Here is a 57671-nt window from a genome sequence, read left to right as displayed (position 1 = left end):
TGGCGGCTGCGGCTGTCCGGCGCGAGCGCGGAACGCATGCCGCCGGAACGCGACAGCAGATATGCCACTTCGCGCATCGCCTTGCTGGGGATGGTGCCGGTCTGCAGACCCGCGCCGCCGATCTTCGGTTTGCGCTCGATGATCGCCGCGCGCTTGCCCATGCGCGCCGCCTGCCAGGCGGCGTGTTGACCTGCGGGGCCGGAGCCGATGATGAGTATGTCGTAGTCCATGCGCTTACTCCTTTATTCCGCTGCCCCTGGAACTATCGCGTCATTCCCGCGCAAGCGGGAATGACGGAGCAGTGGATCCAACTTTACTTGATGCGCATGCCCGGCTGTGCGCCGTCATCCGGCGACAGGATGAACAGGCCCGGCTCGCTGCCGGAAGCGGCCAGCACCATGCCTTCGGACAGGCCGAACTTCATCTTGCGCGGCGCGAGGTTGGCGACCATCACGGTCATGCGGCCTTTCAGCTTCTCGGGATCGTAGGCCGACTTGATGCCCGCAAACACGTTGCGCGGCTTCTCTTCGCCGATGTCCAGCGTCAACTGGATCAGCTTGTCCGCACCCACTACGTGCTCGGCGTTGACGATGCGCGCCACGCGCAGGTCGATTTTGCCGAAGTCGTCGATGTTGATGGTCTCGGCGATGGGCTCCATCTTGTTCCCCTCGCCCGCTTGCGGGAGAGGGGTTAGGGGAGAGGGTAGTTGCGCCTCTGCGTGACGTTGTTGCGAATGGGATTCGGTCATGTTCTTCAGACTTTCCTGGTTGGCGGCGATCATCGCTTCGATCAGCTTGGGATCGAGGCGGGTCGCCAGATGTTGATAGGGGTTGATGGTGTGGCCGGCTGGCAGTGCTTGCCATGTGCCGCTCCAAGTGATCGGTTCGATGTTCAGGAAACTCTCTACTTGTGCGGCGAGTTCCGGCAGCACCGGCTTCAGGTACAGCGTCAGGTCGCGGAACAGGGTCAGCGCGGTCGAACAGACCTGATGCAACTCCTGCTCCTTGCCTTCCTGCTTCGCCATCGTCCACGGTGCCTTCTCGGCGATGTACTGGTTCGCCAGGTCGGCCAGGCGCATGATCTCGCGCAGCGCGCGGGCAAAGTCGCGTTCCTCGTAACAACGGGCGATCTCGTTGCTGTCGAACGCGGCCTTGAACTCGGCGCTCGCGGCGGCATCTGTCTCGCCCAGCTTGCCGTCGAACTTCTTGCTGATGAAGCCCGCGCAGCGGCTGGCGATGTTGATGTATTTGCCGATCAAGTCGCTGTTCACCTTCGCCACGAAGTCCTCAAGGTTGAGGTCGATGTCTTCCATCGTGCCGTTCAGCTTGGCGGCGTAGTAGTAACGCAGGTACTCGGTGTTCCTGATGTGGTCCACATAGCTGCGCGCGGTGATGAAAGTGCCGCGCGATTTGCTCATCTTTTCGCCGTTCACGGTGAGGAAGCCGTGCGCGAACAGTTTGGTCGGTGTGCGGAAACCGGCGTGTTGCAGCATGGCCGGCCAGAACAGCGCGTGGAAATACAGGATGTCCTTGCCGATGAAGTGGTACAGCTCGGTCTCTTCCTGCTCGGCTTTTTCCTTATTCCAGAATGTGTCGAAATCAATGGACGCACCCCCTCCCCCAACCCCTCTCCCGCCAGCGGGCGAGGGGAGCGAGCAGAGTTGCTTGAAGCTGCCCATGTAGCCCACCGGCGCATCCAGCCACACGTAGAAATACTTGCCCGGCGCATCCGGGATCTCGAAGCCGAAGTAGGGCGCGTCGCGCGAGATGTCCCAGTCGGTCAGCTTGTTCTCGCCTTCCGCGCCCAGCCATTCCTGCATCTTGTTCGCCGCTTCCGGTTGCAGCGAGCCGCCGCGCGTCCATTCGCGCAGGAACTGCTGGCAGCGCGGGTCGGAGAGCTTGAAGAAATAGTGGTCGGAATTGCGCAGTTCCGGCTTGGCGCCGGACACGGCGGAATACGGTTCGATCAGGTCGGTGGGCGCATAGGCCGCGCCGCACACTTCGCAGTTGTCGCCGTACTGGTCCTTGGCGTGGCACTTCGGGCATTCGCCCTTGATGAAACGGTCCGGCAGGAACAGGTTCTTCACCGGGTCGTAGTATTGCTCGATGGAGCGCACGTCGATCAGTCCGTTGGCCTTGAGCGTGCGGTAGATGCCTTGCGCATATTCCTTCGTCTCGGCGGAATGGGTCGAGCCGTAGTTGTCGAACTGCACATGGAAGGCCGCGAAATCGTCGAAATGCTCCTGCCAGACGCGGGCGATCAGCTGCTCGGGCGTGACGCCTTCCTTCTCGGCGCGCAACATGATGGGCGTGCCGTGGGTGTCGTCGGCGCACACATAGTGGCATTCGTTGCCGCGCATCTTCTGGAAGCGAACCCAGATGTCGGTCTGGATGTATTCGACCAGATGTCCGAGATGGATGCTGCCGTTGGCGTAGGGCAGGGCGGAAGTGACGAGTATTTTGCGGGACATACGTTGATTCCTTGAGCAACGAGCAGGGTAGTCGAAAGCCATGATAGTAAAACTCACGAGACGCATTGCCCTCTCCTCAATCCTCTCCCGCAAGCGGGCGAGGAGGCAATCGTGCTACGCGATCTCAAATCGACTCGCGATTGTAGCAAACCCCGCACAGAACCGTGGAATTCGGTAAAATCGCGCCCTTGTAAATTATGAGGAGGAGCGGATTTAAGGCGAAGAGCGAAAGGCCAAGGGTAACAACGAACCAGCGGTTTTCCACTTGCTACTTTCTACTTCCCACTTCCCGTCAAGATAATGAGCATCAAGTCAGACAAGTGGATACGTCGCATGTGCGAACAGACCGGCATGATCGATCCGTTCGAGCCGCAGCAGGTGAAGGAAGTGAACGGGCACAAGATCGTGTCCTACGGCACTTCCAGTTATGGTTACGACATCCGCTGCTCCCGCGAATTCAAGCTGTTCACCAACATCAACAGCACCATCGTCGATCCCAAGAACTTCGACCCGAACTCCTTCGTCAGCGTCGAGGCCGACTATTGCGTCATCCCGCCCAACTCCTTCGCGCTGGCGCGTACCGTGGAATATTTCCGCATCCCGCGCAACGTGCTGACCGTGTGTCTGGGCAAATCCACCTATGCCCGCTGCGGCATCATCGTCAATGTCACCCCGTTCGAACCCGAGTGGGAAGGCTATGTGACGCTGGAGTTCTCCAACACCACGCCGCTGCCGGCCAAGATCTACGCCAACGAAGGCGTGGCGCAGGTGCTGTTCTTCGAGAGCGACGAAGTCTGCGAGACCTCCTACAAAGACCGCGGCGGCAAGTATCAGGGCCAGGTCGGCGTCACCCTGCCCAAGACCTGATGCCGGGCTGATGGACGCCTACCTCGTCGTCTCGCTGGCTTTCTTCCTGGTGGCGCTGTTGTACGCCATCGTGGGACACGCGGGCGGTTCCGGTTACATCGCGGTGATGGTGCTGGCCGGCATGGCGCTGGGCGATATCCGCCCCACCGCACTCTCGCTGAACGTGCTGGTGGCGTCGATCGCCACCTTCCAGTTCGTGCGCGCCGGGCATTTCAGCATGCGCCTGTTCCTGCCTTTCATGCTGGGCTCGATCCCGATGGCGTATCTTGGCGGCACCCTGCAATTGTCCGCTACCCCCTTCAAGATATTGCTCGGCATCGCGTTGCTGTTCAGCGCATGGCGGTTGATCGCGCGGCGCATCGAGCCCGCCGGGCATCGCGAATTGCCGGTGTTCCCGGCTGTCGCCGCAGGCGGCGTGATCGGCCTGCTCTCCGGCCTGCTGGGCATCGGCGGCGGCATCTTCCTGACGCCCCTGCTGCTGCTGACGGGCTGGGCCGTCCCCAGGCAGGCGGCCGCCGTTTCCGCACCGTTCATCCTGTTCAACTCGTTATTCGCGCTGGTCGGCTTCGGCATGCACAACGACATCGTGCTGCCGGATCACTTCGCGGGATACGCGGCCGCAGTCGTGGCGGGCGGCCTGATCGGCGCCTATCTCGGCAGCCACCGTTTGCAGAGCCGCACCATCGTGCTGGTGCTGAGCGCCGTGTTGCTGGTTGCCGGCGGCAAGATGCTTTACGTTTAACCGGATGGCCGATGCAAGGTGTATTTTTCCTGAAATCCTTTTTCACACTACCCGTTAAATCTGCGACAATCCGCGCCAACCCTTGATCTCCACTGGGAGTAAGCAATGAAATTCCGGTTTGGTTTCGACGTCACATCGCCCTGCGGCCGATATGAGTCTGCCCCGAAACTCCACCACGTCCAGCGTGATGGAAAAACTCGCAGCATGGCATCTCGTTCCATCATGCAAAGGAGCGCAACATGAAGTTCCGTTTTCCAATAGTCATCATCGACGAAGATTTCCGTTCCGAGAATGCCAGCGGCCTCGGCATCCGCGCGCTGGCCGCAGCGATCGAGAAAGAGGGGATGGAAGTGCTGGGCGTCACCAGCTACGGCGACCTGACCTCGTTCGCGCAGCAGCAGAGCCGCGCCTCGGCCTTCCTGCTGTCCATCGACGACGAGGAGTTCGGCGCCGGCAGCAAGGAAGAGACGGAAGTCGCGCTGAAGACCCTGCGCGCCTTCGTCGAGGAGATCCGTTTCAAGAACGCGGACATCCCGATCTACCTGTACGGCGAGACGCGCACTTCGCGCCACATCCCGAACGACATCCTGCGCGAACTGCACGGCTTCATCCACATGCACGAGGACACCCCCGAGTTCGTGGCGCGCCACATCATCCGCGAGGCGAAATCCTATCTGGATTCACTGGCGCCGCCCTTCTTCCGCGCGCTGCTCGAATACGCGCAGGACGGCTCGTATTCCTGGCACTGCCCCGGCCATTCCGGCGGCGTGGCGTTCCTGAAGTCACCCGTGGGGCAGATGTTCCACCAGTTCTTCGGCGAGAACATGCTGCGCGCCGATGTGTGTAACGCGGTGGACGAACTCGGCCAGTTGCTCGATCACACCGGCCCGGTGGCCGCTTCCGAGCGCAACGCGGCGCGCATCTTCAATGCCGACCACCTGTTCTTCGTCACCAACGGTACCTCGACCTCGAACAAGATCGTGTGGCATTCCACCGTGGCGCCGGACGACATCGTGGTAGTGGATCGCAACTGCCACAAATCCATCCTGCACTCGATCATGATGACCGGCGCGGTGCCGGTGTTCCTGACGCCGACGCGCAACCACTACGGCATCATCGGCCCGATCCCGAAATCCGAATTCGAACCGGCCAGCATCCAGAAGAAGATCGACGCGAACCCGTTCATCAAGGACAAGACCAAGAAGCCGCGCATCCTCACCATCACACAGAGCACCTACGACGGCGTGGTGTACAACGTGGAGATGCTGAAAGAGATGCTGGACGGGCGCATCGACACGCTGCACTTCGACGAGGCCTGGCTGCCGCACGCGGCGTTCCACGATTTCTACAAGAGCATGCACGCCATCGGCCGCAACCGTCCGCGCGCAAGGGAATCGATGATCTTCTCGACGCAGTCCACCCACAAGCTGCTGGCCGGACTGTCGCAGGCGTCGCAGATCCTGGTGCGCGAATCCGAGACGCGCAAGCTGAACAGTCAAGTGTTCAACGAAGCCTACCTGATGCATACCTCGACCTCGCCGCAATATTCCATCATCGCCTCGTGCGACGTGGCCGCCGCGATGATGGAACCGCCGGGCGGCACCGCGCTGGTGGAGGAGAGTATCGCCGAGGCGATGGACTTCCGGCGCGCGATGAAGAAGGTCGAGCAGGAGTTCGGCAGTGACTGGTGGTTCAAGGTGTGGGGGCCGAACACGATCGCGGAGGAAGGCGTCGGTTCGCGCGAGGACTGGGTGCTGAAGGCCACCGACAAGTGGCACGGTTTCGGCAAGCTGGCCGAAGGGTTCAACATGCTGGATCCGATCAAGGCCACCATCATCACGCCGGGACTGGACGTGGACGGCGATTTTGCCGACACCGGCATCCCGGCCTCGATGGTCACGCGCTATCTGGCCGAGCACGGCGTCATCGTCGAGAAGTGCGGCCTGTACTCGTTCTTCATCATGTTCACCATCGGCATCACCAAGGGCCGCTGGAACACGCTGCTCACCGCGTTGCAGCAGTTCAAGGACGACTACGACAAGAACGCGCCGATCTGGCGCATCCTGCCCGAGTTCGCCGCCAAATATCCGCAGTACGAGCGCACCGGCCTGCACGACCTGTGCCAGCAGATCCACGACGCCTACAAGACGCACAACGTGGCGCGCATGACCACCGAGATGTACCTGTCCGACATGCAGCCCGCGATGAAACCGTCCGACGCGTTCGCGAAGATGGCGCACGACGAGATCGAGCGCGTCGAGATCGACGACCTCGAAGGACGCATCACGGCAGTGTTGCTGACCCCCTATCCGCCGGGCATCCCGCTGCTGATCCCCGGCGAGATATTCAACAAGACCATCGTCGACTACCTGAAATTCGCCCGCGATTTCAGGCAGTCGCTACCCGGCTTCGAAACCGACATCCACGGTCTGGTGGAAGAGAAGGTGGACGGCGTGCGCCGCTATTTTGTGGATTGCGTGAAGTAAACGGAAGCGGGGTGGAGAAAAAGAGGCGGCGCAATATGCGCCGCTTTTTTATGGCCTAGCACTAAACAGAGTTGCTTGTTGGAACTCCCGCTTTCAATTCAAACCGGTCGTTGCTCAAGGCTATTGCGATGCTGGCCCCTTATGGCCCCGTATCAACCGTCAGAAACAAAAAAGCCTCGCATTGCTGCGAGGCTTTTGCACCCATTCTTGATTCATTACTGAGTGATCGCCACCCGACCAACGGGTAGGATGGAAATAGTTAGGCTGCTTTCTTCTGCGGCTCTTCCGATGAAACGGCTTCAGATGGAGCCCCATTTTCTGCCTTCTTTCTTGCCGCCATATCCGCAGCCGCTTCGCGCAAGATGCGCTTCTTTTCGCAGTCCGCGAACCTCCTCAGAGATTGTCTCATCAACGGCTGATATCCCAGCCCGTGCATCGCCGCAATGAGTTTGAAGTCTTCGATGAGGGACTTTTCGAGCCGAATGGAAATCGGTTGCAAGTCGAGCTGTTCGTTAATGATCGATTCCGCATCGTCTGGTGCTAGCGCCACAAATTCCTCATCCGTACCCAACTCACCAGATAGCCAAGCTTCCTCGGTATCTGGAATTTTGGGGGGTGGTGATTTTTTGCTCATGGCTGTCTCCTTGGTGTGCCTTTTAGGCTGATATTTACTGTATATACGAGAGCAATTACTAAATTGGGTGAGAATACTTGTTATAAATCCGTTTCTCCTCATCATTGGGATCATAGGCTGACTTGATGACAATCCCGTTAACCGTCGGCATATATGCCACCTTAAGCTTCCGCCCAAAATCTGTTTCGGCAATAAACCAACGGGTTAGCGGATTTGTCAGATTGTCAGCTCTCGTATCAATCAAATCCTTTCCCGTACGGTTCGCGAAACATTGGACGATTTCACTCTCAGCCACAGGTGGTGTTTTGTTTGCCAGCTTTTCCCGAACTGCTGCTGAAATATGGAGTTTCATGGTCATGAATTCCGGAATAGGCTTGCATTGTATATACAGCGGCCAAAATTGTACAAGCTTTAATTTGCCTGGCCAAAACAGCCTTATTGCATTTAGCGCCTGTTGCCGCGGCGATAGGTCGCAAAGTGATATTCCAGCGGTTCGGGGGTTTCCTGGCGGCGTGTTTCGCGTGACGTTTCGCGCCATTCCGATCTGTCGAATGCGGGGAACCATGCATCCCCGGCTACGTCCTGCTGGATCTCGGTGATGTACAGCGTGTCCGCCAGCGGCAGGGCTTGTGCATAAAGCTGCGCGCCGCCGACGATGAAAATCTCCTCGTCTCCCGCGCAGGCGGTGATCGCGTGTTCGAGGGAGTGCGCCATCAGGCAACCTTCGATGGCCAGGTCGGCATTGCGTGTGACGACCACGGTGGTGCGCCCCGGCAGGGGTTTGCCGATGGAGTCGAAGGTCTTGCGTCCCATGATCATGTGATGTCCCATGGTCAGCGTCTTGAAATGCTTGAGGTCTTCCGGGCAGCGCCAGGGCAGCGTGTTGTTCACGCCGATGATACGGTTGCGCGCCATGGCAACCAGGATTGAGATTTTAGGATTGAGGATTTGGGATTCAGGATTCAGGATTTGGGATTCAGGATTCAGGGTTGAGGATGGCATGGCTATTTCACTTGTGCAGATATGGATTTTTTGAGGCCATTGAGCATTTTTCCGATTTCGTTTGTTTGCGCTAACAAGGTGGTTGCTTCGTCAGCACTGACAAAATTCAGCCTCAATGCAATTTGTAATTGGGTTTCAAGTTCCATCAGGGAACCGTAAGCAATGGAGAGATGGTTGAGATAGGCGCCGGATGCCTTTCGCCCATGCCCTTCGGCGATATTGGATGGAATGGAAACGGCGGCACGCCTGGCTTGGGATGACAACCCAAAACGCTCTTCACTTGGGAAAGTGGCGGTGATCTTGTAGATTCCCGTCACCAAGTCCATCGCCTTCTGCCAGACAATCAATTCGTCGTAATTCATAGTGAGCTGGTTCTGAATCCTGAATCCCGTATCCTGAATCCTAAACAGCCACCGGCGCTTTAATGGCCGGATGCGGGTCGTAGCCTTCCAGTGTGAAGTCCTCAAATTTGAAGCCGAAGATATCCTTCACATCCGGGTTGATCTTCATGGTCGGCAGCGGGCGCGGTTCGCGCGACAGTTGCAGCTTTGTCTGTTCCATGTGGTTGGAATACAGGTGCGCGTCGCCGAAGGTATGCACGAAATCACCGTACTTCAGGCCGCACACCTGCGCCATCATCATGGTCAGCAGCGCATAGCTGGCGATGTTGAACGGCACGCCGAGGAAGATGTCCGCACTGCGCTGGTAGAGCTGACACGACAGCTTGCCGTCCGCGACATAGAACTGGAAGAACGCATGGCAGGGCGCCAGCGCCATCCGGTCGAGTTCGCCGACGTTCCACGCCGAGACGATGATGCGGCGCGAGTCCGGGTTGCTTTTGATCTGGTTGACGGCGATCCTGATCTGGTCGATCACGCGGCCGTTCGCCGCTTCCCATGCGCGCCACTGCTTGCCGTACACCGGGCCGAGGTTACCTTTTTCGTCGGCCCATTCGTCCCAGATGCTGACGCCGTTTTCCTTTAGGTAGGTGATGTTGGTGCTGCCCTGCAAGAACCACAGCAGTTCGTGGATGATGGAGCGCAGATGGCATTTCTTGGTGGTGACCAGCGGGAAGCTGTCCTGCAGGTTGAAGCGCATCTGGTAGCCGAACACGCTGGTGGTGCCGGTGCCGGTGCGGTCGGACTTGGTCGTGCCGTGATCGAGCACGTGCTGCATTAAATCCAGATATTGGCGCATGATGAGCCCGTATAATCGCGACGATCAATGATGGAATTCGAGGACGCAATGCTAGCACAACTGACCTTCTCCAAAACCTTGCCCGCCGTGACGCATCTGCTGGTGGTGTTGCCCGGCGATAAGGCCTTGACCAAGGATGTTCCGCACGGCGAACTGCTCGCCACGGTGCTGAAGCGCCGTGCCATGAAAGCGGAGGGGTTGGCGAAAACGCCGGTTGCGGCGAACGCGGCGGATGGGACGCTGGTGGCTTGGGCGATGCTGGATGGGAAGAAGGATGTCTTCGCGCAGCAGGTGGTGGTGCGCAAGGCGCTGCAACTGTTGCTGGAAGAGCAGCCCAAGGTGCTGGGGGTGGCGGTGTCGGGGGTGATGGCGCAGCGGGCGGCGGAGCTGGCGGTGTATGGGGCGTGGGTGAATAGTGCCTTGATGCCGGTGCACAAGAAGAAGGATGAGCGGAAGGCGTTGCAGAAAATTGAGTTGGTGAATATGAATGCGGCCCTTTCTGCGGGGCGGCGGGGTGCGAAAGTTTCTACCCCCACCCTAATCCTCCCCCTGCATGGGGGAGGGGATGGAGCGGTGTTGGACAAGAAAGTGTTCGACGCGCTGCGTGCGCAGGCCGAAGGTAATCTGCTGTGCCGCGAGCTGACCATATTGCCGCCGAACGAGTTGACACCGGGCCTGTATCGTCAGCGTGTGAAGAAGCTGGCGACGGCGAACAAGTGGAAGCACGAAGAGTTCGACATGAAGAAGCTGCGCGCGATGGGCGCTGGCGCGTTCGTCGCGGTGGCGCAGGGCAGCGATCCCGAGGACGCGGCCATCGTGCATCTCACTTACAAGCATCCGAAGGCGAAGCAGACCGTGGCGCTGGTGGGCAAGGGCATCTGCTTCGATACTGGCGGCCACAACCTCAAGCCGTCGCGTTACATGCACAACATGCACGAGGACATGAACGGTTCCGCTGTGTCGCTCGGTATCCTGCTCGCTGCATCGCAGCAGAAGCTGCCGGTGAACATCGACTGCTGGCTGGCCATCGCGCAGAACCACATCAGCCCCAAGGCATACAAGCAGAACGATATTGTGAAGGCGTTGAACGGCACCAACATCGAAGTGATGCACACCGACGCCGAAGGGCGCATGGTGCTGGCCGACACGCTGACGCTGGCTTCGCGCGCCAAGCCGGACATGATGATCGACTTCGCCACGCTGACCGGCAGCATGGCGACTGCGCTGGGCGCGCGCTATTCCGGCGTGTTCGCAACCAGCGACGAACTGGCGAGCCGTGCGGTGAGCATGGGCAAGCAAACCGGCGAGCGCCTGTGCGCTTTCCCGCAGGACGAGGATTACGAAGCGGAGCTGGATTCCAAGGTCGCTGACATCAAGCAATGCACGCTGGCGGGCGAGGCCGACCATATCCTCGCCACGCGCTTCCTGAAACGCTTCGTCGAACACGACACGCCCTGGTTGCACGTCGATCTCTCATCCAGCCGCTGCGAGGGCGGACTGGGCATCGTGGCCGGCGAGGTGAACGGTTTCGGTGTGGCGTGGGGCGTGGCGATGCTGAGAGGCGCATCGTAAAGACGCGGGAACCAAAGGAGCCGATATGATGTGTTTTTCTATTGAGCCTTCCATAAATCAGGACAAGATGATCAGAAATGAAGTCGAGTGAAAAAAACCGCGTCATTCCCGCGCAAGCGGGAATCCAGCAAGAAAAAATGCATTTTCATTAAACCCACTGGATTCCCGCTTGCGCGGGAATGGCGCCGCGAATGTCATTAATTATGGAAACATCAATAGGAGCGGTAAAACTGAATGAGTGATTTCCTGGCATGGGCTCTGGGTTTCAAACCCGCTTTCCTCCCCAAGTGGATTTTCCTGTTGTTGCTGGCGGCGTTCCTGCTGGTCGCGTTCTGCGTGCTGCTGGTCGGGCTGTGGTTCATGTCCACGCAGATCGACATGCTGTAAAGCCGGCGATTCCCCGATCAGGGCAGCATCCGGTACGGCTCCATGGTGACCGACTCGACCCTGTCGCCGAGCAGGGTCAGGCGTCCTTCGAGCCGTGAATCCCCGGTCTCGCTGAACTCGAAACGGTAGCTGCGGCGCAACACCCTGCGCCCGGCCTGGTTGCGTGCCAGCGCCAGCGAGGTGGTGGCGACCGTGTCGTCGAGGAATTGCACGTTCGCCTCGGCACAGATGCGCCTGCCCGCATTGCGGGCCACCTCGAGGGCGCGCAGGCTGTCGAACCAGAACCATCCCAGCGCGGCCAGCAGGAGCAGGAGGAGCAGGCTGGGCGTATCCATGGCCCGGTCAATACGGCAGGAACAGGGCGCTGGCCAGGGCCTGCACCACCTTGACGATGGAACGCTGCAATTTTTCCGACAGGGTGAGCGCATGCAGGTCCAGCCTGCCGATGACCTTGCCGAATTCGCGTTCGAAGCTGAGATTCTGTTCGTTGTCGTTCAGTTCGTTGGTGAGCAGGTAACGCTGGCCCGTTTCGTCACGAGCGTTGGAGAGCTTCCATACGGCGATCTCGATATTCCGCGCGGCGTTGTAGACGTTTTGCGGCTCGATGGTATCGGTGAGGTAGAACTCGGATTTTCCGCCGTGTGCCTTGACCAGCATGGTCTGCATGCCGACGATGAGCGACAGTACGCGGTCGCCGGTGAAATCGGGACGGAACGCCTGCTGGATGGCATCCGTACCCTGCGCGCCGTTGATCTCCCCGAATCTCCAGTCGACCGTGTTTTCGAAGACCGATTGCGCCGCTTCCTCGGCGGTCGCGGTCGTCCGCTTCCTGAGTTCGCGCGGATTGCGTTTGTAGAGTTTGACCATCAGCGCGTGCAGGCTCTGTGTGTTCTCGCGCATCGCCACGTCGGCCAGATGGTCATAGTCGGTCTTGCCGAATTGTCCCAGCGAGTTGCGGTCAGCCTGCCTCGGGATGGATTTGCCGTTGCGGGCGGGTTCCGTGGACGCGCAGGCGGCCAGCAACGCGGCAGCGAAGAGGGCAAGCAGGCGGGACTGGGTTTTTCGTTCTGGCATCACGCGAAAGTCTGTATATGTCCTCTGGGTCCGGCGCAACGCATGATGTTCTTCCTGCACGAGGAATGGCAAGGGGCTATGGCCGGAATCCGGGGGCGCGATTCTCCGCTGGGAGTCACAGATCCGACAAGGGCTTGTCGGCCAGCTTGTCGTCCTTGGTCCGCAGTTGCCGGATCACCTGTTCCAGATATTTGTCCAGCGATTGTATGGTTGTCGCAGGTAATGCGTTCAGCGCTTCCGGCAACACGCCTTCGGCCGGGCCCGGCGCCTTCTCGATCAGCCTGGCCGCTTCTGCCGTCAGGCGCAGTCCGACGCGGCGCTGATCCTCCTTGCCGCGTTCCTTGCTGACCAGCTTGCGCACGACGAGTTTTTCGACCAGCTGGCTGCACGTGGATTGGTGGATGGACAGGCGTTCGGCCAATTCCGAAACGCCGATACCGGGGGTGTTGGCGATCTCCTGCATGACCCACAGTTGCGATCCGGTCACGCCGCAGGTCTGTTCGATATCGCGGAATTGCTGGCGCACCGAGCCGTAGATGATCCGGAATTTTTTCAGCAGCCGGAGCGAGAGCTGTTTCTTGTCGTGATCGTTCAAGTGATTTTCCTCAAGGATTGGAAGCCTGTTCGGAGCGTGTCCGCGCATGACCGGGTTTGCATTTTACGGTCGTTTCAATTATATTGGTACAAATGTAATCGGCTGAATTCTGGCGGCATCGTATCAGGTTAAAGTCGACGGCGATATTCGCGGTCAGCAGCGTGCTGGCGGTGCGGATGCAAACAAGGCTGCAAGGCGAGATACCGGCGCCGCGCGAGTGCAGCCCCTCTTTCAGTTCGAACGATTGTGCGGTTTTGTGAAAGGCAGTCATGCCTTGCGCGGATCGCGGCATTGTCCACCGCAGAGTGGCGCGGCACCGCGTCACATGGCAAAGAAAGGAAATAGAAACAGCGAGATGACGGAACATACGTTTTTCAGGCGATCCGCCTCCAGAGTGCGCGCACCCCTTGCCAGCCGTGGGAATACCATCGTGCTGTTCGGCGAGGTGCTGGCGGACATTTTTCCGGACCGGTCCGTGCTGGGCGGGGCGCCGTTCAATGTCGCGTGCCATCTCAAGGCGTTCGGGCAGAACCCGGTGCTGGTCACGCGGCTGGGCAACGACGCCCTGCGCGACGAGGTGCTGCATGCGATGGCGCACAACGGGATGAGGACGCTGGGCGTGCAGCGCGACAAGAGTCATCCGACCGGGCGCGTGCTGGTGCATATCGGGGAAGACGGCCATCGTTTCGAGATCCTGCCGATGCAGGCCTACGACTTCATCCATCCGGCAGTGGTGCGCATGATCTCGCTGTCGGTACGTCCGGTGATGGTGTATTACGGCACGCTGGCACAGCGGCACGAAATTTCCCGACGGGCACTGAAGACGCTGCTGCGCAGTACCGGCGCACCAAAATTCCTGGACATCAACCTGCGCGCCCCGTGGTACGACAGGAAGACCATCCTGCAGTCGCTGCAATACGCGAATATCGTGAAACTGAATGTCGATGAACTGGAAGAGCTGTCGGAAATGCTCGAATTGCCGGAAGGGGATTTGCCGGCCCGCGCGCGTGAATTCGTGAAGCGGTTCGACATCGAACGGCTTCTGGTTACCTGCGGGGAAGACGGCGCGTGGCAGATCGATCGGGACGGCGGAAAAACCGAATCTGGAGCAAAGGGACGAACGGAAAAACTGGTGGATACCGTCGGTGCGGGCGATGGCTTCGCATCGGTGTGTATGATGGGTGAATTGAGGCGGTGGCCGGCAACGTTGACCCTGGAGCGAGCCAATGCCTTTGCCGCGTCCATTTGCGGGATCCGGGGCGCGGTTCCCGATCATGCGGATTTCTACAAGCCGTTCATCAAGGAGTGGGGGATATGAGGAAGCGATCGCCTGAACCAAAAAAGCCGTTGTTCATCGCATTGATCAGCGTGCATGGCCTGATACGCGGCAACAACCTGGAGCTGGGGCGCGACGCAGACACCGGCGGCCAGACCAAGTATGTGGTGGAGCTGGCGCGCGCGCTGGGGGAACGCGCCGATGTCGAGAAGGTGATCCTGCTGACGCGGTGTGTCATCGACGGGCAGGTCAGTCCGGATTATGCCGAACCATTCGAACCGCTGTCGGAAAAGGCTGCCATCGTGCGTATCGAGTGCGGCGAGCAGAAATATTTGCGCAAGGAGATGCTGTGGGATTCGCTGGAGAACTTTGCCGACAACGCGCTCGCGTACCTCAAGAGTCTGGGGCGCACCCCGGATGTCATCCACAGCCATTATGCGGACGCCGGTTACGTGGGGTCGCGCTTGTCGCACCAACTGGGCGTGCCGCTGGTACATACCGGCCATTCTTTGGGTCGCAGCAAGCGCAAGCAACTGCTGGCGAGCGGCATCAAGCGCGCCGAGATCGAGTCGACCTACAACATTTCGCGCCGCATCGAGGCGGAAGAGACCACGCTGGGCGTGGCCGAGCGCATCGTTACCAGCACGCAGCAGGAGATCGAGCAGCAATACGGGCTATACAATTTCTACCAGCCGGAACGTATGCGGGTGATCCCGCCCGGCACCGATCTGGAAAAATTCTTCCCGCCCAAGGGCGATGAAAAGAACAGTGCGATCGCGGGCGAACTGAAGCGGTTCCTGAGGCAACCGAACAAGCCGATCATTCTGGCACTGTCGCGTCCCGACCCGCGCAAGAACATCGTTGCTCTGGTCGAGGCGTACGGCGAATCGCCCGAGCTGCAGGACGCGGCGAATCTGGTGGTCGTGGCGGGGAACCGCGACGATATCAAGGATATGGAGGATACCTCCAGCGGCGTGCTGAACGAGATCCTGCTGGCGATCGACAAATACGACCTGTACGGCAAGGTGGCCTATCCCAAGCACCACAAGCCCGACGATGTGGCCGTGCTGTACCGGCTGGCGGCGGCATCGCGCGGTGTATTCGTCAACCCTGCCCTGACCGAGCCGTTCGGCCTGACGCTGATCGAGGCGGCGGCCTGCGGCCTGCCGATCGTGGCGACCGAGGACGGCGGGCCGATCGACATCATCGGGAATTGCCAGAACGGCTATCTGATCAATCCGCTCGACAAGGCGTCGATCAGCGACGCGCTGGTGCGGGCGCTTTCCGACGGCAAGACTTGGCGACAACTGGCGCGCAATGGCGTGAACGGGGTGCGCCGCCATTATTCCTGGCAGGCGCACGTGGAAAAATACCTGGCCGTGATCCGTCCGGTGGTCGAGAAGAGCGAGCCGTTGCCCAGGCCCCATCCGGTCCGCCGCAAGGAGTTGTATCGCGACCGCGCGATCTTTACCAGCCTGGACCTGAACCTGATCGGCGACCGGGAATCGCTGGCGGCGTTCCTGCAGACCATGCAGGTCCACCGCAAGTCGATCATCTTCGGTATTGCGACCGGCCGCCGTCTGGACAACGCGCTGAGCGTGCTGCGTCAACACGGCATCCCGCAGCCGGATGTGCTGATCACCGGGCAGGGCACCGAGATACACTATGCGCCGAACCTGACCAAATCTGCGGTATGGGAACGCCACATCAAACACCAGTGGAACCAGCAGGCGGTGCGCGATATTCTCGCCGAGATACCGGGCCTCGAGTTGCAACCGAAGCCATACCAGAGCCAATTCATGCTCAGCTATTACATCGACCATGCCGTGGCGGACATGCAGGAGATCCGCCAGACGCTGTTGCGCAACGAGCAGGCGGTGAACACCGTGTTTTCGTTCGGGCAGTTCCTCGACGTGGTGCCGGTGCGCGCCTCCAAGGGCCTGGCATTGCGCTGGTGTGCCGAACAACTCGGCTTCCCGCTGGAGAATACGCTGGTCTCGGGCGTCACGGGCGCGGATACGGATATGTTGCGCGGCAACACGCTGGGCACGGTCGTGGACAACCGCCACCTGAACGAATTGGCCGATCTGGCCAATATCGACAAAATATATTTTTCCGGAAAGCCCCATGCTGCGGGCATACTGGAGGCGATGGATCACTACCATTTTTTTGCGGACAAACCGGCAGGGACATCGTGAAGAAATTCCTTATCTGCACCGACCTCGATCGCACGCTGATCCCGAACGGCGCGCAACCGGAATCGCCGGGAGCGATGGACCGATTCAGGGAATTGGCGGGCCGCGAGGAAATCACGCTGGCCTATGTGACAGGCCGGCATCTTGCGCTCATTGAGCAGGCCATCCGGGAATATGACCTGCCGCAACCCGATTTTGCCATCGCCGATGTCGGTTCGACGATCTATCAGGCCGGCTCATCGGGATGGCAGCAGTGGGACGAGTGGGACGCGCAGATCGCACCGGACTGGCGCGGCATGACGCATGACGAGCTATACCGTTTGCTGGGCGTCTTCCCGGCACTGGCGCTGCAGGAACCGGAAAAGCAGAACCGCCACAAGCTCAGCTTCTATGTGCCGCGCGAAGCGGACGCGCAAGCGCTGATCGGCGAGATGGAGCGGCTACTGGCACAGGCCGGCGTCCGGGCGAACATTATCTGGAGCATCGATGAGGCGGCGGGAGTCGGCCTGCTGGATGTGTTGCCGGTCAGTGCCAACAAGTTGCACGCGATCCGTTTTCTGATGCAGCGCAAGGGATTCGATGGCAAGAGCACGGTCTTTTCCGGAGACAGCGGCAACGACCTGGATGTGCTGTTGAGCGATATACCTTCCGTGCTCGTCGCCAACGCCGATGCCGAAGTCAAGGCGCGTGCCGCGGGCGCGCACAAGGATGCGCTCTACATCGCCCGGGGCGGTTATCTCGGGATGAACGGCAATTACAGCGCCGGCATCCTCGAAGGCGTCGCGCATTACTGGACGGAAGCGGATGCGTGGCTGCGTGAATCTGCTCGGGCGGAGGGGTGATGTACGAACAGGCCTCCCATGCGCTGCTGAACGAGATACTGATCAAGCTGAAGCCGGAGATCGGGAATTATCGCCTGCGTCATTTCTACACCCGCCTCGGCGCGAATTTCTATGCCATCCATTCGCTGTGCCACCATCTGTATGGCGACCGCCCGGACTTCAAGGAGCAGATGGTCAGCCTGGTCGAGACGCTGGCGCTGCGCTATATCGAGCGCGCGCCCCACCTGCGGAAATCCGATCTGGCGCGCGAGCGGGACTACAACTGGTTCCTGAGCCAGAAGTGGGTGGGCATGGCGCTGTACTGCGACCGCTTTGCCGGGGACCTGAAGGGGTTACGCACCAGACTGCCGTACCTGCAGGAACTGGGCATCAACATGTTGCACGTCATGCCCATTCTGGATTGCCCCCCGGACAACAGCGATGGCGGTTATGCGGTGCGCGATTTCTGCAAGGTCGATGCGCGCTTCGGAACGAACGAGGATGTCGAGGCGCTGGCGCTGGCGCTGAAAAAGCGCGACATGCTGCTGGTGCTTGATGTCGTGGTCAATCACACTTCGAACGAACATGAATGGGTGCGGCGTGCGCGCCGGGGCGAGAAAAAATACCAGGATTACTTCTTCGTTTTCGACGACCGCGAGATGCCCGACGCATTCGAGGAAACGATGCCGGAGATATTCCCGGAGACCTCGCCGGGCAATTTCACCCGGGATGAGGAGATGGGCAAGTGGGTGATGACGGTATTCAACAGTTACCAGTGGGACCTGAATTACCGCAATCCCGAGGTGCTGATCGAGATGATCGACATCATCCTGTTCTGGGCGAACCAGGGCGCGGATATCCTGCGGCTGGATGCGGTCGCGTTCCTGTGGAAGAAGATCGGCAGCACCTGCCAGAACGAGCATGAGGCCCACCTGTTACTGCAACTGATGAAGGACTGTTGTCAGGTGACTGCGCCCGGCGTGCTGTTCATCGCGGAAGCCATCGTTTCGCCCGGCGAAGTCACCAAATACTTCGGCGAGGATGCGATCAACGCCAAGGAATGCGAGATCGCCTATAACGCCACTTTCATGTCGCTGCTCTGGGATGCCGTCGCGACCAAGAATGCCAATCTGCTCAACCGGGGCGTAAAGAGCCTGCCGGACAAGCTGGAGCGCGCCACCTGGCTCAATTACGTGCGCTGCCACGACGATATCGGCCTGGGTTTCGACGACAACGATGCGCGTCTGTCCGGCTATGACCCGGCCAAGCACCGGCGCTTCCTGATCGATTATTTCACCGGCAAGTTCCCGACGTCGCCGGCCAGGGGGATGCCGTTCGGCGAGAATCCCAAGACCGGCGATGCGCGCATTTCCGGCTCGCTGGCGTCGTTGGTCGGGCTCGAATCCGCCCTGGCAAGCGGGGATGAACAGGCCATCGACAGCGCGATCAGGGTCATCCTGCTGCTGCACGGCATGATCCTTTCGTTCGGCGGCATCCCTCTGCTTTACTATGGCGATGCGATCGGTACGCTCAACAGCCTGGAATATCTCGCGGATCCTTCCAAGGCGGCAGACAACCGCTGGATGCACCGTTCCCACTTCGACTGGGACAAGGCGGAGAAACGCCACCAGAAAGGCACGGTGGAGCAGCGGATCTTCAGCGCGCTGAAAAAGATGATCGCGCTCCGCAAGGAGGTCGCCGCATTCGCGGATTTCGACAACCGCCAGTTGCTGACGGTGGATAATCCCAACCTGCTGGTTTTTTTCCGTGCCGATGCGCACAATGACCGTAACAAAGTTCTGGTAATAGGTAACTTTAACGACCAGGCGCAAACGCTCCATGTCGATAAATTGAGGGCGTACGGTTTTTTCCGCCCGGACGGAATGAAGGACCTCTGTTCCGGAGTGCGTCTGGATGTGACGAATGACGAGATCATGATCCCGCCGCTGTCTTTTTACTGGCTGGCAGATTGAAATTTGAGGAGATGTAAATGATTACCAAATGCCTTTTCCCCGTTGCCGGATACGGCACCCGCTTCCTGCCCGCGACCAAGGCGCAGCCCAAGGAGATGTTGCCCATCCTGACCAAGCCGTTGATCCAGTATGGGGTGGAAGAGGCGCTCGAGGCCGGGATGAAGAACATCGCCATCGTCACCGGGCGCAACAAGCGCGCGATCGAGGATCATTTCGACATCACCTATGAACTGGAGGACAAGATCAGCGGCACCAGCAAGGAAAGCCAGCTGGAATGCGTCCGCGAACTGATCGATCAATGCACCTTTTCCTACACGCGGCAGAACCACATGCGCGGTCTGGGGGATGCCATCCTGACCGGCGAGACGCTGATCGGCGACAAGCCCTTTGGCGTGATCCTGGCCGACGACCTGTGTGTAGGGGAGCCCGACAATGTGATGGCACAGATGGTGCGCGTATACGAGAAATACCAGTGCAGCGTGGTTGCGGTGGAAGAGGTGCCGACCGATGAGGTGGACAAATACGGCATCGTCAGCGGTGAGCGCCTCGACGATGAACTGGTGAGGGTCGACCGCATGGTGGAAAAGCCCGCGCCTGAGGACGCGCCGTCCAATCTGGCCGTCATCGGCCGCTATATCCTGACGCCGGACATCTTCGATATCCTGCGCAACACGCCGCCCGGCAAGAACGGAGAGGTGCAGCTTACCGATGCATTGCAGACGCAGGCTGCCAACGGGAAGGTGATCGCGTACCGTTTCCATGGCCGGCGGTTCGACTGCGGCAGCATCGAGGGATTCGTCGAGGCGACCAATTTCTTTTTTCAGCGTTTCTGAAATCCGGACGCGAAGGCGGGGTGCGTTGCGATCAGGCTGCCAGCGTGATCAGCCAGTAACGCGCGAACTTGCCAACCGCCATGAACAGCGCGGCCTGCCACGGATTGAGACGCAGCCATCCGGCGGCAAGGCATAACGCGTCGCCGATCAGCGGCACCCATGCCAGCAACAGTGCGGGCGTGCCGTAACGGCGCATTTTTCCCACGTGTTTGAGCTGTTGCGTCTGCGGAAGCAGCCAGCCCATGCCGAAGCTGACCATGCCGCCCAGCGTGTTGCCGAGCGTGGCGACGGCCAGCGCCCAAGCGATGATTCCGGGATTTTCCCTCAGGACGAGGAACAGGACGGCTTCCGATCCGCCGGGTAGCAGCGTGGCGGCGAGGAAGCTGCTGGAGAACAGCGCGAACAGGCTGGCGGATTCGGTCATGATGAATGCGCCAGCCGGGGTGGTCAGAACTTGATTGCCGAAAAAACCTTCTTGGCCAATGAGCCGGTGGCTTGCAGCGGGTTCGCGCGGATGGCCTTTTCCTGTTCGGCCATCATCAGGAACAGGCCGTCCAGCGCCTTGCGCGTGATGTAGTCATCCAGCTTGGCGTCCTTCTCGTCGATCAGGCCGAACTGCGCGCCCTTGCCGGCGAACTGGTCATACTTTTCGGCCAGCTTTACCTTCTGCATCGACTTGTTCACGATGGGCTTGAACTTGCCGGCCAGCGCGGTCTCGGTGTTCTTGCGGAAATATTGCGTGGCGGCATCGTTCCCGCCGGTCAGGATGCCCTTGGCATCTTCCACGGTCATCTTCTTTACAGCGCCGACCAGCAGCACTTTCGCTTCCGGAACGGCGGCCTCGGCGGCGCGGTTCATCGAGGTGATCAGGTCATCGGCATATCGCCCCATGCCGAACTGGCGCAGCAGTCCGTCGACCTTCTGCATGCTTTCCGGTAACGGGATGCGCACCTTGTCGTTGCCGAGATAACCGTTCTCCCTGGCAAGGTTCTTCACCGCGGTCTCGGCGCCCTGTGTGAGTGCCTGCTTCAGGCTGCCGACCTGATCCTTGTTGCTGAAACCGGCCAGCGCAGAGGCGTTGGTCGCGGCGGGGGCGGTCGGGGTTGCGGCAGGAGCGGGCTGGGTCGCTGCCGGGGCAGCAGGTTGAGCCAGTGTGCCGAGTTTGTCTTTCAAGCCACCCAGATCAAGCGCTTGAGCGGAGTTGACCAGCAGCATGAGAGAAATCAATGTCAGGTGAGCCAGCTTCATTTTCATCTCCTTATTTTTTACGGGGCGGCATCAGGTCGGTGATGGTGCCTTCCGCCATCTCTGCGGCAAAGCACAAGGTCTCGGACAGTGTCGGGTGCGGGTGGATGGTGAGCCCGATGTCTTCCATGTCCGCGCCCATCTCCAGCGCCAGCACCGCTTCGGCGATCAGTTCGCCCGCGTTCACGCCGACGATGCCCATGCCGAGGATGCGGCGGCTCTTCGGATCTAGCAATACCTTGGTCGAACCTTCTTCGCGTGCGATGGATAGCGCGCGGCCGGAAGCAGCCCAGGGGAATGATCCTTTCTCATAGGCGATGCCCTGCGCTTTCGCCTCGGTCTCGGTGAGCCCCATCCAGGCCACTTCCGGATCGGTGTAGGCCACGGACGGGATGGTCAACGGCTCGAAGAAGGCTTTGTGCCCGGCGATGTTCTCGGCCGCCACTTTGCCTTCGTGCACCGCCTTGTGCGCCAGCATCGGGTCACCCACGATGTCACCGATGGCGTAGATGTGCGGCACGTTGGTGCGCTGCTGCTTGTCGACCGGGATGAAGCCGCGCTCGTTCACGACGAGGCCTGCCGCTTCGGCGTTGATCTCGCGGCCGTTCGGACGGCGGCCGACCGCCATCAGCACCTTGTCGTAGAACTGAGGCTCGGCCGGTGCCTGAGCGCCTTCAAAGGTGACCTTCAGGCCTTTCTTCTCGGCTTCGATCCTGGTGACTTTGGTCTTCAGCATGATGGCCTCGTAGCGCTTGGCGATGCGCGTATGCAGCGGCTTGACCATGTCCTTGTCCGCGCCCGGCATGAGCTGGTCCATCAGCTCGACCACCGAGATCTTCGCGCCGAGCGCCTCATACACGGTCGCCATCTCCAGACCGATGATGCCGCCGCCGATGACCAGCATGCGCTTGGGCACATCCTTCAATGCCAATGCGCCGGTGGAGTCGATGATGCGCGGGTCGTCATACGGGAAGCCGGGGATGCGCGCCACGCTGGAGCCGGCGGCCACGATGCAGTGGTCGAAGGAGACGACCTTCTTGCCTTCCGCGGTCTCCACTTCAAGACTGTTGGGCGAGGTGAATTTCGCCAGACCGCGCACCACTTGCACCTTGCGCTGCTTGGCCAGTCCGGCGAGACCGCCGGTGAGCTTGCCGATCACACTTTCTTTCCAGCCGCGGATCGCATCGATGTCGATCTTCGGCTTGGCGAAGGTCACGCCATGGTGCGATACCTCTTCCGCCTCGTTGATGACCTTGGCTACATGCAGCAGCGCCTTGGACGGGATGCAACCCACGTTCAGGCAGACGCCGCCGAGTGTCGCGTGCTTCTCGATCAGCACCACCTGCTTGCCGAGGTCGGCCGCGCGGAATGCCGCGGTGTAGCCGCCGGGGCCGGCACCGAGTACCACCACTTCGGCATGGAGATCGCCTTTGATCGAGGATGCGGGATTCGGGATTCGGGATTCGGGGGCGGGGGCAGTGGGCGCTGATGCGGCAGCAGGTTTTACTGAATCCTGAATCCTTGATCCTGAATCCTGAATCCTTGATCCTGAATCCTGCACTGTTTCCAGCAACAGAATCACCGAGCCTTCGGATACCTTGTCGCCGACTTTCACCTTCAGTTCTTTTACTGCGCCTGCGACAGGCGAAGGTACATCCATCGTGGCTTTGTCGGTCTCCAGCGTGATCAGCGCCTGTTCGGCTTCGACAGTGTCGCCCGCTTTGACGGCAATCTCGATGACGGCCACGCCCTTGAAGTCGCCGATGTCGGGAACCTTGATCTCGATAGTGCTCATATTGTTTTCTCTCTGGTTAGATTCTGATTTGCCCGTTGCCGAGCACGATGAATTTCTGCGAGGTCAGTCCTTCCAGTCCGACCGGCCCGCGCGCATGGATCTTGTCGGTGGAGATGCCGATCTCCGCGCCCAGTCCGTATTCGAAGCCGTCGGCGAAGCGCGTCGAGGCGTTCACCATCACGCTGGACGAATCCACCTCGCGCAGGAAGCGCATCGCCTTGCTGTAGTTCTCGGTGACGATGCTGTCGGTATGCTGCGAGCCGTAGGTGTTGATGTGCGCAATAGCCTCATCGACGTTCGCCACCACGCGCACCGCGAGGATGGGCGCGAGGTATTCGGTGTGCCAGTCTTCCTCGGTGGCGGTCTTCATCTGTGCAACGAGTTTGCGCGAGGCATCATCGCCGCGAAGCTCAACGCCTTTGTCCAGATAGGTTTTGCATAGTTCGGGCAATACCTTCGCCGCAACATTCGCATTCACCAGCAGGGTCTCCATCGCGTTGCACACGCCGTAACGGTGCGTCTTCGCATTGTCGGCGATGCGGATGGCTTTCTTTAGGTCGGCCTCGTCGTCGATATACACGTGGCAGATGCCATCCAGATGCTTGATGACGGGGATGCGCGCCTCGTTGCTGATGCGCTCGATCAGGCTCTTGCCGCCGCGCGGCACGATGACATCCACATAGTCCTTCATGGTGATGAGTTCGCCCACGGCGGCGCGGTCGGTGGTGTTCACCACCTGCACCGCAGTCTCGGGCAGTCCGGCTTCGCGCAGCCCCTGATGCACGCAGGCCGCGATGGCCTGGTTGGAATGGATGGCCTCGGAGCCGCCGCGCAGGATGCAGGCGTTGCCGGACTTCAGGCACAGGCCGGCCGCGTCCGCCGTCACGTTCGGGCGCGATTCGTAGATGATGCCGATGACGCCCAGTGGTACGCGCATCCGGCCGACCTGGATGCCGGAAGGGCGGAATTTGAGGTCGTCGATCTCGCCGATCGGATCGGGCAGGGCGGCGATCTGGCGCAGGCCTTCGGCCATTCCCTTGATGGTCTTTTCGGTGAGGGTGAGGCGGTCGATGGAGGCGGCATCAAGGCCGCTCTTCTTCGCATCGTCGACATCTTTGCGATTCGCGGCGATGAGCTTGCTGCTGTTGAGCTCGATGGCCGTGGCGATGTTCTCCAGCGCGCGGTTCTTGGCGTTGGTGTCGGCCATCGCCATCACGCGTGATGCTGCGCGTGCAGATTGGCCCACGCCCTTCATGTATTCCTTGATGTTATCCATGCTTTTCCAGGATCTATGTCAGGTTGAGAGTGGTGCGCATTTTAGCACTCCGCATCGGGTAGAATGCGTGCCTCGAACCGGAAGGGTGCGGCATGTCCGATATATTGAAAAAGATTCTCGCGGTGAAAGCACAGGAAGTCTCTGCGGCCCTGTCGGCCAAGCCGCTGCCGACAATACGCGCGGAAGCGGAGCAGGCGGGGCCTGTCCGCGATTTCGTCGCTGCCATTCGCGGCAGGATCGCGTCCGGGCAGCCCGCAGTGATTGCGGAGATCAAAAAGGCCAGTCCAAGCAAAGGGGTTATTCGTCCTGATTTTCATCCGGATACGATTGCGGCCAGCTATGAGCAGCATGGTGCCACCTGCCTGTCGGTGCTGACCGACGAGCAGTTCTTCCAGGGGAGTGCGGAATACCTGCAGCAGGCGCGAGCCGCCTGTGACCTGCCGGTATTGCGCAAGGACTTTATCGTCAGCGAATACCAGATATACCAGGCAAGGGCGATGGGGGCGGACGCCATCCTGCTGATCGCCTCCGCCTTGACCCTGGGTCAGATGAAGACATTCGAGGCCCTGGCGCACAAGCTCGGCATGGCGGTGCTGGTGGAAGTGCATGATGGCGACGAACTGAAGGTGGCGCTGCATCTCAAGACGCCGCTGGTCGGCATCAATAACCGCAACCTGCGCACTTTCGAGGTCAGTCTGCAAAACACGCTGGACCTGTTGCCGCATATTCCAGAAGACAGGGTGGTCGTGACCGAGAGCGGTATTCATGACCGACAGGATGTGAGCCTGATGCAAAGCCATCGGGTGAATGCGTTCCTGGTGGGTGAGGCGTTCATGCGTGCGAATGATCCGGGTGTAGAATTGGCCAGGGTGTTTGCCTGATTTTCATTGCGGGAGGTGTCATGTTCAGTCCTGATCGTTTGATCGTCGAATTCGACAAGGGGTTGCGTACCTTATTCAGTCAGGCGCACAGCGTGCGTCCGCACCCGGATGCGAATCTGCCGGATGTGCCGATGGATGACGCCGAAAAGAAGCACGCTGTCGGACTGATGCGCATCAACCATAGCGGCGAAATTTGCGCTCAGGCGTTATACCAGGGCCAGGGCCTGACGGCACGTGACCCGGCTGTGCAGCAGAAACTGCAGCAAGCCGCGCAGGAGGAGACCGAGCATCTGGCGTGGACTTCGCGGCGCGTGCATGAGCTGGGCGGTCATCTGAGCATGCTCAATCCGCTCTGGTATACCGGTTCACTGGCACTGGGGGCGTTTGCCGGGTTGCTGGGCGACAAGTGGAATCTGGGTTTCCTTGCCGAGACCGAGCATCAGGTTGGCGGGCATCTGCAAAGCCATCTGGAAAAATTGCCTCCACAGGACGCAAAAAGCCGCGCCGTCGTACGGCAGATGTACGAGGATGAGACCAGTCATTCGGAGATGGCAAAACAGATGGGCGGGGCGGAATTGCCCGCGCCGGTCAGGTTGGCGATGCGCGCCACATCCAGGATACTGACGCAAGCCGCCTACCGGATTTAAGTTTCCGGTAAGCAGGAAGTAGTGAGTCGGGGTGTTACTGAGCGCCGTAGGTGCGCCCCACTTCCCGCTCGCCACTCTCCGTCCCCTATTCCTGCACCACCTCGAAATCGTGCGTCACGCTGGCAGTCGCACCGAGCATGATGGAGGCTGAGCAGTATTTTTCCGCAGACAGCTTAATCGCCTTTTCGACAGCCTCGGGCTTGATATTCTTGCCCTTTACCACGAAATGCATGTGGATCTTCGTGAATACCTTGGGGTCGGTTTCGGCGCGTTCCGCGTCAATCTCGACATAACAGTCCGATATGGCCTGACGGCTCTTCTTCAGGATTGATACCACGTCGAAGCTGGTGCAGCCGCCCGCGCCGAGCAGCAGCATTTCCATCGGACGCGGCCCGAGATTGCGCCCGCCGACGGCCGGTGAGCCGTCCATCAGGACGGCATGGTTGCTTTCGGTTTCGCCCAGAAAAGATACCTGTTCTACCCATTTGACGCGCGCTTTCATGTTGTTCCCTCGTTCGTCTTGCTGTTGGAAAGCATGAACTTTAACCGATACCAGAGCGAACCGATTAATTCGTGGACGAAAATCCTGGAATTCTTTGCGGCTTCGGCGCGAGGCAGGAATGCAAGCAGATCGGTGCGGTAACGCGTGGTGAAGGCGGTCGGCGCTTCGACGACCTCGAATCCCGCGCGCCGGAAAGCATCCGCCGCGCGTGGCATGTGCCAGGCGTGCGTGACCAGGTAGACTTTTCCGATGCCGTCTTGTTGCAGGGTCCGGAACGAATAGCGCGCATTTTCCAGGGTGTTGTCCGAGGCGTCTTCCGTCCAGCGTACCGGCACCTGGAAGTCCTGCTCCAGGACAAGGCGCATTTGCCGTGCTTCGGAAGCGCTGTTGCCGAGCGGCCTGCCGCCGGTTACCAGGATCGGTTTGCCGGTCTTGCGCTGCAGCCTTGCACCATAGCGCAGACGAACCAGCGCGGTTTCACTGATGGTGTCCTGATTGTTATATTCGGGAGCGTGGAAATATGTACCGCCGCCGAGTATCACGATCGCGCCGGCCTTCTGGCGGCCATCATCCAGGGGGGCAGTCTGCGCTTCCAGCAAGTGCAGGGCGCTATCAGAGAAATAGGGCGTGGCAGTGATCCAGAACAGGGCGAACGTGGCCAGCAACAGCGGTTTGGCGAACTTGTGGCGGCGGTAGAGCAGGTAAATTCCCGATGCGAATAACAGCAGCAGGCTGAGGGGTGGCAACAGGAGGGCGGCGATAAGGTTGGTGATATACCAGGACATGGTTGTATTTCGTGGACTGGATGCGGACGCAATCTTACACAGATTTCTTGCTCGTCCCATAATTCTGCCGGTGTGCGATGCCTGTTAGGGTCACGGCCAGTCGCGCGGCAACTCTTCCAAAATAGCGTTTGACACTGGCGTGCAGCCTGCAATAGAATGCGCGCCCTTTGACGTTTACCGATTGAATCTTTAGGAATAGTGGCTATGAAAACATTTTCCGCCAAGTCCCATGAAGTCCAGCACGACTGGCTTCTGGTCGATGCAGCCGATCAAGTGCTGGGCCGTCTGGCCGCGCAGATTGCTGCGCGCCTGCGTGGCAAGCATAAGGCGATCTATACCCCGCACGTCGATACCGGTGACTATGTCGTCGTGGTCAATGCAGACAAACTGCGCGTGACTGGCAATAAGACGGAAGCCAAGCTGTACCATCGTCATACGACCTATCCGGGCGGTTTGTACACCACCAATTTTGCCAAATTGCAGGCGCGCCATCCCGGTCGCGTTCTGGAGAAGGCAGTCAAGGGCATGTTGCCCAAGGGCCCGCTGGGCTATGCGATGCTGAACAAGATGAAAGTATATGGGGGTGCGACGCATCCGCATGAAGCGCAGCAACCCAAACCCGTCAATCTGTTGAAGGCTTAATCATGAGCGTGACTTATAACTATGGAACCGGCCGTCGCAAGAGCGCGGTGGCCCGCGTGTTTATCAAGCCGGGCAAGGGCGATATCACCGTCAACGACAAGCCGGTGGATGTGTTCTTCTCCCGTGAAACGGGCCGCATGATCGTGCGCCAGCCGCTGACGCTGACCGATACGCTGACCAAGTTCGATATCATGGTGAACGTCATTGGTGGCGGTGAAGCGGGACAGGCCGGTGCGGTGCGTCATGGCATCACCCGCGCCCTGATCGATTACAACGCAGAATTCAAGCCTGCGCTGAAACAGGCAGGCTTGGTGACTCGCGATGCTCGCGAGGTCGAGCGCAAGAAGGTCGGTCTGCGCAAGGCGCGTCGCCGCAAGCAGTTCTCCAAGCGTTAAAAGCTGTTCGGATGTATCGCAAAAGCCGCCCTTGGGCGGCTTTTGCATTGGGGTTTGTTGTATGATGCGACGTGTTATTGAGGAATGTTCGAAATGATCAAAGTTGGCATAGTCGGTGGTACGGGTTATACGGGAGTGGAGTTGTTGCGCCTGTTGGCGGCGCATCCGCAGGCGGAGTTGCGTGTAATCACTTCGCGTGCCGATGCGGGTACGCCGGTCAGCCAGATGTATTCCAGCTTGCGCGGTCACGTTGACCTGCCATTCAGTCACCCTGATCAGGCGCATCTCGAGCAGTGCGACCTGGTGTTCTTCGCCACGCCGAACGGCATTGCGATGCAGCAGGTGCCTGCCCTGCTTGATGCGGGCGTGAAGGTGATCGACCTTGCTGCCGATTTCCGCATCCAGGATATCGCCGAGTGGGAAAAGTGGTATGGCATGACGCATGCGTGCCCGGAGCTGGTCGCAGAGGCGGTGTACGGCTTGCCGGAAGTGAACCGGGAGCAGATCGGGCAGGCGCGGCTGGTCGCCAACCCGGGCTGTTATCCGACGGCCGTGCAACTGGGGTTCATGCCGTTGCTGGAGGCGGGCGTGATCGAGGAAGATAGCCTGATCGCGGATGCCAAATCGGGTGTTTCCGGAGCCGGTCGCAAGGCGGAAGTCCACACGTTATTCCCGGAAGCATCCGATAACTTCAAAGCCTACGGAGTGCCGGGGCACCGCCATCTGCCGGAGATCAGGCAGGGTTTGCAAAGAATGGCCGGCAAGGAAGTCGGCCTGACGTTCGTGCCGCACCTGACGCCGATGATACGCGGCATCCATGCCACGTTATATGGCAAGTTGACGCGCGACGTGGATCTGCAGGCGCTGTTTGAGCAGCGTTATGCGGGCGAGCCTTTCGTCGACGTGATGCCGGCAGGCAGCATGCCCGAGACACGTTCCGTGCGCGGCGCGAATTGCTGCCGCATCGCAGTGCACAGGCCGCAGGGCGGCGATACGGTCGTGGTGTTGTCCGTGATCGACAACCTGGTCAAGGGGGCGGCGGGCCAGGCCGTGCAAAACATGAACATCCTGTTCGGATTTCCAGAGGAGACGGCGCTGAATAATGTGCCTTTGTTACCATAATGTGGCGACGCGTTAGTCGCAGGTTCGGTATTTCCGCACCGAAGCTGTCGGTGCAGGCGCATATCCCGTGGTATTTGCGATGGAGCATGACCGTGCCCTTTGTGCTGGCGTCCTTCGGCTTGGCATGGTGGGCCTACGGTAGCGGACTTGAGTTGGCAGGGTTCAATCGCGGACAGGCGCAACAGGAACTCGAGCAGTTGCGCGATCGTGTCGCCAAACTGGGTGACGAGAATGTGCATTTGCGCGACCAGATCGCGCAATATGAGCGGCAAATCCAGATCGAGCAGGCCAGCAACCGGGAAGCGACCAGGCAATTGAAGGTGATGACGGACGAGAACGGCCATCTTCAGGAAGATCTGGCGTTCTTCCAGAACCTTACTGCGGTACGCGGCAAGGAAGGTGAATTGGGAATTCATCGTGTGAGACTCGATCGGGATAGCATGCCGGGCGAGTATCACCTGCATGCGCTGCTGGTGCAAAGCGGAAAGCGCGCCAGGATATTCGCTGGCAGCTATCAAGTGGTTGCCACTGTGCTGGAAAATGGAGCGCGGACTACCTATGTATTCCCGCAGGACGAGTCGGGGAATGAACAATTCCAGCTCAGTTTCAAGTATTATCAACGCATTGAGCAAAGCTTCCAGCTGCCTCCCGCAGCGCAGTTGGAGGCAGTTCAGGTACGGGTGTTCGAGCAAGGAGCGAGCGAGCCGAGAGTACGGCAGAGCGTGACCCTTCCATAAGCTTAAGGAGCAAGCGATGTTCAGCAAGAAACACAGCAAACCGCAGAACCGGATCGATTCATTGATCGGGGCTGGGACGGTCATTGATGGCGACCTGAGTTTCAGTGGGGGTATGCGTATCGACGGGCAGGTGAACGGCAATGTCGTTGCAGTCCAGGATAAACCGAGTACGCTGGTCCTGAGTGAGCATGCGTGCGTAAATGGCGAAGTGAATGTTACCCATCTGGTCGTCAATGGCTCGATCAGTGGCTCGGTGATTGCCAGCGAATATCTGGAACTGCAAGGCAAGGCAAGGGTCACAGGCGACGTGCATTACAAGACGCTGGAGATCCAGTTGGGTGCGATCATTGAAGGTCGCCTGTTGCATGGTGATGCCGCCACGCAGGATAAGGTGGTGGCGTTCAAATTAAGCAGTGCAGAATAACCGATATCGAGGAGATAACCCCATGAATGCAATAACCGAAACTCAGGACCCGCTATTGTTTACCGACAGCGCCGCCAACAAGGTGAAGCAGTTGATCGAGGAAGAGGGTAATGCCGATCTCAAACTGCGTGTCTTCGTCAGTGGTGGCGGATGTTCCGGCTTCCAGTACGGCTTTACTTTTGACGAAGTGACGAACGAGGACGACACGGTGTTGGACAAGAATGGCGTGCAGCTGCTGATCGACCCGATGAGCTTCCAGTATCTGGTCGGCGCAGAGATCGATTATCAGGAAGGTCTGGAGGGTTCGCAGTTTGTCATCAAGAATCCGAACGCCACCACAACCTGCGGTTGCGGTTCCTCCTTTTCGGTTTGATCCGCGCGGTTTGATTATGTGACGCGGGGCGCTCGTTGCGCCCCGTGTGCTTTTGAGACTGCCAGTCAGTGGCTAAGGTAGATGGCACCCAGAATGCACGGATGCGCCGCGCCGGTAACCAATGGCAGGTTGGCAGGCTTGCCCTGCAGCGTTTGTTGTGCCAGCCAGGCAAAGGCGACAGCTTCCAGATAGTCGGCATCCATCCCCAGGTCATTGATGGAGTCCACGGTGCAGTCGGCCAGCATGGCGGCAAGACGCTTGTGCAATGTCTGGTTATGGACTCCGCCGCCACACAGATAAACCTCGGATGCGCCGTTGCAGTATTGCCGGATGGCTTGCGCAATCGACAGGCAGGTCAGTTCCAGCAATGTGGCCTGTACGTCCGCAGCAGCTTCGTTTCCCCTAAGCTTGTTTTGCAGCCACGACAGGTTGAAAAGATCACGCCCGCTGCTTTTGGGCGGCGCCAGCGAGAAGAACGGCTCCTGTAACAAACGATCCAGCAACATCGGCAACGGGCTCCCCGATGCCGCCCATCCGCCATGGTCGTCGAACGGTTTGCCGGTATGCCGCATGCACCAGGCATCCATCAACAGGTTGCCGGGCCCGCAGTCGAAACCGGAGGTGGCGCCGTTCGGTGGAAGATCCGTCAGGTTGCTGATGCCCCCGATGTTGACGATGACGCGATGCCTGTCGGGATCGCGCAATACATGGCTATGGAATGCGGGAACCAGCGGCGCCCCCTGCCCTCCTGCGGCAATATCACGGCTGCGAAAATCGCTGACGACAGTGATGCCGGTCAGTTCGACCAGCAGGGCGGCATTGCCGATCTGCAGGGTGTAACCCTGCTCCGGACAGTGGCGGATGGTCTGTCCATGGCAGCCGATGGCAGTTACCTGATCCGCAGTGACAAGGGCTTGCGCCAATAATGGCGGGATGCACTGTGCGTAAAGCTGTGCCAGCAGATTGCCGGCCAGTTGCGCCTGATGCAATTCATTGTGTCCGGTTTGGTGCAAGGACAGCAGGGCGTCTTTCAGAGCGGCATCAAACGGCTGGTAGTGCTTGGCGAGTAGCCGGGGGCTGCGCTGGCCCAATTCAACCAGGACGGCATCGACGCCATCCAGGCTGGTGCCGGACATCAATCCGATATAGAGGCCGCGTTCCTGCACGGCAACGCTTAATCGAGCATTGCGAGGTTGGTGTTGCGCAACAGGTTCAACTGCGTCACGAATTTGTCCGATACGGACTGGAATGCGACTTTGTGAACGCTGTCGATCGGATGGGCATCGGGCAAGGCAACACGCAACGGGTCGCGTTGTACGCCATCGATCTTGAGTTCGTAGTGCAAGTGCGGGCCACTGGAAAGGCCGGTCATGCCGACATGACCGATCACGTCACCCTGTGCGACGCGTTGGCCGCGATGCAACCCCTTGGCATAACGGGACAAGTGACCGTAGACGGTGGTATGGCGGCCCGGATGGTTGACCATGATGACTTTGCCATAACCGTTCTGGTTGCCGATATAGGAAACCACGCCATCGGATGTCACCTTGACGCGGGTGCCGATCGGGGCGGCGAAATCCACGCCCTTATGCGCACGGACCTTGTTCAGCACCGGATGGCGGCGCGACAGACTGAAACCGGAACTGACGCGCGAAAATTCGATGGGGGAGCGCAGGAAAGTCTTGCGCACGCTCTTGCCTTCCGGGGTGTAGTAATCGCCGTGGTGCGCGTCCGTCTGGAAATACACGGCGCGGTAGACCTGACCCTGATTGACGAACTCGGCTGCCTGGATACGCCCGGGGCTTACCAGTGCGCCGTTGCTGTAGCTCATTTCGTATATCACGGTGAATCTGTCGCCGCGTCTCAGATCGTGGTGGAAATCGATATCGCCGCTGAAAATCTCGGTCAATTGCTGGGATGCGGCATCCGGCATCCCGGCGGCATCGGTGGCCGCATACAGATTGGTCTGGATCTCACCGGTACGCACGAACAGACGTTTTTCCAGTTGTGCCGGCAGTGTACGCGTCCGGAATTCTTCGCCCTGCCTTTCGACTACCATTTGCGCGGCGTCGTCACCCAGAAAACGCAACGCAATCAGTCCACCGGATGCGTTGGTCTCGGCTTGCACTTCGGCTCCGGCAGGCAGTATGCGGAAAGGCCCGGCTTCCGCCGCGTTGCGCAGGTATGCGCTGGCGGCATCGTCTTCGATATTCAAGCGGCGCAGCAGATCGACCACGGTATCGCCGCGTTGCACACGTTCGTTACGCCAGAAACTCGTGGCTGTGTCGGCCAGCAACGGGGTCACCTTGGGGAGAGCGATCTCTTCGATGGATATCTTGCTCGAAGTCAGGTTGAGCTCATTTTGCGGTACCAGGCCGAAGGCCGTGACCACGCCCAGCAATGGCATGGTGGATAAGGTGACGAACCAGCGCAATTTCATTTTGCGTTCTTGGCTGATCAGGTTTTGGGTTAACATTCGCGGCTCCTTGGGGCGCTTCTGGTATTGTCTGGCAACGCACAGCATTTTCAATGGGTGCGCACTTTACCAGAAAGGGGTACGACCTCAAAACCGGTCTGATGGATGGAGGGCGGGAAAATCGAGCGGCGAAGCATGGCCGACGAACGGTAATGAATCAGGAACGAACGGCAATCTCGTGATTGCCGGATTTATTTCGATGGTGGATTTGATGGAAACGAAACTGCAGGATGCAATGTCACTGATCAAGCGTGGAGCCCAAGAGCTCCTGCTGGAGGAAGAATTGAAACAAAAGCTTGCGCTTGGTCGTCCACTGCGCGTCAAGGCCGGTTTTGATCCTACCGCCCCGGATTTGCACCTCGGACATACCGTGCTGCTCAACAAAATGCGACAGCTGCAGGATTTGGGGCACCACGCGCTGTTCCTGATCGGGGACTTTACCGGCATGATTGGCGACCCGACCGGGAAGAATGCCACCCGACCACCGCTGTCGCGCGAGCAGGTGCTCGCCAATGCACAGAGTTACAAGGATCAGGTGTTCAAGGTACTGGATCCGGACAAGACCGAGATCGTGTTCAACTCTGTGTGGATGGACAAGTTCAGCGCGGTCGACCTGATCAGGCTGGCCGCAACTCACACCGTAGCGCAGATGCTGGAACGCGACGATTTCGGCAAGCGCTATCGCACCAGCCAGCCGATCGCCATCCATGAATTCCTCTATCCGCTGGTGCAGGGTTACGATTCCGTCGCGCTCAAGGCCGACCTTGAGCTGGGCGGTACCGACCAGAAGTTCAACCTGCTGATGGGACGCGAATTGCAGCGGCATTTCGGCCAGCCCGCGCAATGTGTGCTTACCATGCCATTGCTGGAGGGGCTGGATGGCGTCAACAAGATGTCCAAGTCGCTCGGCAACTATATCGGTGTGACCGACGCTCCGCAGGATATGTTCGGCAAGATCATGTCGGTTTCCGACGAGTTGATGTGGCGCTACCTCGAACTGCTCTCCTTCGAAAGCCTGGCGACCATCGCCAAATGGAAAGAAGAGGTGGCGGGCGGGCGCAACCCGCGCGACATCAAGGTGCTGTTCGGACAGGAAATCGTCGCTCGCTTCCACAGTCAGAGGGCGGCGGAAGACGCGCTGGCCGAGTTTGAAGCCCGCTTCCGGAAGGGGGTGCTACCGGACGACATGCCTGAAATCGCAGTCTCCGGTACGGATGGTCACATCGGCATCGCCCAGCTCCTCAAACAGGCCGGGTTGGTCGCCAGTACTTCCGAAGCGAACCGCATGATTGATCAGGGCGGCGTCAAACTTGATGGCGAGAAGGTCAGCGACAAAGCCTTGCAGGTCAAGGTGGGGGCAGTCGTGGTGGCTCAGGTCGGCAAGCGCAAGTTCGGGCGGGTCACGGTCAGGTGAATTTAGAGGTTGTGTAATAACCCGTTGTTTTGTAGAATCGCGCCCTCAATTTTTTGGTAAAAGGTAGTTTGTCGATGACAACCGTACGTGTAAAAGAGAATGAGCCGTTCGAAGTGGCGATGCGCCGCTTCAAGCGTTCCGTGGAAAAGACCGGCCTGTTGACCGAGTTGCGTGCCCGCGAGTTTTACGAAAAGCCCACCGCAGAACGCAAGCGCAAGCTGGCTGCTGCCGTGAAGCGCCATTACAAGCGCCTGCGCAGCCAGACGCTGCCTCCCAAGCTGTATTGATCGCTTCCATGACTGACGCCGCAATCCGTTGAGGTTGCGGCGTTTGTTTTTCGATGAGCCTGAAGCAACAGATCAGCGATGACATGAAAGCCGCGATGCGCGCCAGAGAGACGGCGCGCCTCGGGGCGATTCGTCTTTTGCTGGCCGCGATGAAACAACGCGAAGTGGACGAGCGCATTGAGCTGACAGATGCGGATGTGGTCTCCATCATCGAAAAGATGTTGAAGCAGCGCCGCGATTCCATCAGTCAGTATGAGGCGGCCGGCCGTCAGGATCTGGCGGACGCCGAGAAATTTGAAGTTTCCGTATTGCAGGCATACATGCCGCAACAGTTCAGCGAATCTGAGATTATCGCCGCCATTGCCGATGCGATTGCATCTACCGGTGCCGCCGGCATGCAGGATATGGGCAAGGTCATGGGCTCGTTGAAACCCAAGCTGGCCGGGCGGGCCGACATGGGCAAAGTCTCTGCATTGATTAAAGTGCAGCTTTCCAAGTAATCCCGATTCAACCATCCCGCGGCTGATTGCCGTGCGGTGATAAAGGCGGTGTTGGCTTGTGATTCCAAAAAGTTTCATTCAGGATCTGCTCAATCGCCTCGATATCGTGGATGTGATCGAGCGCTACCTCCCGCTCAAGAAAGCTGGCGCCAATTACGTTGCCTGCTGCCCGTTCCACAATGAGAAATCCCCTTCGTTCACGGTAAGTCAGGCCAAACAGTTCTACCACTGTTTCGGTTGCGGCGCGCATGGCACGGCAATCGGGTTCGTGATGGAACACGTCGGCCTTGGCTTCGTCGAGGCGGTCGAGGAACTGGCGCGCGGCGTCGGCCTGGAAGTGCCGCGCGAACGTACCCCCGCAGGCGAAGCCTCCCGGAAAATCGCGCCCGATCTGTATGAGGTGATGCAGACGGCGACGCGTTATTACCGCGAACAGCTCAAGCAGTCTCCGCGCGCGATCGATTACCTCAAGCGGCGGGGACTATCGGGCGAAGTGGCCGCGCGCTTTGGTATCGGTTACGCGCCGGACGGATGGCAGAACCTTGCTGGTGCCTTCCCTGACTATCAGAACGATACGCTGAATGAGACCGGTCTGGTAATCAGTGGTGACGATGGCAAGCGTTACGATCGCTTCCGCGACCGTGTCATGTTCCCCATTATCAACGTGCGCGGGCAAGTGATCGGCTTCGGCGGGCGCGTGCTGGACACGGGCGAGCCCAAATACCTCAATTCGCCGGAAACGCAACTGTTCGAGAAAGGGCGCGAACTGTACGGGCTGTTCCAGGCGCAGAAGGCGATCCGTGCCGGGCAGCGCGTGCTGGTGGTGGAAGGCTACATGGATGTGGTGGCGTTGGCGCAGCATGGTGTGGAGTATGCGGTCGCAACACTGGGTACCGCCACTACGCCCTACCATGTGCAAAAGCTGTTGCGCCTGACCGAACATATCGTGTTCTGCTTCGACGGCGACAAAGCGGGGCAGAAGGCGGCATGGCGCGCTCTGGAGAATGCGCTGCCCTATCTGCAGGACGGCAAGCGTATCAGCTTCCTGTTCCTGCCGGTCGAGCATGATCCGGACAGTTTCATCCGCGAATTCGGCAAGGAATCTTTCGAGCAGCGCGTGCAGGAAGCGATGCCGCTGTCGACCTACCTGTTGCGCCAGATTGGCGAGGGGTTGGATCTGCATACCCAGGAAGGGCGCAACCAGTTGTTGCAGCGCGCCAAGCCGTTGCTGACGGCGATCACTGCGCCCGTTGCGGCGTTGTTGTTGCGCAAGGAGGTTGCAGTGCTGGCCGGCGTGAGTCAGGCGGAACTGGAGGCGTTGTATGAGGTCAGACCGGTCGCCCGTCCGGCTCGCGCTGCCATCCAGAAGGCTGACCGGGCGCAGTTGTCGTCGCAACGGATATTGTTGCAATGCCTGATCGCCAAACCCGAACTCGTCGCGCAGATGCCTGCCGATTGGCAAGGCGATGGATCTGAGGCTGAAGTGATATCGGCAATATTGGCGATATCCAGAGAGTCGGAATTTGCCCTGAGCGGTTCGGCGCTGATGCAGTTCTTCGAGGGGACTCCACATGAGAAGCTGCTGGTCTCGGAACAGGTTCTGGTGCTGGAATGGGGTGACGAGTTTGATGTGGACAAATGGTTTTCGGATGCATTGAAAAAAATCCAGGAAAGCGGCAAGCCGCAACAGCGCCAAGCATTGGAGAGCCGATTTGCAAACCGGAGCGTGCAGGATATGAGCGTGGCAGAACGTGAAGAATATATGAAGCTGCTTCAGCGGAATTAGACTTTCAAGTTCTGGCGAACGGGAATTCCGGGTCTTTTCATGAGGATGGAGAAAGTGTTGGGTGAATCGGGTATAATCCGCCGCTTTTCGACGGCTTTACAATAACTTCGGTCGGCAGTCGGCGCAATCGGGAATAAGAATTATGACAAAGCTCAAGGACAAGAAAAAACAGGACAAGAAACCGGCGGTCGTGGTCGAACAGCCGGTCGTTGACCAAACTCAGGACATGGAGGCCCGGCGTACTCGCCTGAAGGCCCTGATCATGCTGGGCAAGGAGCGCGGCTACCTGACCTATGCGGAGATCAACGATCATCTGCCGGATATGCTCGAGGTCGAGCAGATCGAGGGCGTGGCAAGCATGATTAACGACATGGGCATCAAGGTCTGCGATGTCGCACCGGACGCCGAAACGCTGATCATGACAGATGCTACGCCGGCCGCTGCGGATGAGGATGCCGCCGAAGAGGCTGAAGCCGCGCTGTCTACGGTGGATTCCGAGTTCGGGCGTACCACTGACCCGGTGCGTATGTACATGCGTGAAATGGGTACGGTCGAGTTGCTTACCCGCGAAAAAGAGATCGAGATCGCCAAGCGGATCGAGGAAGGCCTGAAGCACATGATCCAGGCAATTTCCGCGTGCCCGGCCACGATAGCCGAGATCCTTACGTTGGCGGCGAAGATCGAAAGCGACCAGATGCGTGTCGATGAATTGATCGATGGTTTTGTGGATGCCGAAGACGAGGCGACCATCGGGGAAGATGAAAGCGATGACGAGGAGGAAGACGAAGAGTCTGATGACGACGTCGGCGAAGAGGAAGACGAAGAAGCTACGGCAGCCGCAGCCGCAGCCAATCTGGCGCAGCTGAAGGCTGATGCGCTGGCGCGCTTCGAAGTGATCGCCGGCCTGTTCACCAAAATGGGCAAGGCTTACGAGAAATACGGTTACCGCAGCAAGCAGTACGACAAGTTCCAGGCGGCGATTTCAGAAGAACTGATGAATTTCCGTTTCTCGGCCAAGCAGGTGGATGCATTGTGCGACACCATGCGCAGCCTGGTTGAGGAGGTGCGCCGTAGTGAGCGCAGCATCCAGGATATGTGCGTGGTCAAGTGCAAGATGCCGCGCGCCCACTTCATCAAGACCTTCCCCGGCAATGAAGATAATTTGCAATGGGTCGCGCAGGAGCTGAAGACCAAGAAATCCTATGTCGAGGCGCTGGATCGCTTCCAGCACGCTATCGTGGAGCAGCAGCAGCAGTTGCTTGCATTGGAGCAACGCGTCGGCATTCCGATCAGGGATCTGAAAGAGATCAACAAGCAGATGACCAACGGCGAAGCCAAGGCACGCCGCGCGAAACGCGACATGATCGAGGCCAACCTGCGTCTGGTGATCTCCATCGCCAAGAAATACACCAATCGCGGCCTGCAGTTCCTCGACCTGATCCAGGAAGGCAACATCGGCCTGATGAAGGCGGTGGACAAGTTCGAATACCGCCGCGGTTACAAGTTCTCGACTTATGCGACATGGTGGATCCGCCAAGCGATCACCCGTTCGATCGCCGACCAGGCGCGCACCATCCGTATTCCGGTACACATGATCGAAACCATCAACAAGATGAATCGCATCTCGCGCCAGATCATGCAGGAAACCGGTCTGGAACCGGATGTGGCGACGCTGGCCATCAAAATGGAGATGCCCGAAGATAAAATCCACAAGATCCTCAAGATCGCCAAGGAACCGATCTCGATGGAAACGCCGGTGGGCGACGATGACGATTCGCATCTGGGGGACTTCATCGAGGATTCCAACACCACCGTGCCGGTCGATGCCGCGGTTTACGAAGGGCTGCGTAATGCAACGGCAGACATTCTGGACAGCCTGACGCAGCGCGAAGCCAAAGTGTTGCGTATGCGCTTCGGCATCGAGATGAATACCGACCATACCCTGGAAGAAGTGGGCAAACAGTTCGACGTGACGCGTGAACGTATCCGTCAGATCGAGGCCAAGGCATTGCGCAAGCTTCGCCACCCGTCCCGTTCGGAGCGGCTCAAGAGCTTCCTCGATAGCGAAGGTTGATCGTTTACGGGTCGTTAGCTCAGTTGGTTAGAGCAGAGGACTCATAATCCTTTGGTCCGCGGTTCAAGTCCGCGACGACCCACCACTCAGGGGATTGGCGCAATAGCCAATCCCTTTTTTCTTGATGAGGCGTTCTGTGCCGTGATTACCAAGTTGTCAGAGAGTGCATTGCGCCGCAAGGCTCGCCTCGAATCGTTGCCTGTAATCGAGTTTCCTGCCGACCTGCCGGTCGTGGCGCGGCGCGAGGATCTGGCACGCGCGATCGGCGAACATCAGGTGGTGATCGTGTGCGGCGAGACCGGCTCGGGCAAGACCACGCAATTGCCGAAGATCTGCCTGGCGTTGGGGCGCGGTGTGAAGGGTTGCATTGGTCACACCCAGCCGCGCCGTGTCGCAGCACGTTCGGTGGCTTCGCGCATCGCGCACGAGCTCAAGACCGAACTGGGCGGTGCGGTCGGTTACAAGGTGCGTTTCAACGACAGGGTGTCGGCCGATACCAGCATCAAGCTGATGACCGATGGCATCCTGCTTGCAGAAATACACAGCGATCCGCTGCTACGCGGTTACGACACCATCATTGTCGATGAAGCGCACGAGCGTTCGCTGAACATCGATTTCCTGCTGGGCTACCTGAAACAATTGCTGCCGCGCCGTCCCGAGCTGAAACTCATCATCACCTCGGCGACGCTGGATGCAGACCGTTTTGCGAAGCACTTCGGTGCACAGGTTGTCGAGGTGTCCGGGCGCAGCTATCCGGTCGAGGTGCGCTACCGCCCGCCGCAACAGGATGAGGAAGGAGACACCCAGAATGTGCCGCAGGCGGTGGGTTCAGCGCTGGACGAACTTGCAGTGGGAGGGCTCAAGGGCGATGTACTGGTATTCCTGCCCGGTGAGCGCGAGATACGCGACACGGCCGAGGCGCTGCGCAAGCAGCGTCCCAAGGGGGTCGAAATATTGCCGCTGTTTGCCCGGCTGTCGACAACCGAGCAGGACAGGGTGTTCAAACCGGCTTCCGGGATGCGCCGTGTGGTGCTGGCGACCAACGTCGCCGAGACCTCGCTGACCGTGCCCAATATCGGCTACGTGATCGACACCGGCGTGGCGCGCATCAACCGCTACAGCATCCGCCAGAAGGTGGAGCAACTGCATATCGAGAAGATCTCGCGTGCGGCAGCCAATCAGCGCGCCGGACGCTGCGGCCGCGTCATGAGCGGTATCTGCATCCGCCTGTATGGCGAGGAGGAGTTCACGCAACGCGCCGAGTTCACCGATCCCGAGATATTCCGCGTCTCGCTGGCTACCGTCATCCTGCGCATGAGTGCGCTGGGACTGGGCGATGTGGTCGAGTTTCCCTTCATCGAACCGCCGGGTTCGCGCGCCATCGCCGACGGGTACCAGTTGCTGCATGAACTGAATGCAATCGACGAGCTGCGACGACTCACCAAGCTGGGTCATGAGTTGGCGAAACTTCCGCTCGACCCCAAGATCGCGCGCCTGTTGTTGGCCGGCAAGCAGTACCAGTGTCTGACCGAGATCGTCATCATCGCCAGCGCTTTATCCTTGCAAGATCCGCGCGACCGCCCCGCGGAACGGCGCGAGGCGGCGGATGCCGCGCACCAGCGCTTCAACGACGAGCGTTCGGACTTCCTCGCCTACCTCAAGTTGTGGGCATGGTTCCAGAACGCGGTCAAACACAAGAAGAGCAACAAGCAATGGGCGACCGAGTGTCGCGACCATTTCCTGTCTCCGCTACGCCTGCGCGAATGGCATGAGCTGCACCAGCAGCTGCATGCACAGCTCGCAGAGATGAACGTACGCTTCAACGAACAGCCTGCAAGCTATGAGCAGATCCACAAGGCATTGCTCACCGGGCTGATCGGCAGCATCGGCACGCGTGCGGTGAACGAGCCGTATTACCTTGGCGCAAGAGAGACGAAGTTCTTTATCGCTTCGAATTCGGTGCTGGCGAAAAAGGGCGCGAAGTGGGTGCTGGCGGCGGAACTGATGGAGACCACACGCTTGTATGCGCGCTGTGTGGCGCGCATCGAGCCGGAGTGGCTGGAAGAGGTCGGCGCACACTTGGTCAAGCGCAGTTACTTCGACCCGCACTGGGAGAAGAAAGCTGCGCAGGTCGCGGCCTGGGAACGCAGCACGCTGTTCGGCCTGCTCATCAATCCGAAGAAGCGCGTGCATTACGGCCCGATGGACCCCAAGGAATCGCGCGCCGTGTTCGTCCGCACCGCGCTGGTGGAAGGCGAGTTCAACACCCAGGCGCCGTTCTTCGCGCACAACCAGAAACTGATCGCCGACATCGAAGCGCTGGAACACAAGTCTCGCCGTCCAGATGTGCTGGTAGATGACGAACTCATCTTCGCTTTCTACGATGCGCGTATCCCGGCCGGTATGCATAACGGTGCGGATTTCGAGAAGTGGCGCAAGGAGGCCGAGCGCGAGAATCCCAAACTGCTGTACCTGAAGAAGGACGACCTGATGCGGCACGAGGCGGCCGGCATCACCACCGAACATTTTCCGCCGCAGTTGCAGATGAACAATGTGAGCTATGCGCTGGCCTACAACTTCGCGCCGGGCAAGAACGACGACGGCGTGACGCTGACCGTGCCGCAGGCGCTCATCAACCAGGTGCAAGCCGCGCGCTGCGAATGGCTGGTGCCGGGCATCCTGGCGGAGAAGGTGGCGCAACTGCTGAAGTCGCTGCCGCAGAGATTGCGCCGCCATTGCGTACCGGTGCCGGAGTTCGCCGCCGCCTTCTGTGTCGCAGTGAAACCGAACGATGTCTCGCTGTTGCAGGCCATCGCGAAATACATGCGCGAGCAGAAACAGGTCGATGTGCCGCTGGACGCCTTCCGTCTGGAACAACTGCCGCCGCATCTGCTGATGAACTTCCGAGTGATAGATGAACACGGACGGCAGTTGGGCATGGGGCGCAACTTCCTGCAACTGCGCGGGGAATGGGCACCCAAGGTGACGCTGGCCGCCAGCGCGCCGGTGAAGCAGGCGCAGGCTGCAGTCACGACCAACAAGGAACGCTACACATCCTGGACCTTCGGCGATTTCGCCGAGACCGCGCAAGTGCCGCGTGCCGGTCAGCAGGTGACGGTGTTCAACGCGCTGCACGACGAGGGCGATGCCGTGACGCTGCAAGCCTTCGATACTGCGGACGAAGCGCAGGCCGTGCATCGTGCCGGATTGCGCCGCCTGTTCATGCTGGCGCTGAAGGAGCAGGTGAAGTTTCTGGAGAAGAACCTGCCGGACCTGCAGAAGATGGCGATGCTGTTCCTGCCCTTCGGCAGCCAGCAGGATTTGCAGCAGCAGATCCTCAACGTGACCTTCGATCGCTGCTGTCTGAACGATCCGCTGCCGGACAGTGAGAAGACCTTCAATGCACGCTGCAAGGATGGCAAGTCTCGCCTCAATCTGGTGGGGCAGGAGATCGCGCGCCTGGTTAACACGGTGCTCGCCGAACATCAGGCATTGCAGAAAGCATTGCCCGGCTTCAAGGCGCATGCCCAAGCGCAGCAGGATATCCGTCAGCAACTGGAAAGCCTGCTCGGAAAAGGCTGGATCGCCCATACCCCTTACGAGCGTATGCAGCACATGCCACGCTATCTGAAGGCCATCAACGTGCGGCTGGAGAAGCTGCGCGGCAACCCAGCACGCGACGCTACGAATCTGGCCCAGTTGCTGCCCTTGCAGCAGCAATGGCAACGCCGCCTGCAAGCCCGGCAAGGCACGCGCGACGAAAGGTTGGAGGACTTCGGCTGGATGTTGCAGGAACTGCGCGTGTCGCTGTTCGCCCAGGAATTGAAGACGCCGGTGATCGTATCGGCGAAACGTCTGCAGAAGGTATTGGATAGCCTGAACGGGTAGAATGCGCGCCTGTCACGGGTGCCGGAAGGTCTGAAGATGTCGAACAAGAAAGTAGATGTACTGCTGGTCGGAGCGGGCGTGATGAGTGCGACACTGGGCAAGCTGCTCGCGCAGCTTGATCCTTCGCTGAAGATATTGATGGTGGAGCAGCACACCAGGGTGGCGAACGAGAGCTCGCATGCGCTGCACAATGCGGGCACGGGCCATGCCGGCTATTGCGAGCTGAACTATACGCCGCAACTGGCCGACGGTAGCGTGAATATAGACCGCGCGCTGCAGATCAATGCGGCGTTCGAGATCTCGCTGCAGTTCTGGTCCTATCTGGTCGAGCAAGGCCTGCTGCCAACGCCCGAGAAGTTCATCAATCCGGTGAGGCATCAGAGCTTTGTCACCGGCGAGAAGGATGTGGCTTTCCTGCGCGCGCGCTACCAGGCCTTGCACAAGCACCATTTGTTCGAAGAGATGGAGTACAGCGAAGACCCTGCAGTGTTGCGCGAGTGGATGCCGCTGGTGATGCAGGGGCGCGATGCGAAACAGCCGGTGGCGGCGACTCAGGTGAAGCTTGGCACGGACATCGACTTCGGTTTCCTGACGCGCAAACTGGTGAAGTCGCTGCTTAAGCTGGAGAACTTCGAGCTGAAGATGAGTCACACGGTGGTGAGCATGAAGCAACATGCCGACGGACGCTGGCATGTACGGGTGAAGGATAACCACACTGACAAGGTGCGCACCATTGATGCCGGTTTCGTGTTTCTTGGTGCGGGCGGGGGCGCGTTGCCGCTGCTACAGAAGTCCGGCATTCCGGAGGGAAAAGGTTATGGCGGGTTCCCGGTCAGCGGCCATTGGCTGATCTGCCATGATCCCAAGGTCGTGCACCAGCATCACTCCAAGGTCTACGGTCGGGCGGCAGTGGGAGCGCCACCGATGTCGGTGCCGCATCTGGATGCGCGCATCATCGGCGGCGAGTCGGTGCTGATCTTCGGACCTTTCGCCGGCATCACCACCCGTTTTCTCAAGCAGGGTTCGCTGTTCGATCTGTTCTCTTCGTTCAAGACGGCCAACCTCAAGCCCATGCTGTCGGTGGCGCGCGACAACATTGATCTCACACGCTACCTGATGGGCGAGGCGCTCAAGTCACACAAGGATCGCATGGCGAGTCTGCGCGAGTTCTATGCGGATGCCGACGAGAGCCAATGGGAGCTTGCCGCCGCCGGGAAACGCGTGCAGATCATCAAGGATTGCCACCATAAGGGCGGCAAACTGGAGTTCGGTACCGAGATCGTGGCCTCGAAAGATGGCACGCTGGCAACCTTGCTGGGCGCTTCACCCGGTGCATCGACTTCGGTGCAGGCGATGATCGAGGTCATGGAGCGCTGTTTCAGGTCGCGCATGAAGACAGCCGGCTGGAAAAACAAGATGAAAGAAATGATCCCTTCGTATGGGGAGTCGCTGGACGCGAATGTGGCGTTGTTGCACGAGGTGCGCAAGCGCACACTGCATGCCCTGAAGCTGGAACGTACGACCGAGCCTTGAGCGAAGGTTCCCGGCGGGCCGGACTGCTTCCCGGATTCGTCGGGCGCAACGGCTTCGGGATGCATGAGGCGGCAGGCATCAGAAACCACTGCTGCCAGGTGCGGCTGAGCGGGATTTTCCGAGAAATCTTCTGGATGGCAACCGATGGCTGCCATCCGCTGGACTATAATCAGCGCGTGTTTTAACGCTATGAAAGACGAGGGTCGGATGGACGAGCAATTGCGTGAGGCGGCACTTCAATATCATCGCCGGCTTCCGGCCGGCAAGATCACGGTGGAGCCGAGCAAGCCGTTGCACACGGCACGCGATCTGGCGCTGGCCTATTCCCCCGGTGTGGCGGCCGCCTGCGAACTGATCGTGCGCGATCCGGCCGAGGTGCGCAACATGACCGCGCGCGGCAATCTGGTGGCGGTCATCAGCAACGGCACGGCGGTGCTGGGGCTGGGCAACATCGGCCCGCTGGCGGCAAAACCGGTGATGGAAGGCAAGGGCGTACTGTTCAAGAAGTTCGCCGGCATCGATGTGTTCGATATCGAGATTGCCGAGAACGACCCGGACAAGCTGGTGGAGATCATCGCGGCGCTGGAGCCGACCTTCGGCGGCATCAATCTGGAAGACATCAAGGCGCCGGAATGTTTCTACATCGAGCGCAAACTGCGCGAGCGCATGAAGATCCCGGTGTTCCACGACGACCAGCATGGCACGGCGATCATCGTCGGTGCCGCCCTGTTGAACGGGTTGAAGATGGTCGGCAAGGATATCGCGGCGGTGAAAGTGACGGTGTCGGGGGCGGGTGCGGCGGCGTTGGCCTGTCTGGATATCGTGGTCAGCCTGGGCGTACGCAAGGAAAACGTCATCATCTGCGACAGCAAGGGTGTGGTGTACAAAGGCCGCCCCCAGGGTATGGATGAGAGCAAGGCGCGCTATGCCGTGGAAACGGATGCGCGCACGCTGGACGACGCCATCGCGGGCGCGGATGTATTTCTGGGCTTGTCGACGGCCGGTGTGTTGAAGCAGGAAATGGTGATAAAGATGGCGGACAAGCCGCTGATCTTTGCGCTGTCCAACCCGACCCCGGAGATCATGCCCGAACTGGCCAGGGAGGTTCGCCCCGATGCGATCCTGGCGACCGGGCGTTCCGACTATCCGAACCAGGTGAACAACGCGCTGTGTTTCCCGTATATCTTCCGCGGTGCACTGGATGTGGGCGCTTCCACGATCAACGAGGCGATGAAACTGGCGGCAGTACATGCGATCGCTGAACTGGCTGAGGCGGAACAATCTGCCGAGATGTTTTCGGCCTACAAGGAAGACGACCTGTCTTTTGGCGAGGATTACCTGATCCCCAAACCGTTCGATTCGCGCCTGATCACGCGCATCGCACCAGCCGTGGCGCAGGCTGCGATGGACAGTGGCGTGGCGAGCCGGCCGATTGCCGACATGGCTGTCTATCGCGAGCAACTGTCCTCCTTCGTGTATCACTCCAGCATGCTGATGAAGCCGGTATTCGCGGCCGCCAAACGCGCGCCGAAACGGCTGGCCTACGCAGAAGGCGAAGACCCGCGCGTGCTGCATGCGGTGCAGACCGTCGTGGACGAAGGCCTGGCCCTGCCGATCCTGGTCGGTCGCCCGGCGGTGGTGGAGCAGCGCATCGCCAAACTGGGCTTGCGCATCCGTGCGGGACAGGATTTCGAACTGGTGAATCCGGACAGCGATGCGCGTTACCGCGATTACTGGACCGAGTATCACCGCATGCGCGGGCGCCATGGTGTGACTCCGCTGGTGGCGCAGCGCGAGATGTTGCGCCGCCCCACGCTGATCGCCGCCATGCTTCTGCATATGGGCGATGCCGATGCGATGCTGTGCGGCACGGTCGACCAGCCGCTGTATCATCTGCGCTATATCGACGAAGTGATCGGCCGCCGTCCCGGCAGCAGCGTGTACGGCGCGATGAACATCCTGCTGCTGCCCAGGCACACGCTATTCATCTGCGACACCCATGTGAACCTCGATCCGAGCGCGGAGCAGATCGCCGAACTGACGCGGCTGGCGGCTGAAGAGGTGCGCCATTTCGGGTTGGTGCCCAGAGTGGCCCTGCTGTCGCATTCCAATTTCGGCAGCCACGACGACGCGCCGGCGCGCAAGATGGCCGAGGCCAGGTCGCTGTTGTCCGTGCAGGCTCCGGAGCTGGAAGTGGAAGGCGAGATACATGGCGATGCGGCCCTGTCGGAAGCGATGCGAGAGCACATCTTTCCGGAGGCGCGCCTCAAGGGATCGGCAAACCTGCTGATGATGCCGAATCTGGATGCGGCGAATATCGCGTACAACCTGCTCAAGATGACGGCAGGCGACGGCATCACGATAGGCAGCATTTTGCTGGGTGCGAGAAAATCCACTCATATCCTGACTTCGACGGCGACAGTGCGCCGCATCGTCAACATGAGTGCGCTGGCGGCAGCCGGCGTGGCAACAAGGAGCGAATGATGGACAGGCAGGAAGCGGAAATACTGGGCGAGGAAATGGAAATCCTGATGCAGGAGCGTACCGCATTGCTCAGGGTGGCTGGTGCGGCTGCTGTGCTGGTGGCGAATACCGATCCCGAGTCGTTGCCCGAGCAGGCGATGGATGCGGCAGAGGAATTGTCGGAAGCGCTGAATGCGTTGCCCGAAGAGACGCTGAAAGACGCGCTCGAATCGGTGCATGCCGAACCCGAATAGAGACCGGATGGAAAACCGCGCAGGATTGATATTGACCGGCGGCGGTGCGCGAGCTGCGTACCAGGTTGGTGTGCTCAAGGCAATAGCGGAGTTCCTGCCGCGCCGTGCGCGTAACCCGTTTCCGGTCATCTGCGGAACTTCTGCCGGCGCGCTCAATGCCGCGACGCTTGCGGTCAATGCGCGAAGCTTCCGCAAGGGAGTGCGCCACCTCGATAACATCTGGAAGCATTTCCATGCCGATCAGGTGTATCGCACCGATGTCGTGGGCGTGTTCAACAACAGCGTGCTATGGCTGGCCGGCGTGCTGCTGAGTGCGTTCGGCATCAACCGGCTGAAGCAGATATCGCTGCTCGACAATTCGCCGTTGATCGAATTGCTGGAAGAGATCATGCCTTGCGAACTGATCCAGCAGAACATCGACGACGGACTGCTGCGCGCGTTGAGCATCACGGCATCGGGTTACGATTCCGGGCAGTCGGTCTCTTTCTATCAGGGGGTGTCCGACATCGTCCCCTGGCGCCGCACGCGGCGCATCGGCATCCCGACGATGATCGAGTGCAAGCACCTGCTGGCCTCTGCTGCATTGCCGTTCTTCTTCCCGGCGACCCCGATCAACCGCGAATATTTCGGCGACGGCTCGATGCGGCAGATTGCGCCGATCGGCTCGGCGCTGCATCTGGGGGCGACTCGCATCATGGTCATCGGGGCCACCACCAACGGAAAAGACACGCAGTTCAAGCGCGGCGATACCGACAACTACCCGTCGCTGGCACAGATTGCCGGTCATGCACTGAACAGCATTTTCCTCGACAGCATGGAAGTGGATATCGAGCGGGTGCAAAAGATCAACGAACTGGTCGAGATGATGCCCGAAGAGATGCGCATACGCAGCGGCCTCAAGCATGTCGACATGCTGGTGATTACGCCCAGCCAATCCATCGAAAAGATCGCCGCGCAGTATGTTTCGGAGTTGCCGTGGACGATACGCATCCAGTTGCGCCTGGTGGGCGCAATGCACCAGAGCGGCGCGACGCTGATCAGCTATCTGCTGTCCGAACAGAAGTACTGTCGTGCGCTGATCGATCTCGGTTATCAGGACGCCCTGGGGCGTCGCGATGAAGTCATGCGTTTCCTCGATGCGAGGCCGGGCCGGGATAAAGGGGCGATGCCATGACGACAGATACCGTACCTGGCCGAACCTGGCAGTTGCTCGGGTTGCTGGCGGATGGGCAATTCCATTCTGGTCAGGCGTTGGCGCAGCAGTTGGGGATTTCGCGCGCCAGTGTATTCAATGCGCTGGCCGGTATTGCGGATTACGGCGTGACGTTGCAGCGGATACGCGGACGCGGTTACCGCCTGGCGCGGCCGTGGCAGCGGCTGGATGAACGCGAGATCGCGCGCTGGCTGGGCGGGGACAGCGGGCGATTCGATATCGAGATCGTTCCGCAGACTGCATCCAGCAATACCCTGTTGCTGCAGCGCGCGATGCTTGGCGCGCCATCGGGTAGTGTGGTGGCGGCGGAGCTACAGACTGGCGGACGGGGGCGGATGGGGCGGGCGTGGCATTCCGGACTGGGCTCCGCGCTGACCTTCTCCCTGTTATGGCGCTTCGACTGCGGGTTGAATGCGTTATCCGGCCTGAGTCTGGCGATCGGCGTAGCCATCGTGCGTGCGCTGAGCGGACTGGGGGCGCAAGACATACGATTGAAATGGCCGAACGATGTCCTTGCCGGGCGCGGCAAGCTGGCCGGCGTGCTCATCGAGGCGCAAGGCGACATGCTCGGTCCGAGTGCGGTTGTGGTCGGCATCGGCTTGAACTGTACGTTGCCGGCCAATCTGGCACGGCAGATCGACCAGCCTGCCAGCGCGCTGGAGGACGTGTGCCGGGACATGCCGACACGCAACCGTTTGCTGGCGGTTCTGCTGCATGAGTTGTCTGCCGTATTGTGGCAATTCTCACAACAGGGCTTCGGCGGTCTGCGCGAGGAGTGGCAGGCTCTGCATGCATACCAAGACAAACCGATCAGCCTGAGCGTGCCGGACGGATCGAGGATCGACGGGATCGCGCGCGGAATAGGCGAGCGCGGGGAATTGTGCGTGGAAACCGCACAAGGCATGCGAATGTTCAATACGGGTGAAGTGGGGGGGCGATGAGATTGCTGATCGACGCGGGCAATACGCGTATCAAGTGGGCGCTGGTCGAGGGAGAGGAGTGGCTGCGCAACGGCGCATTGGCGGTAGGGGACGCGGTGGAATTGCGGCAACGGCTCGATGGCCTGCAGGGTGTGCAACAGATATGGGCAAGCAATGTCGCAGGGGAAGCGGTCGCCCAGCATATCCGCAATATCCACCCGACCCGGCCCGAGCTTGTCCGTTTCATCGTTTCATGCGGGGAGCAGTGCGGCGTAAGCAACGGATATGCCGTCCCGTCACGGCTGGGCAGCGATCGCTGGGCGGCCTTGATTGCGGCATGGCATCTGGTGGGTGGTAGCTGTCTGGTGGTGAATTGCGGTACCGCGATTACGGTGGACGCCCTGTCCGGTAATGGGAGATTCCTCGGCGGGTTGATCCTGCCGGGCCTGGAGCTGATGCAGCGCGGCCTGACCGACCTGCCGGCGCAACTGGACCGGGCAGGCGGCGCCTATGCGGCGTTCCCGCTCGATACCGCGGATGCGCTGTTGAGTGGCGCCATCCAGGCCGCCTGTGGGGCGATAGAGCGGCAATATGCGCTGCTCGAAGACGAGCGGGTGCCGGTGATATTGAGCGGCGGCTCGGCAGGAACGTTGCAGTCGTATCTGGCGCGGGGGCGGCTTAACGCGAAGTTGCGTCTCGTGGATAATCTCGTCTTGCAGGGATTGCTGGTGATCGCACGGGAAGCGGGTGAGTGATGAGAACGATATTCTGGATTTTGCTGTTGGCGAACGTGTTCTTTTTTGCAGCCATGCAACAGGGATGGTTCAAATTTTCCGACGAGAGGGAAGTGCAGACCCTGCCCGCATTGCACGAGGAAAAAATACGCTTGCTGGAGATGCCGAAGAGCGCCGCCGTTGCGGCGGTAACCATTGTCACGCCCGTCATTGTGCCGGAGACGGCGGCCACTTCTGCCGCAGCGGCATCACCCAAGGTCGAGTCAAAAGAAGGGATGTGCGTGGAGTGGGGCGATTTTTCCGGGGCCGACCTGACGCGCGCCACAACGGTTCTGGCCGGCCTGAAGCTGGGCGATAAATTGGGTCAGCGCCAGATCGAGCGCAACATCGGATATTGGGTATATATGGGGCCGCTACAGGACAAGGCTGCAGTGGATCAGAAGATTTTGCAACTCAAGGCGCGAAAAGTTGACGAGTATTTCGTGGTGCAGGAAGAGGGGCAATGGCTGAACACGATTTCGCTTGGCGTGTTCAAGACCGAGGAGGCGGCACGAAAATTTCTCGAGGAGTTGAGTGGCAAGGATGTGCGTACCGCCAAGATCGGCGAGCGTGCCAGCAAACTCAAGTCCACCGTGTTCGTATTGAACAATCCAGACGCGGTAACCATCGCCAGATTGGCTGCAATCAAGAAGGATTTCTCCGGAAGCGAGTTGAAGAACGTTCCGTGCGCGAGTATCCTGCCGTAATGCCCGGGGGGTGAAGTCAGTGGCCAGCGCATAAAAACATGCGCTGCCGATAGCCCGGCACGTGTTTTTTAGTAGATCGAGTGGAGTTTCAAATGAAGAACGGTAATCAATTTGTCTATGCCTTCGAGAAGGGCGACGGAAAAAATAAAATGCTGTTGGGCGGCAAAGGCGCAAACCTGTGTGAGATGACGCAGATCGGTCTGAACGTTCCGCCGGGTTTCACGATCACGACCGAAGCATGCCTGTCTTATCTGGATGCAGGGCGAACCCTGCCGAACGGTCTGATGGATGCAGTCAGGGAGCAGATGGGGGCGCTGGAGAAGAAAACCGGCCAGGGGTTCGGCGATGCGCATAATCCGCTGCTGGTGTCGGTACGTTCCGGTTCCGCCATGTCCATGCCGGGTATGATGGACACCATCCTGAACCTGGGTATGAACAAAGATACGCTGCAAGGCGAAATCGAGCAGACCGGTGACGAGCGCTTTGCTTATGATGCATACCGCCGTTTCATCCAGTTGTTCGGAAAGGTTGCGCTGGGCATCCCCGATGTCCTGTTTGACGAGCCTTTCGAGGCGATCAAGAAGCGCGAAGGCGCCAAGGAGGATGTTGCGCTCTCGGCAGAGAATCTGAAAGAAGTGACGGAAATCTTCCTGGAGGTGGTCAAATCCCATACCGGTCGGGGTTTCCCGGACGACCCTTATGAGCAGCTCGAGTTGGCGATCAAGGCCGTGTTCAATTCGTGGTCGGGCAAGCGCGCTGTCGATTACCGCCGTGAGTTCAATATCACTCCTGACATGGCCAACGGCACGGCGGTCAACGTTTGCACCATGGTGTTCGGCAATCGCGGCAATGATTCGGCCACCGGTGTCGCATTTACCCGTAATCCAGCTACCGGCGAGAACCTGCTTTATGGTGAATATCTGGTCAACGCGCAGGGCGAGGACGTGGTGGCAGGCATACGCACACCCAAACCGATCGCGCAGATGGCGGAAGAGATGCCCGATCTCCATCGCCAACTGGAAGAGCTCCGCAACAAACTGGAGCGTCATTATTCCGAGGTGCAGGATTTCGAGTTCACCATCGAGAAGGGCGTGCTTTATTGCCTGCAGACGCGCAATGGCAAGATGAACACGCAGGCGATGGTGCGTACCTCGGTCGAGATGGTCGAGGAAGGTCTGATCTCCAAGGAACGCGCATTGCTGCGCATCAATCCGGAATCGCTGGAGCAGATGCTGTTCCCGCGCCTTGATCCCAGAGCGAATGTGCAGCCGCTGGCCAATGGTTTGCCCGCCAGTCCGGGCGCCGCTTTCGGCCATGTCGTGTTCGATGCGGACCGTGCCGAATCGCAGGGCAAGACCGGCAAGCGAGTCATCCTGCTGCGCGAGGAAACCAAGCCGGAGGACATCCATGGATTCTTCGCCTCGCAAGCCATCCTGACCAGCCGTGGCGGCAAGACCAGCCATGCTGCGGTGGTCGCGCGCGGCATGGGAAAACCCTGTGTCGCCGGCGCGGAAGGGATCGAAGTGGATGTGCAAGCGCGTCGCGCTTACATCGGCGATGTTGTCGTCAAGGAAGGCGATATCCTTACCATTGACGGCACATCGGGCAATGTCTATCTCGGCGAAGTACCTACCGTGGAGGCCGAATTCACCGACCAGCTCGTCACCCTGCTTTCCTGGGCGGATGCGGAGGCGCGCCTGAAGGTCATGGCCAATGCGGATATTCCAGAAGATGCGAGACGCGCCCTGAAATATGGCGCGATGGGCATCGGACTGTGTCGTACGGAACGCATGTTCAATGCCTCTGACCGCCTGCCTATCGTGCTGGAGATGATTGTTTCCGAAACGGTCGAGCAGCGTCAGGCTGCGCTGGACAAACTGTTGCCGATCCAGCGCAAGGACTTTATCGAGCTGTTCAAGACGATGTCGCCGAATTCCGTGACGGTGCGCCTGCTTGATCCGCCGATCCACGAGTTTCTGCCGTCCGAACAGCAATTGCTCTCGGATCTGGAGCAGCTTCGTCATTTGCGCAATTCCATGCGCGGCGCGGAGATTCTGGCGGATACCATCAGTTTGCTCTATCCGGGGGGCGTTCCGGAAGGCGGCTTGCCTCAAGTACATATAGTCGCCGATTCGTCGTTGGTCGATGAAGCGATCGAGAAGAAAGAGGCGATCCTCAGGAAGGTGCGCGCCCTGTTCGAGGTGAACCCGATGCTGGGGCATCGCGGCGTGCGCCTCGGCATTACTTTCCCAGAGATTTACGCGATGCAGATACGTGCGGTGTTGGAGGCGGCCTGCCAGTGCCAGAAGGATGGTGTCGAGGTGCATCCCGAGATCATGGTGCCGCAAGTGTGTACTGCGCAGGAGCTCAAGTCGGTGCGCGCCAATGTGGAGAGCATCCGCAAGCAGGTCGAGCAGGAAACCGGCATCGCGCCGATCTTCAAGTTCGGGACGATGATAGAGGTTGTGCGCGCTTGCATGCGAGCGGGTACGCTGGCCGAAGAGGTCGAATTCTTCAGCTTCGGCACCAACGATCTGACGCAGGCCACGTTCTCGTTCTCGCGCGAAGATGCGGAGAACAAATTCCTGCCCATGTACAACGAGGTCGGTATTTTGCAGGACAATCCGTTCGAAGTGCTCGACTCGCACGGTGTCGGTAAATTGATGGAGTTGGCCGTGGGGTGGGGGCGTGAAGTGAAGCCCGGTCTGAAGGTTGGCATTTGCGGCGAACACGGCGGTCATCCCGCTTCGATCCGTTTTTGCCACCAGGTTGGACTCAGCTATGTTTCATGTTCCGGGCCACGTGTGCCGATCGCCCGTTTGGCGGCTGCACATGCCAAGTTGCTGGAGGGTAAATAGCCTTTCACGAACGCGGTGGCCGGATTCTGGATTGACAAAACAGGCTGAAATCTGGAGAATGCCGCGCTCTTCGCGGTGATATAGCTCAGGTGGTTAGAGCGCAGCACTCATAACGCTGAGGTCGGTGGTTCAAATCCACCTATCACCACCAAATGCAGTAAAGAAAAGCCCCGTTAATCGGGGCTTTTTGTTGAATAAGTTACGCCCGTTCACTATCGAAAGTATTTTTCAGGTGGGATTGCCTTGAAACGTCTCGGTGCGGTGCAAATCTTATGCGGATATGAATAAAAAAACTCCAGACAGGCTGGAGTTTTTTGTTTGCAGCGTTAAAGCCGGATTACTTGAACAGTTCTTTGACCATGAACAGGGAAAACAGAACGGCTATGATCATGGTGCCGACTGCACAAACTGTGGCGATAATTGACATGTTTTCTCCTCCCGAGAGAATTTAGGTTGAACATAACAACAAAACGACCGGACGAATCGTAGCACAAATTTTTTTTGTGTCAAACAATTGTGCCACGGCAAGACAAGCCCGGCGCGTTAAAGCGCAGACAAGGGGGAGGAGAGTCGGGAATTTTAAACGGCGGGGGCGGTAATCATCCGCCCTTCACATGCCGTTTATCAGTTTTTGAAAGCCTGAGTTACCATCCACACGGCAAAACCGGCCGAGAGCAGTACGGTGAAGAGGGATGCTACAGTAGCGATGATGTCCATTTCGTTTCTTTCCCTGAGTGTTGTTGTTATTGAACTCGGCTATTTAAAATAGTCGACTGAAACTTTTCGAATTATACAAGTTTTTTTGTCGGGATTACACGCAACTTGAGCAGGGAGATTGAAAAATCAGGTTGCCATGCCGCTCCGGTGCCGACAAGAAGTTATTTGATTATCCGGTATCATCATAACGTGTCTAAAAAGCTCTATATCAAAACCTATGGCTGCCAGATGAACGAGTACGACTCGGACAAAATGGCAGATGTGTTGCGCGCCTGCGAGGGAATGGTGCTGACCGACCGGCCTGAAGAGGCCGACGTGATCCTGTTCAATACCTGTTCGATCCGTGAAAAAGCCGAGGACAAGGTGTTTTCCGACCTGGGGCGCGTGCGCCCGCTCAAGTTGTCCAATCCTGATCTGCTGATCGGGGTGGGCGGATGTGTGGCCAGTCAGGAAGGCGAGGTGATCGTGCAACGAGCGCCTTATGTGGATGTGGTGTTCGGCCCGCAGACCTTGCATCGTTTGCCGCAATTGTTCCGTGCGCGGCGCGACACAGGCCGTGCTCAGGTGGACATCAGCTTTCCGGAAATCGAAAAATTCGATCATTTGCCATCCCCGCAAACGTCATCCGGCGCAGCTTTCGTTTCCATCATGGAGGGGTGCAGCAAGTATTGCACGTTCTGTGTGGTGCCTTATACGCGTGGCGAGGAAGTGTCGCGCCCGCTGGAAAGTGTGATGCGCGATGTGCGGGAGCTGGTTGCGCAGGGGGTGAAGGAGGTCACGCTGCTCGGGCAGAATGTGAATGCCTACCGTGGCGAGACTGAGGATGGTGACACGGTGGATTTCGCCTTTCTGCTGCAAGCCATCTCAGCGCTGGATGGCGTCGAGCGGTTGCGTTATACCACTTCGCATCCCAGGGAAATGACGCAACGCCTGATCGATGCATATGCGGACACCCCCAAGCTGGTCAGCCATCTGCACCTGCCGGTACAGTCCGGTTCCGACCGCATTCTCGCGGCGATGAAGCGCGGGTACACAGCACTGGAATACAAATCCATCGTGCGCCGGCTGCGCGCAGTACGCCCGGATATCTGCATCTCATCGGATTTTATCGTCGGTTTCCCCGGCGAGACCGAGCAGGATTTCGATGCGACGATGCAACTGATCGACGATGTCGGTTTCGACGTCAGTTTCAGCTTCGTCTACAGCCCGCGCCCCGGCACCCCGGCGGCCGAATTGCCGGACGAAACCCCTGCGGAAGTGAAATCGGCGCGGCTGGCGCGCCTGCAGACGCGCATCGACGAACTGGAGCGCCAGGTTAATCAGTCCATGCTTGGCACGCTACAGCGCGTACTGGTCGAGGGTGTGTCGAAGAAAAACGTGCAGGAACTGGCTGCGCGTACCGACAATAACCGCATCGTGAATTTTCGCGGCTCGCCGGGCATGATCGGACGCTTCGTCGACGTGCGGATCGTCGAGGTGGTGCGACACACGCTGCGTGGCGAGCTGCTTCGGGAGGCACAGTGAACGAGCCCGCACAGCCTTTGCAGTTTGCCTTGGATCCGGTGGATAACCAGCGGCTGGCCCACCTGTGCGGCCCGTTCGACGAGAACCTGCGTCAGATCGAGAACGCGCTGGAAGTTGGCATCGCGCGGCGCGGTGAACATTTCAGCGTGCAGGGCGCGCAGGCTGAACTGGCACGCAAGGTATTGCAGGATTTTTACCGCGACGCCAGAAACGACATCACGCTGGAACGTCTGCAGCTCGGCCTGATCGAGGCGATGAAGTGGCATGCCGAGGCGCCGCCATCCGGCGATTTCGTGCCGCTGCTGATGACGCGCAAAGCAGAGATCAGGGGGCGCACCCCGCGCCAGAATGCTTATCTGCAGGCGATCCAGGAACATGACATCACATTTGGCGTCGGCCCTGCGGGAACCGGCAAGACCTATCTGGCCGTGGCCTGTGCAGTGGATGCGTTGCAGCGCGAAACGGTGCGTCGTCTGGTGCTGGTGCGGCCGGCCGTGGAAGCCGGCGAAAAACTGGGGTTCCTGCCGGGTGATCTGGCGCAGAAGGTCGATCCTTATCTGCGTCCTTTGTATGATGCGCTGTACGATCTGATGGGAATGGAAAAAGTCAGTCGCGCATTCGAGCGCGGCGTGATCGAGATTGCGCCGCTGGCCTATATGCGCGGGCGCACGCTGAACCACTCCTTCATCATTCTCGACGAGGCGCAGAACACCACGCCCGAGCAGATGAAGATGTTCCTGACCCGCATCGGTTTCGGCAGCAAGGCGGTGATCACCGGCGATGTCACCCAGATCGACCTGGTGCGCGGGCAAAAGAGCGGACTGGTTGAGGCGCGCGATGTGCTGAAAGAGGTGCGCGGCATCGTGTTCAGCGATTTCATGGCCGAGGATGTGGTGCGCCATCCGCTGGTGCAGAAGATTGTTACCGCCTATGAGCATCATGACCGGAAAAAGAACACATAAACTTTCCCTGTCCGTGCAATATGCAAGCGATGCGCGGCAATTGCCGACGCGCGCGCAATGGCGCCGCTGGATATCGGCCGCCTTGCAGCGCGATGCACGCATGACGCTGCGCATCGTCGACGAGGCGGAGGGGCGGGAATTGAACAGGGCTTATCGCGGCAAGGATTACGCGACCAACGTGCTGACCTTCGTGTACGACGATGGAGACGTGTTAACCGGCGATGTGGCGATCTGCGCACCGGTGGTGGAGAGGGAGGCCGCCGGGCAGAACAAGGAGTTGCTTGCGCATTATGCGCATCTGGCCATTCACGCTGCGCTGCACCTGCAGGGGTACGAACATGATGAAGACAGCGAAGCCGCCGCAATGGAGGCCA

54 protein-coding genes and 2 tRNA genes (2 of these 56 running past the window's edge) are annotated in these 57671 nt (G+C 59.4%); 38 read left to right on the top strand and 18 right to left on the bottom strand.

Annotated elements, in window-relative coordinates; translation table 11 throughout:
- Both sthA and metG read right to left on the bottom strand, forming a co-directional pair.
- Positions 1-230: the beginning of a Si-specific NAD(P)(+) transhydrogenase gene (sthA, locus tag IPM27_05460; GenBank protein MBK9160996.1), read on the bottom strand. It extends 1165 nt beyond the left edge of the window; the window shows 230 of its 1395 coding nt (coding positions 1-230); it begins with the start codon at positions 228-230; its stop codon lies beyond the left edge, outside the window.
- Positions 231-313: 83 nt separating this feature from the next.
- Complete coding sequence (metG, locus tag IPM27_05455) at positions 314-2470, bottom strand: methionine--tRNA ligase (protein ID MBK9160995.1); 2157 nt, start codon at positions 2468-2470, stop codon at positions 314-316.
- A gap of 300 nt (positions 2471-2770) precedes the next feature.
- Between metG and IPM27_05450 the strand changes: the two genes are divergently transcribed.
- The 3 genes from IPM27_05450 (at position 2771) to IPM27_05440 (ending at position 6565) form a co-directional block, all read left to right on the top strand.
- Positions 2771-3337: a dCTP deaminase gene (locus IPM27_05450; protein MBK9160994.1), complete on the top strand. Its 567-nt coding sequence runs from the start codon at positions 2771-2773 to the stop codon at positions 3335-3337.
- A gap of 10 nt (positions 3338-3347) precedes the next feature.
- Positions 3348-4079 carry a sulfite exporter TauE/SafE family protein gene (locus IPM27_05445; GenBank protein ID MBK9160993.1) on the top strand — a complete coding sequence of 244 codons (732 nt, stop codon included), beginning with the start codon at positions 3348-3350 and terminating at the stop codon, positions 4077-4079.
- 239 nt (positions 4080-4318) lie between these two features.
- Positions 4319-6565, top strand: a complete 2247-nt coding sequence (locus tag IPM27_05440) for an arginine/lysine/ornithine decarboxylase (protein MBK9160992.1) — start codon at positions 4319-4321, stop codon at positions 6563-6565.
- Positions 6566-6824: 259 nt separating this feature from the next.
- On the opposite strand, the gene IPM27_05435 is transcribed toward IPM27_05440, so the two are convergent.
- The 5 genes from IPM27_05435 to IPM27_05415 form a co-directional block, all read right to left on the bottom strand.
- Entirely contained in the window at positions 6825-7199 is a 375-nt protein-coding gene (locus IPM27_05435) for a hypothetical protein (GenBank protein MBK9160991.1), read from the bottom strand.
- Positions 7200-7257: 58 nt separating this feature from the next.
- Positions 7258-7551: a hypothetical protein gene (locus IPM27_05430; protein MBK9160990.1), complete on the bottom strand. Its 294-nt coding sequence runs from the start codon at positions 7549-7551 to the stop codon at positions 7258-7260.
- Positions 7552-7643: 92 nt separating this feature from the next.
- Positions 7644-8201: a dihydrofolate reductase gene (locus IPM27_05425; protein ID MBK9160989.1), complete on the bottom strand. Its 558-nt coding sequence runs from the start codon at positions 8199-8201 to the stop codon at positions 7644-7646.
- A 2-nt stretch (positions 8202-8203) separates the two neighbouring features.
- Positions 8204-8563, bottom strand: coding sequence for a four helix bundle protein (locus IPM27_05420; GenBank protein ID MBK9160988.1), 360 nt, complete (start codon positions 8561-8563; stop codon positions 8204-8206).
- A gap of 40 nt (positions 8564-8603) precedes the next feature.
- A complete protein-coding gene (locus IPM27_05415) occupies positions 8604-9398 on the bottom strand; it encodes a thymidylate synthase (protein MBK9160987.1) in 795 nt (264 codons plus the stop codon).
- A gap of 48 nt (positions 9399-9446) precedes the next feature.
- Here IPM27_05415 and IPM27_05410 point away from each other — a divergent pair, with 48 nt between their 5' ends.
- Together IPM27_05410 and IPM27_05405 are read left to right on the top strand one after the other, a co-directional pair.
- On the top strand, positions 9447-10970 hold the full coding sequence (locus IPM27_05410) for a leucyl aminopeptidase family protein (protein MBK9160986.1): 1524 nt from the start codon (positions 9447-9449) through the stop codon (positions 10968-10970).
- Between the two features lie 234 nt (positions 10971-11204).
- Positions 11205-11357, top strand: a complete 153-nt coding sequence (locus IPM27_05405; protein ID MBK9160985.1) for a hypothetical protein — start codon at positions 11205-11207, stop codon at positions 11355-11357.
- Positions 11358-11374: 17 nt separating this feature from the next.
- On the opposite strand, the gene IPM27_05400 is transcribed toward IPM27_05405, so the two are convergent.
- From IPM27_05400 to IPM27_05390, 3 genes are all read right to left on the bottom strand, one after another.
- Positions 11375-11692 carry a DUF3301 domain-containing protein gene (locus IPM27_05400; GenBank protein MBK9160984.1) on the bottom strand — a complete coding sequence of 106 codons (318 nt, stop codon included), beginning with the start codon at positions 11690-11692 and terminating at the stop codon, positions 11375-11377.
- A gap of 7 nt (positions 11693-11699) precedes the next feature.
- The gene (locus IPM27_05395; GenBank protein ID MBK9160983.1) at positions 11700-12431 is read right to left on the bottom strand and encodes a hypothetical protein; all 732 of its coding nucleotides are present in this window, start codon (positions 12429-12431) and stop codon (positions 11700-11702) included.
- 115 nt (positions 12432-12546) lie between these two features.
- Positions 12547-13074, bottom strand: a complete 528-nt coding sequence (locus IPM27_05390) for a winged helix-turn-helix transcriptional regulator (GenBank protein MBK9160982.1) — start codon at positions 13072-13074, stop codon at positions 12547-12549.
- Between the two features lie 307 nt (positions 13075-13381).
- Between IPM27_05390 and IPM27_05385 the strand changes: the two genes are divergently transcribed.
- From IPM27_05385 to galU, 5 genes are read left to right on the top strand one after another with little or no spacing between them, the layout of a single operon-like run.
- Entirely contained in the window at positions 13382-14344 is a 963-nt protein-coding gene (locus tag IPM27_05385; GenBank protein ID MBK9160981.1) for a carbohydrate kinase, read from the top strand.
- Positions 14341-16500, top strand: a complete 2160-nt coding sequence (locus IPM27_05380; protein ID MBK9160980.1) for a glycosyltransferase — start codon at positions 14341-14343, stop codon at positions 16498-16500. Before IPM27_05385 ends, IPM27_05380 begins: the two co-directional genes overlap by 4 nt.
- Positions 16494-17339 carry an HAD-IIB family hydrolase gene (locus IPM27_05375; protein MBK9160979.1) on the top strand — a complete coding sequence of 282 codons (846 nt, stop codon included), beginning with the start codon at positions 16494-16496 and terminating at the stop codon, positions 17337-17339. The genes IPM27_05380 and IPM27_05375 overlap by 7 nt, the downstream gene beginning before the upstream one ends.
- Positions 17339-19291, top strand: coding sequence for an alpha-amylase (locus tag IPM27_05370; protein MBK9160978.1), 1953 nt, complete (start codon positions 17339-17341; stop codon positions 19289-19291). Before IPM27_05375 ends, IPM27_05370 begins: the two co-directional genes overlap by 1 nt.
- Positions 19292-19308: 17 nt before the next feature.
- Positions 19309-20124, top strand: coding sequence for a UTP--glucose-1-phosphate uridylyltransferase GalU (galU, locus tag IPM27_05365; GenBank protein MBK9160977.1), 816 nt, complete (start codon positions 19309-19311; stop codon positions 20122-20124).
- A gap of 31 nt (positions 20125-20155) precedes the next feature.
- Here galU and IPM27_05360 read toward each other — a convergent pair whose 3' ends face one another.
- Genes IPM27_05360 through IPM27_05345 form a run of 4 tightly spaced genes read right to left on the bottom strand, consistent with a single transcriptional unit; the run spans position 20156 to position 24440 of the window.
- Positions 20156-20548, bottom strand: a complete 393-nt coding sequence (locus tag IPM27_05360) for a DedA family protein (protein ID MBK9160976.1) — start codon at positions 20546-20548, stop codon at positions 20156-20158.
- Positions 20549-20571: 23 nt separating this feature from the next.
- Positions 20572-21372 carry a DUF4197 domain-containing protein gene (locus IPM27_05355; protein MBK9160975.1) on the bottom strand — a complete coding sequence of 267 codons (801 nt, stop codon included), beginning with the start codon at positions 21370-21372 and terminating at the stop codon, positions 20572-20574.
- Between the two features lie 10 nt (positions 21373-21382).
- Positions 21383-23164, bottom strand: coding sequence for a dihydrolipoyl dehydrogenase (gene lpdA, locus IPM27_05350; protein MBK9160974.1), 1782 nt, complete (start codon positions 23162-23164; stop codon positions 21383-21385).
- Between the two features lie 16 nt (positions 23165-23180).
- Positions 23181-24440 (bottom strand): glutamate-5-semialdehyde dehydrogenase, encoded by a 1260-nt coding sequence (locus IPM27_05345; protein ID MBK9160973.1) that lies wholly within the window; start codon positions 24438-24440, stop codon positions 23181-23183.
- A gap of 92 nt (positions 24441-24532) precedes the next feature.
- Between IPM27_05345 and trpC the strand changes: the two genes are divergently transcribed.
- A complete protein-coding gene (gene trpC / locus IPM27_05340) occupies positions 24533-25321 on the top strand; it encodes an indole-3-glycerol phosphate synthase TrpC (GenBank protein MBK9160972.1) in 789 nt (262 codons plus the stop codon).
- Positions 25322-25341: 20 nt separating this feature from the next.
- Positions 25342-25968: a 2-polyprenyl-3-methyl-6-methoxy-1,4-benzoquinone monooxygenase gene (gene coq7 / locus IPM27_05335; protein ID MBK9160971.1), complete on the top strand. Its 627-nt coding sequence runs from the start codon at positions 25342-25344 to the stop codon at positions 25966-25968.
- A gap of 85 nt (positions 25969-26053) precedes the next feature.
- Here the strand turns inward: coq7 and IPM27_05330 are convergent, their stop codons facing one another.
- Entirely contained in the window at positions 26054-26470 is a 417-nt protein-coding gene (locus IPM27_05330) for an OsmC family protein (protein MBK9160970.1), read from the bottom strand.
- The gene (locus IPM27_05325; GenBank protein MBK9160969.1) at positions 26467-27255 is read right to left on the bottom strand and encodes a YdcF family protein; all 789 of its coding nucleotides are present in this window, start codon (positions 27253-27255) and stop codon (positions 26467-26469) included. The genes IPM27_05330 and IPM27_05325 overlap by 4 nt, the downstream gene beginning before the upstream one ends.
- 204 nt (positions 27256-27459) lie before the next feature.
- On the opposite strand from IPM27_05325, the gene rplM reads away from it, so the two are divergent.
- The 6 genes from rplM (at position 27460) to erpA (ending at position 30948) form a co-directional block, all read left to right on the top strand.
- Positions 27460-27897, top strand: a complete 438-nt coding sequence (gene rplM, locus IPM27_05320; GenBank protein ID MBK9160968.1) for a 50S ribosomal protein L13 — start codon at positions 27460-27462, stop codon at positions 27895-27897.
- A gap of 2 nt (positions 27898-27899) precedes the next feature.
- Positions 27900-28292 carry a 30S ribosomal protein S9 gene (gene rpsI / locus IPM27_05315; protein MBK9160967.1) on the top strand — a complete coding sequence of 131 codons (393 nt, stop codon included), beginning with the start codon at positions 27900-27902 and terminating at the stop codon, positions 28290-28292.
- Positions 28293-28385: 93 nt separating this feature from the next.
- Complete coding sequence (locus tag IPM27_05310) at positions 28386-29414, top strand: N-acetyl-gamma-glutamyl-phosphate reductase (GenBank protein MBK9160966.1); 1029 nt, start codon at positions 28386-28388, stop codon at positions 29412-29414.
- Positions 29415-29500: 86 nt separating this feature from the next.
- The gene (locus IPM27_05305; protein ID MBK9160965.1) at positions 29501-30151 is read left to right on the top strand and encodes a hypothetical protein; all 651 of its coding nucleotides are present in this window, start codon (positions 29501-29503) and stop codon (positions 30149-30151) included.
- A gap of 16 nt (positions 30152-30167) precedes the next feature.
- On the top strand, positions 30168-30575 hold the full coding sequence (locus IPM27_05300; GenBank protein ID MBK9160964.1) for a polymer-forming cytoskeletal protein: 408 nt from the start codon (positions 30168-30170) through the stop codon (positions 30573-30575).
- A 22-nt stretch (positions 30576-30597) separates the two neighbouring features.
- Positions 30598-30948: an iron-sulfur cluster insertion protein ErpA gene (gene erpA, locus IPM27_05295; GenBank protein MBK9160963.1), complete on the top strand. Its 351-nt coding sequence runs from the start codon at positions 30598-30600 to the stop codon at positions 30946-30948.
- A 65-nt stretch (positions 30949-31013) separates the two neighbouring features.
- Here the strand turns inward: erpA and IPM27_05290 are convergent, their stop codons facing one another.
- Positions 31014-32087, bottom strand: a complete 1074-nt coding sequence (locus tag IPM27_05290; protein ID MBK9160962.1) for an anhydro-N-acetylmuramic acid kinase — start codon at positions 32085-32087, stop codon at positions 31014-31016.
- 35 nt (positions 32088-32122) lie between these two features.
- On the bottom strand, positions 32123-33424 hold the full coding sequence (locus IPM27_05285) for a peptidoglycan DD-metalloendopeptidase family protein (protein MBK9160961.1): 1302 nt from the start codon (positions 33422-33424) through the stop codon (positions 32123-32125).
- A gap of 211 nt (positions 33425-33635) precedes the next feature.
- Between IPM27_05285 and IPM27_05280 the strand changes: the two genes are divergently transcribed.
- The 20 genes from IPM27_05280 to ybeY form a co-directional block, all read left to right on the top strand.
- On the top strand, positions 33636-34838 hold the full coding sequence (locus tag IPM27_05280) for a tyrosine--tRNA ligase (protein MBK9160960.1): 1203 nt from the start codon (positions 33636-33638) through the stop codon (positions 34836-34838).
- Positions 34839-34912: 74 nt separating this feature from the next.
- On the top strand, positions 34913-35125 hold the full coding sequence (locus IPM27_05275) for a 30S ribosomal protein S21 (protein ID MBK9160959.1): 213 nt from the start codon (positions 34913-34915) through the stop codon (positions 35123-35125).
- A 53-nt stretch (positions 35126-35178) separates the two neighbouring features.
- Complete coding sequence (locus IPM27_05270; protein MBK9160958.1) at positions 35179-35625, top strand: GatB/YqeY domain-containing protein; 447 nt, start codon at positions 35179-35181, stop codon at positions 35623-35625.
- A gap of 58 nt (positions 35626-35683) precedes the next feature.
- A complete protein-coding gene (locus tag IPM27_05265) occupies positions 35684-37411 on the top strand; it encodes a DNA primase (GenBank protein ID MBK9160957.1) in 1728 nt (575 codons plus the stop codon).
- A gap of 142 nt (positions 37412-37553) precedes the next feature.
- Positions 37554-39485, top strand: coding sequence for an RNA polymerase sigma factor RpoD (gene rpoD, locus IPM27_05260; GenBank protein ID MBK9160956.1), 1932 nt, complete (start codon positions 37554-37556; stop codon positions 39483-39485).
- 8 nt (positions 39486-39493) lie between these two features.
- Positions 39494-39570, top strand: a tRNA-Ile gene (locus IPM27_05255).
- A gap of 56 nt (positions 39571-39626) precedes the next feature.
- The gene (gene hrpA, locus IPM27_05250) at positions 39627-43373 is read left to right on the top strand and encodes an ATP-dependent RNA helicase HrpA (GenBank protein MBK9160955.1); all 3747 of its coding nucleotides are present in this window, start codon (positions 39627-39629) and stop codon (positions 43371-43373) included.
- 36 nt (positions 43374-43409) lie between these two features.
- On the top strand, positions 43410-44906 hold the full coding sequence (mqo, locus tag IPM27_05245) for a malate dehydrogenase (quinone) (protein MBK9160954.1): 1497 nt from the start codon (positions 43410-43412) through the stop codon (positions 44904-44906).
- Entirely contained in the window at positions 44903-45091 is a 189-nt protein-coding gene (locus IPM27_05240) for a hypothetical protein (protein MBK9160953.1), read from the top strand. The genes mqo and IPM27_05240 overlap by 4 nt, the downstream gene beginning before the upstream one ends.
- Positions 45092-45113: 22 nt before the next feature.
- Entirely contained in the window at positions 45114-47390 is a 2277-nt protein-coding gene (locus IPM27_05235) for an NADP-dependent malic enzyme (protein MBK9160952.1), read from the top strand.
- Positions 47390-47623 (top strand): hypothetical protein, encoded by a 234-nt coding sequence (locus IPM27_05230; GenBank protein MBK9160951.1) that lies wholly within the window; start codon positions 47390-47392, stop codon positions 47621-47623. The genes IPM27_05235 and IPM27_05230 overlap by 1 nt, the downstream gene beginning before the upstream one ends.
- 7 nt (positions 47624-47630) lie before the next feature.
- Positions 47631-48797 (top strand): patatin-like phospholipase family protein, encoded by a 1167-nt coding sequence (locus IPM27_05225; protein ID MBK9160950.1) that lies wholly within the window; start codon positions 47631-47633, stop codon positions 48795-48797.
- Positions 48794-49777: a biotin--[acetyl-CoA-carboxylase] ligase gene (locus tag IPM27_05220; protein ID MBK9160949.1), complete on the top strand. Its 984-nt coding sequence runs from the start codon at positions 48794-48796 to the stop codon at positions 49775-49777. The genes IPM27_05225 and IPM27_05220 overlap by 4 nt, the downstream gene beginning before the upstream one ends.
- On the top strand, positions 49774-50511 hold the full coding sequence (locus IPM27_05215; GenBank protein ID MBK9160948.1) for a type III pantothenate kinase: 738 nt from the start codon (positions 49774-49776) through the stop codon (positions 50509-50511). Before IPM27_05220 ends, IPM27_05215 begins: the two co-directional genes overlap by 4 nt.
- Positions 50511-51236 (top strand): SPOR domain-containing protein, encoded by a 726-nt coding sequence (locus IPM27_05210; protein MBK9160947.1) that lies wholly within the window; start codon positions 50511-50513, stop codon positions 51234-51236. The genes IPM27_05215 and IPM27_05210 overlap by 1 nt, the downstream gene beginning before the upstream one ends.
- Positions 51237-51328: 92 nt before the next feature.
- Positions 51329-54094 (top strand): pyruvate, phosphate dikinase, encoded by a 2766-nt coding sequence (locus IPM27_05205; GenBank protein MBK9160946.1) that lies wholly within the window; start codon positions 51329-51331, stop codon positions 54092-54094.
- Between the two features lie 74 nt (positions 54095-54168).
- Positions 54169-54245: transfer RNA gene (locus tag IPM27_05200), tRNA-Met, on the top strand.
- 755 nt (positions 54246-55000) lie between these two features.
- Positions 55001-56335, top strand: a complete 1335-nt coding sequence (miaB, locus tag IPM27_05195; protein ID MBK9160945.1) for a tRNA (N6-isopentenyl adenosine(37)-C2)-methylthiotransferase MiaB — start codon at positions 55001-55003, stop codon at positions 56333-56335.
- Complete coding sequence (locus tag IPM27_05190; GenBank protein MBK9160944.1) at positions 56332-57297, top strand: PhoH family protein; 966 nt, start codon at positions 56332-56334, stop codon at positions 57295-57297. The genes miaB and IPM27_05190 overlap by 4 nt, the downstream gene beginning before the upstream one ends.
- A protein-coding gene (gene ybeY, locus IPM27_05185) for an rRNA maturation RNase YbeY (GenBank protein MBK9160943.1) crosses the window boundary here: on the top strand, positions 57275-57671 show its 5' portion. The gene runs 56 nt beyond the window's last position; 397 of the gene's 453 nt are visible here — the first part of the coding sequence; it begins with the start codon at positions 57275-57277; its stop codon lies off the right edge, out of view. Before IPM27_05190 ends, ybeY begins: the two co-directional genes overlap by 23 nt.

It is taken from the genome of Nitrosomonadales bacterium, from assembly GCA_016716325.1.
Lineage (GTDB): Bacteria > Pseudomonadota > Gammaproteobacteria > Burkholderiales > Gallionellaceae > Gallionella.
The sequence above is the reverse complement of the archived record's forward strand: the minus strand, read 5'-3'. Positions and strand labels throughout refer to the sequence as shown.

Bases quoted from the DNA above. Each gene is read 5' to 3' on its own strand.
- IPM27_05425 (MBK9160989.1), bottom strand. From the start codon at position 8,201: ATGCCATCCTCAACCCTGAATCCTGAATCCCAAATCCTGAATCCTGAA.
- IPM27_05360 (MBK9160976.1), bottom strand. From the start codon at position 20,548: ATGACCGAATCCGCCAGCCTGTTCGCGCTGTTCTCCAGCAGCTTCCTC.
- IPM27_05440 (MBK9160992.1), top strand. From the start codon at position 4,319: ATGAAGTTCCGTTTTCCAATAGTCATCATCGACGAAGATTTCCGTTCC.
- IPM27_05310 (MBK9160966.1), top strand. From the start codon at position 28,386: ATGATCAAAGTTGGCATAGTCGGTGGTACGGGTTATACGGGAGTGGAG.
- IPM27_05395 (MBK9160983.1), bottom strand. From the start codon at position 12,431: ATGCCAGAACGAAAAACCCAGTCCCGCCTGCTTGCCCTCTTCGCTGCC.
- IPM27_05210 (MBK9160947.1), top strand. From the start codon at position 50,511: ATGAGAACGATATTCTGGATTTTGCTGTTGGCGAACGTGTTCTTTTTT.
- metG (MBK9160995.1), bottom strand. From the start codon at position 2,470: ATGTCCCGCAAAATACTCGTCACTTCCGCCCTGCCCTACGCCAACGGC.
- IPM27_05370 (MBK9160978.1), top strand. From the start codon at position 17,339: ATGTACGAACAGGCCTCCCATGCGCTGCTGAACGAGATACTGATCAAG.
- IPM27_05405 (MBK9160985.1), top strand. From the start codon at position 11,205: ATGAGTGATTTCCTGGCATGGGCTCTGGGTTTCAAACCCGCTTTCCTC.
- IPM27_05220 (MBK9160949.1), top strand. From the start codon at position 48,794: ATGACGACAGATACCGTACCTGGCCGAACCTGGCAGTTGCTCGGGTTG.
- mqo (MBK9160954.1), top strand. From the start codon at position 43,410: ATGTCGAACAAGAAAGTAGATGTACTGCTGGTCGGAGCGGGCGTGATG.
- IPM27_05420 (MBK9160988.1), bottom strand. From the start codon at position 8,563: ATGAATTACGACGAATTGATTGTCTGGCAGAAGGCGATGGACTTGGTG.
- IPM27_05450 (MBK9160994.1), top strand. From the start codon at position 2,771: ATGAGCATCAAGTCAGACAAGTGGATACGTCGCATGTGCGAACAGACC.
- trpC (MBK9160972.1), top strand. From the start codon at position 24,533: ATGTCCGATATATTGAAAAAGATTCTCGCGGTGAAAGCACAGGAAGTC.
- IPM27_05390 (MBK9160982.1), bottom strand. From the start codon at position 13,074: ATGCGCGGACACGCTCCGAACAGGCTTCCAATCCTTGAGGAAAATCAC.
- IPM27_05410 (MBK9160986.1), top strand. From the start codon at position 9,447: ATGCTAGCACAACTGACCTTCTCCAAAACCTTGCCCGCCGTGACGCAT.
- coq7 (MBK9160971.1), top strand. From the start codon at position 25,342: ATGTTCAGTCCTGATCGTTTGATCGTCGAATTCGACAAGGGGTTGCGT.
- IPM27_05235 (MBK9160952.1), top strand. From the start codon at position 45,114: ATGGACGAGCAATTGCGTGAGGCGGCACTTCAATATCATCGCCGGCTT.
- IPM27_05345 (MBK9160973.1), bottom strand. From the start codon at position 24,440: ATGGATAACATCAAGGAATACATGAAGGGCGTGGGCCAATCTGCACGC.
- IPM27_05230 (MBK9160951.1), top strand. From the start codon at position 47,390: ATGGACAGGCAGGAAGCGGAAATACTGGGCGAGGAAATGGAAATCCTG.
- IPM27_05305 (MBK9160965.1), top strand. From the start codon at position 29,501: ATGACCGTGCCCTTTGTGCTGGCGTCCTTCGGCTTGGCATGGTGGGCC.
- IPM27_05430 (MBK9160990.1), bottom strand. From the start codon at position 7,551: ATGAAACTCCATATTTCAGCAGCAGTTCGGGAAAAGCTGGCAAACAAA.
- IPM27_05280 (MBK9160960.1), top strand. From the start codon at position 33,636: ATGGAAACGAAACTGCAGGATGCAATGTCACTGATCAAGCGTGGAGCC.
- IPM27_05225 (MBK9160950.1), top strand. From the start codon at position 47,631: ATGGAAAACCGCGCAGGATTGATATTGACCGGCGGCGGTGCGCGAGCT.
- IPM27_05325 (MBK9160969.1), bottom strand. From the start codon at position 27,255: ATGTCCTGGTATATCACCAACCTTATCGCCGCCCTCCTGTTGCCACCC.
- erpA (MBK9160963.1), top strand. From the start codon at position 30,598: ATGAATGCAATAACCGAAACTCAGGACCCGCTATTGTTTACCGACAGC.
- rpoD (MBK9160956.1), top strand. From the start codon at position 37,554: ATGACAAAGCTCAAGGACAAGAAAAAACAGGACAAGAAACCGGCGGTC.
- rplM (MBK9160968.1), top strand. From the start codon at position 27,460: ATGAAAACATTTTCCGCCAAGTCCCATGAAGTCCAGCACGACTGGCTT.
- IPM27_05300 (MBK9160964.1), top strand. From the start codon at position 30,168: ATGTTCAGCAAGAAACACAGCAAACCGCAGAACCGGATCGATTCATTG.
- IPM27_05330 (MBK9160970.1), bottom strand. From the start codon at position 26,470: ATGAAAGCGCGCGTCAAATGGGTAGAACAGGTATCTTTTCTGGGCGAA.
- galU (MBK9160977.1), top strand. From the start codon at position 19,309: ATGATTACCAAATGCCTTTTCCCCGTTGCCGGATACGGCACCCGCTTC.
- IPM27_05205 (MBK9160946.1), top strand. From the start codon at position 51,329: ATGAAGAACGGTAATCAATTTGTCTATGCCTTCGAGAAGGGCGACGGA.
- IPM27_05270 (MBK9160958.1), top strand. From the start codon at position 35,179: ATGAGCCTGAAGCAACAGATCAGCGATGACATGAAAGCCGCGATGCGC.
- IPM27_05380 (MBK9160980.1), top strand. From the start codon at position 14,341: ATGAGGAAGCGATCGCCTGAACCAAAAAAGCCGTTGTTCATCGCATTG.
- rpsI (MBK9160967.1), top strand. From the start codon at position 27,900: ATGAGCGTGACTTATAACTATGGAACCGGCCGTCGCAAGAGCGCGGTG.
- IPM27_05275 (MBK9160959.1), top strand. From the start codon at position 34,913: ATGACAACCGTACGTGTAAAAGAGAATGAGCCGTTCGAAGTGGCGATG.
- IPM27_05415 (MBK9160987.1), bottom strand. From the start codon at position 9,398: ATGCGCCAATATCTGGATTTAATGCAGCACGTGCTCGATCACGGCACG.
- lpdA (MBK9160974.1), bottom strand. From the start codon at position 23,164: ATGAGCACTATCGAGATCAAGGTTCCCGACATCGGCGACTTCAAGGGC.
- IPM27_05355 (MBK9160975.1), bottom strand. From the start codon at position 21,372: ATGAAGCTGGCTCACCTGACATTGATTTCTCTCATGCTGCTGGTCAAC.
- IPM27_05445 (MBK9160993.1), top strand. From the start codon at position 3,348: ATGGACGCCTACCTCGTCGTCTCGCTGGCTTTCTTCCTGGTGGCGCTG.
- IPM27_05435 (MBK9160991.1), bottom strand. From the start codon at position 7,199: ATGAGCAAAAAATCACCACCCCCCAAAATTCCAGATACCGAGGAAGCT.
- IPM27_05285 (MBK9160961.1), bottom strand. From the start codon at position 33,424: ATGTTAACCCAAAACCTGATCAGCCAAGAACGCAAAATGAAATTGCGC.
- IPM27_05215 (MBK9160948.1), top strand. From the start codon at position 49,774: ATGAGATTGCTGATCGACGCGGGCAATACGCGTATCAAGTGGGCGCTG.
- IPM27_05385 (MBK9160981.1), top strand. From the start codon at position 13,382: ATGACGGAACATACGTTTTTCAGGCGATCCGCCTCCAGAGTGCGCGCA.
- IPM27_05400 (MBK9160984.1), bottom strand. From the start codon at position 11,692: ATGGATACGCCCAGCCTGCTCCTCCTGCTCCTGCTGGCCGCGCTGGGA.